Here is a 57,671-nt window from a genome sequence, read left to right as displayed (position 1 = left end):
TATGCATCGCCATTTGTAGCAGCGGTCTGCCAACAATAACGCTCATTAATAAAGCAAACGCAAAGATGCCATTAATCACTGTTGATTTCCATTTAAGATAAATATCGTCATGGAATAATAAGGTTAAACCACAGAAGATAACGGTCAACACTAGGGTAATAGTCTGCTGTTTAGTCAGTTTACCCTTTTGAGTAATTAGATGAATGACAGCAACGGCCACAGTAGCAATTAAGATTGCTCCAGCGCCGGCTAAAATACCTTGCGTTTTAGCCACATAAAAAAAGGCGAGTAACGGAATAAAATCGAGCAATGCTTTCATAGTGACCACAGTTGTAAAATTAAAGGAAATAAGCTGTCGATAGTTTACACGCCCTTGCTAGCAAAAAAAAGGACTGACTCTAAACGCTCTGATATCGCTGAGTTATTTACGCGTATTTATCAGTATGTGCAATGTAAATGGAATGTATCGTCTTATTGCCAATTATTTATTGACAACTCATTCACTTTATATAAAAACCAATTGATTACCAAAACAGAGCGATTAACCGTTACAATAACAGTCCTATTTCATTGTTATTAATAAAGACCGCAACTATGTCGCACAGCTCAACGTCACCAACTTCTATGCCACAAAATACTCACAAAACCCTTGCTTATAAACGCATCGATTTACACAGCCACAGCACCTGCTCGGATGGCAGTAATAGCCCCAGTCAGTTATTGCAAAAGGCGCATGATGCCAATATCGATATCTTTGCTTTAACCGACCACGATACATTAAAGGGTATTCCAGAGGCCAGGCAGGTCGCAGAAGAGCTGGGAATTACTTTAATTAATGGGGTGGAGATTAGCTGTCAGCATACCTTAACCGGTGGCTATGGCAAAAATAAAGCCAAAGATAAGGTGATTCATGTCTTGGCATTGGGCTTTGACAATTTCGATGAGATGAATGACACTTTGACCCATATTCAGGTCAGCCGTGGTAATCGTGGACGTATGATTGTAGAGAAAATGGCGGGATTAACAGGCCGTGATTTTGATGAGCTGTGGCAAGCGGTTTTAAATAAGGCTGATGGTAACGCCGATGCAGTAGGGCGCGCGCATATCGCTAAAGTTTTGTTAGAAAAAGAGATTGTACCGACTATGCAAAAGGCGTTTGATAAGTATCTTGCTGATAACAAAGCCGCTTATGTGCCGATTGAAACCTTGAGTATGGAGGACACGATTAAGCTGATTCATCGCTGCGGTGGCAAAGCAGTACTGGCGCATCCAACTCGTTATAACTTATCGGCGACCCGAGTGCGTAAATTAATCGCTGAATTTGCTGAATTTGGTGGTGACGGCTGTGAGCTTCCGAGCAATGATGAGCCAATTAGCAAACGCCGTATGGTTGATCGCAGCATCGCTGAGCATAATTTGATGGTATCAACCGGCAGTGATTTTCATGGCAGCAGCATGCCGTGGCGTAAACTTGGCGATGTGCCAAGTTTAGCCGAGGGTCAAACGTTGGTAATTGCCGATATGCTTGATGGCCTTAGTGCGTAGATTTAAGTCTTGATTTAAAAATCTAACTGTCTAATTGCTCAACTAAATTCGCCAATACACTGGTGGCAAAGCTGCCAGTCGATAAGGTGAAGTCTAATACAAGCGTCGTATTATCAGCCCACGACCAGTTTAATTCGCTAACTGGCAGGCGTAGGGCACGGCGCATGGCTTTAATCTGCTTTTGTTCTAAGCCGTGTGCCAATCTTTGTAGAGTCGAATCTTTACTGACAATTTGCTCCTCCAACGCTTTGGCATCTGCGGCCACTTTGTCATTTTTGATACCCCATAACGCGCCAGTCGGGTGAATATCGCCGCTGGCAAGTCTGTCTTGTATCTCTTGATCAATGTGCTCAACGGTGAATACCGAGCCTGAGCCATCTAAATTAAATACATCACCCTCAAGCGCTGTATTCCACGTGCCGTCAATAACTCGTTTGGCAACGATTTGATTAAAAATAGCGCTGCGTGCAGATGACAAAAGCAAAGATTGCAAATCACGGCTCTTTTTCGGATGCGGTTTACGACCGTTAATCGTACCTTCCTCGAACCACTCCAAAGCAGTGGCAATATTATTGCCGTTACGACCAAAGCGCTGTTCACCGAAATAATTAGGCACGCCGTGAGTCTTTATCGTATTTAACACGCTATCGACCGTTTCTTGGCCAACTGTCGAGTCAGTATTACTATTACCTTTATCCCTGTTATTAAACACAATATTCTGTACGCGAATCACAAAACGATTGGCCTTGTGTGCGCCTTTATGCAGTTTTTTGCTGTGCCAAATTTGCTCGAGCACCTCTAGCGATTCATCAGCAGTATGACGGCTTGGCACCGCATTTTGCTGAATATAGTCTGCAAAACCAAGCGTTGGTAATTCGCCTTTTGGAATACGTAAGCTAAACCACTGCGTGGTGACTGCCTGACGGTCTTTAAGTCCAGAATATCCAACATCACGGCTGGGTATCTTGGCCCATTTGGCTAATTGCTGTGCCACAAAAAGGGTATTCATACCGGTCTTTTTAATCAATAGCCATAAGTGCTCACCCTCACCGCTTAGCCCAATGTCTAACACTTCCTCAACCTGAAAATCACTGGGGCTGTGTTTAAACGAGGCGCTTAAAATAGGCACCGGATAGGGCTGAGGCAGGTCGCCCGTACAGGTAAGGGTGTTAACTTCATCTTGAGTGATTTCAGCGCAATTAGTTGGTTCGTTATTGGTATTCGTATTATTGGTATTGGTCATATAAAGCTCGAAATTAAGGAAGATGTGATTACGCTTAATAGTAGCATGTTTACTTTAATGCTCTTTTTATTTTATAGAAGACAATGATTTAATTAGTATAAATATATTGTCTAATATAAATATATCGTCATATTTCTAACTTCTAGTTGTTATTATTTTGGAGCAGCTATGTCTTATTCTGATTTATTTCTACGCCGAGCAACCCTTGATGATGCTGAAGCCATCGTTAGTTTATTGAACCTAACCTTTCGCAGTGATGTGGGTTGGACCAACGAAGCAAATCTGGTCGGTGGTATTCGTACCACAATTGAGGAGATTCAATCTATTCTTGAGAACCCTGATAATTACTTCTTTGTTTATCCTGAAATTAAACCTAATAGCACTCAAGAAACGGATAAAGAAGAATCCGGCAAAATCTTGGCCACTATCTTGGTGACCTTTAAGCAAGAATCGAATAGCGCTTACATTGGATTGTTCACAGTAGATCCAAGCCTGCAAGGTCAAGGTGTGGGCAGCCAAGTTTTGGAAGCGGCTGAAACCTTTGCTACCCGCCACCTTAGCGCTAATGATAATAAAGATGGGGTGCGTTTGACCATGAACATCTTGTCACAGCGCCCAGATTTACAAGCCTATTACGAGCGCCGTGGCTATCAGCTAAGTGGTAACAGTCAGCCCTTCCCAGTCGATAGCAATAATGGCGAGCCAAAAATTGAGGGTTTGCGCTTATTAGAATTGGTTAAGGTGGTTTAATGCTGATTAGTTAATTGTAGAGTTAAAGAGAAGCACAGGGCTTAGAACATATCAGGCTCATTAAAGCTGTTGGTTGAGACAAACATCAACATAAATAGCAATACCAAGGAAAATAGCGAGACCAACAGCGTTAATAGCAAATAGTTTGAGGTCAAAATATCAGAGCCAGAAACCAGAATCAGGAAAGCTAAGAGGGCAGAGCCTAAGCTAAAGCCGGTTAATATATGTTTACCAATGATAAGCAGGGGTCTTAGTGGATAAGCGTATGAGCCAAGCGTCACCAATAACACCGGCAGCATAGGCGCAAGCCAAACCAGCGGCGGTATAGAGCCTTTGGTAAGTACCATATAATCTAAGCCACCGCTTGCTTCAGCGGCCACTGGCAATACGACGATAAATAACAGCAAACACAGTGCGGCAACCCATATGATATGTTTTAAGTGGGCAGGCTGCATAAAGCTGGTGAGCACCAACAGTGTGCTACAGCCAGCAAGATGGGCAAAGTAGTAGCCGTCAAAACAGAGCGGGTATATGGGAATGTAATCGGCGAATAATATCCATAATAATAGGCTCATAACGCCCCAACAGGTACGTAGGCCTTTGCTTAGAATATGATACTCTGGGTCTGCCAGATAGCTGAGTTGAAGTTGCCAATATAAATAAGCAAGACTAATAAGCGTCACCACACCGATATAATCATATAAAGCCGAAGCATATGGAAATATCAGTTCTAAATTTAAAATTAAAGTGCCGACGATAAGCGCAATAAACAAAAAATCAGTCCATCTAATAAAACCAAATGGGCTAAGTCGTTTTTTAAGGATGACAAGCTGTGGGTAGTTTAATTCTTTGTTCGTTATGGCCGATGATGCACTGGCAGAGAGCAGTTCTGCTTGCAGTGCATTGACTTGCTGATTAAGCACTATGGCCGGTATGGGAAACCAAAGCTGACAAAAAAACTGCCAACGACTGGGCGCTTTAGAATAAGGCAATCCAAAGTCCCAGTGCTGATAAAGCAGAGGATACGTTTTAGCCATATACTGCCGAAAGCGCTGCTTATTGGCGAAGTGAATATTTGCCGTATAACCGTCCTTAATATCGCGCAGTAGACTCCACGGATAATCCGGATAGTGCCAGCCATCGATATATTGTTGCCAGTCGAAGTAATCGATAGCAAGTGAGTAGGCATTAGGATACACCTTTATATGATCATCAAAAAAGATAATTAGTGCTTTTTCATAATCCTCTAAAGCATCGAGCGGAAACTCTGTCAGTTGCTCAAATTGCTCAGTCAAACACTGGGTCAAACGTGTGTCTGCAGTTTTGTTAGAGAGATGATCGCTATCTAGTATAGGCTGTTGTTGGCTAGGGTCATCTAATTGTTCGCCAGTGTCGCTGTCATTGACAAGGCAGTCTTGCCAGTCTTTGTGCCACTCAATGAGCTGTTGCTGAGCTTGTCGTAACAAAAGGGTACCGGCTAAATCTGCTTGCTCAGTTGGGTTAAAATAATAAGCGCCATCTTCATCGCCTAAACTGTCATTAATTAGTAGCCCATCGCTAGGCACATCATGATTTAATGTATCGTCGATGGGTGAGTAGTGCGATAAAAAACGGTCTGATAGCTCAGTATCATCGGAGGTCTGTGCCAAGTCAGCTGAACCCTGATTTGCTGACGGTATGTCTTCATCTATTGCCTCTGAGTCATCGACGTTGTCCTCATCTGTATACCAAAAGTAGCGCTCATCTAACGCTTGCTCGTACGCTTCTCGAACGCGCCGAAAGCCAGCGGGATTTTTATCTGGCATATGTCTTTTAATTTTAGGGCATATGCTTTTTTGATGACGCTTTCATCTGCTGTGGGCATAATGCCCAAGACATCCCAGCACGTTTCATTCATTAGGGTATATCCCTTTTTGGAATCTCTTATAACTGTCAACTGTTTAAAGCTTTTGAGATATGTTGAACAGCTATTTTTCAATCATTAATATGAAAGACTTAGAGGTATGGTTTCAATCAAAACAGCTTAGCCCATTTAAATGTAATCGTACGAATTGAGGACACGCCCTAATCAAAATAGTCGGATTGATTGAAATAGTTTACAGATTTAAAGGTCATTATCACCATATAGGCGACACTGATAGAGAGTACGACGGCTGATACAAATAGATTTGCTGATAGAAGCTTTGATAGGCCACCAGAAAGAACGGCGAATATTAATATCATAGAGCCAAGGAAAACTAAGCCCGCAAGGTAATCACCAATATAGGCAAAAAAGGAGGACTTTTTACCAAGCTCAGTAAATATTAGCGGTGACATCACTAATATCCAAGCAAAAGGCGGAGTCAAAGTGGTTATTTCTATGTTTTGATTCGTATAAGCATCTGTAGCAATATCTATAAGCGGTAGGCCGATGGTAAGCGTCAATAATAAGGTAGCGACCATGTCTATAATACTTTTAAAGCCAATCGCCTGATTTCTGATATTTAAGGAGTGCAGAGCACTAAACCCTGCTAAATGCGCTGCCCAATAATAAGCCGATGGCGGAGCGTCCGTTATGGTGGTTGAGATGGCAAACAGACCGCCTAAAAATACGCTGCCAATCGTCCATCCCCACTGCAAATGATTGGGTAAACTAAACCGATCAGGTCGCGTAAAGAAGCTGAGCTGATACTGCCAATACAAATAGACAAGCACACAAGTCGCAATAGTAACAAGGCCATCTAAATGGGCAGTGGGGTAATTATATAGAGCGCCGAGAAGTCTAAAGAACATCCGACCTATTATGACAAGCAGCACCAAGTCCATCCATTTGACCACGCCCCAGCTACTAAGACGCTGCTTTAATGCCAAAAATTGAGGATGGTTAATCCAATCAGTTTCTTTAGTGGAGGCGGGCGGTGCTTGCAAAAGTTCAAACTCTAAATCATCAAGCTGTTGTTTTACGATATAAGCCTGATGTGGCCACTTAAGGGCGCGGATAAATGCCCAACGACTCATTGTGTCTTGATAAGCTAACGCAAAATCCCAGTGCTGATAAACAAGCGGATATTTAGAGGCAATATATTTAAGAAATTTTTCCTGCGTATCAAAGTAAGCTAGTTTGGTATAGCTGTCATCCAAATGACGCAGCAGATACCAAGGATAGTCATAATTATCCCAGCCATCGATATGCTGCTGCCAATAAAAGTGAGATTTGGCTAAAAAGTAGGACTCACTATAAGCCTTTGGGCAGTCATCAAAAAAGCCAATCAACGCCTGCTCGTACTCATCTAAGATATCAAGTGGATAGTCTTTGAGTTGCTCAAATTGCTGAGTTAAGTGCTTGGATAATACTTTATCCGCGGCTTCACGGTCTGCCTTTAAAGCATAGTCATTAAAGTAAAGGTAATCCTGCTCGCTGTCATCGCTATCGATGAATGGTTGAGCGGTGTCGACAATACTGTCCTGCCACTCCTTTTGCCACTGACTGAGCTGAGTCTCTGCTTGGGTTAACAAAGACACTTCATGGTTTGGTGGTTGCTCTACTGGATAGACACTGTCATCAACCGTTAAGTCTTTTTTTTCAAGTGTTTCGCTATCTAAAGCGTCATCGATAGGAGAGTCATCTAACGGTAAGTAATTAGATAAGGAGGTTGTGTCAGCGGTTTCATCAACGGTTTCAATGGTGTCTAAAGGCTCTTCGCCTTCGGCCTCTGCCTTAAACTCAAACTCTGAGTCATCCTCTTCAGATAGTTCTATCCAAAAACGTTCATTTAACGCTTGCTCATAGGCCTCTCGCAGCGCACGAAAGCCAGTAGGGTTTTTATCAGGTTTATTGTCTCTTAGTTTAAGGGCATAGGCCTTTTTAATGGCCTTCTCATCATGAGTTGGCTCAATACCCAATACATCCCAGCAGGTTTCGCTCATTTTAGATACTCAAGTAAACTTAGACAGTCATCAGGGCGCTTAAAACCATTCATCTTTTTCGAATTGATCTAAGCTTTTTTGCAAATCAATATTGGCTTGACGAATTTTAATTGGGTCTTGAGCATCAAGAATAGATTCATACCAACCAATTAATCGGGCTAATTGGTCACGCTCAAAGCCAAGTCGCTGCGTATATAAGCGCTCAGCACGGGCCAGTAGGTTACGATTTTCAGCTTGATCACGGGGATGGGTTTTTAGTGCACTCAGCTTCTCTCTTGAGCGCTGCATTTCAGCGGCATCAATATGTTTGGCCCCATTTTGAATGACCAGATTGTACTGCTCGTTACTGCCCTCAATATCAATATCTACTTCTAAAAGCCCATTCACATCGTAAGAGAAGCGGACGTTTAGAGGTAGCTCACGCGCTTTACCGCGGTATTTGGGTGGTAGGGCCACGCTCATTTCACCAATTTTTATATTGTCTCGGGTCAGGCGCGCCTCACCTTGATAGATATTAAATTGCACCTCGGTTTGATTGTCATCCATAGGATTGAAGGTATGTACTTTACTGGTTGGGATGACCGTATTGCGTTCGATAATAGGCGCGAAAACACCATGCTGATACTGATTGTTACCGATTTGAATAGAGGTATCGACACCTAATGAATAAGGGGAGACATCGGTTAAAATCACTTCATCCAAAGCGGCGTCTTCTGCTACTAATCCTGCCTGAATAGCGGCGCCAATGGCAATAGTTTCATCAGGATTTAGACCGACAGATGGGAAGCGGCCAAGTAGTCGGGTCATTAGCTGACGAAACAGGGGCATACGCGTGGCGCCGCCAACAAGCACAATATCGTCAAGCTCTTTAATACGCAGTTTGGCATCACGCACCGCACGCTCAATCGGTTGACGGAAACGCTGTAGTAATGGTTCGGCGAGCTTTTCATAGTCGGCTGCGCTAACCTGCCATTCATAGGTAGTACCGTCAATGGTTAACGAGAGTTGCGCGCTGTTACTACTGGTCAGCTCACGTTTGGCGTTTTCTGCAACGCCATATAGTAGGGCAAGATATGGCTGCCAGAAGTCACGGGTGATATCTGCATTTACCTGCTCTTGATGGGCAATAAAGCCATCGATTAAGACTTGAGTAAAATCCTCTCCGCCAAGGCTGTTATCACCAGCGCTGGCACGCACCTCCATAATACCGGCGAACAGCTCTAGCAAGGTCACATCAAAGGTACCACCACCCAAATCAAGTACCAAGAATTTACGGTCATCGCTGTTTTCGTGCAGGCCATACGCCATCGCTGCTGCTGTTGGCTCATTAAGTAGGCGGCGAACATTGAGTCCCGCTAACTGTGCTGCATTTTTGGTAGCTTGGCGCTGATGGTCGTTAAAATAAGCAGGCACGGTAATGACCGCTTCGGTGACAGTACAATTTAGATAGGCCTCGGCATCGGCTTTCAAGGCGCTTAATACTAGGGATGATAACTCTTCTGGGCTAAATTTATGTTGACCCAGATGATAGGTCTTTTGACTGCCCATAAAGCGTTTAAATACGCTAGCAGTCTGTTCGGGATGGCTAATCAGCCGCTCTTTGGCAGTTTGACCGACTAAAATCGAGCCGTCCTTATCAACACTGACCACAGAGGGTGTCAGCGGTCGACCTAGAGAGTTTGGAATTAATACAGCTTTGCCGTCCTGCCAAAGTGCCACAAGGCTGTTGGTTGTACCTAAATCAATACCAATAATAGGAGAGGTCATGAAATTCACTCTTATTTATAAAGTTATAGTCGGTGGACTGCTAAATGCTTATGGTGTTAATCTCGCTAAGCTTGCTCTAATAGTATTTGAACTCGATTGCTTTGTTATTATTTTAGCCTTGTCTGAGTGCATTATAAAAGCAGTCAAATAGAGTCATATTTGCTTAAAATAATAGCAAGTTATTATTAACGTTCACAACAGAGTGTATTACATTGATAGCAGGGTCGGCTAGCAATAATTTTCAAATTGAATAGGTAAATAATGAGGTCATCTATGACTCAAAAACGAGTGTTAAAAGCAAGAGTTAGACATGCTTTAGCTAGGGTCATAGAATCGTTAAAGCAGACAGCTAAAAACGATCATCAATCGACTCTAAATTATAGTTAATTGCCTCAAAGCAGATATGGGGCTTAAAGCCACGGTATTGCAAAAAGCGCAGTTGCCGCGCTTTGTCCTTTTGCTCTTGAGGAATTTCAGAACCGTACTTTTTGACCCGAGCTTCAACCGCCAAACGCAGCCAATCTACGCCATCGACCAAGTCATTATCAGATAGCACATCAACAAAGGCTTCATTATCCTCCATAGCCATATCGATGAGTTCATCAATATTGGCTGGCATATCCACTTTACGTTTATAGAAGTCATTTTTAATACGCATGCGGCCACGGCGTTTACGAATACCCTCACGAATAAGCATGATGGCAGTGCGATAATCACTCTGATAGCCTTTTTCTTGGAACTCTTCTAATAATTCGTCGATTTTTTCAGGGTCTTGTTCTTTATCCAGCAGCTTTTGACGCAGCTCTCCGGCAGAGTGTTCGCGCCGTGATAAATAATAAAACGCCAACCAGCGCAGACGACTATTGGCTTTGATAGCCTCGACTTCCGCTTGCCGTTGTTCCGGTGTTTTAAGATAAGCTTTGAGTGCTGCCGGCAGATTGTCTAACTCAGAACGTTCACTTGAGACCTGATTATACGGTTGCCCTGATTCAGTTTCCACGTTCTCCGCCAATACCTTGTCGGCTTGCTCACCTTCGGCTTTCACTTGCGCGAGTAAGCTTTTGATACTGTTGGGGTCGACCTCTTTAATCGGCTCGCTAACCTCTATTTTGGGTCGATAGGGAGAGGCGGGGTGAAAGGTTTTTTTCCGCCGCTTAGTCCGTGGCTTACGTTTATGGCCGTCGTTGTGCGGCTTAATGGAGCAAGAGGAATGAGAGGAATGAGTTACTGGGTCTAGATTTAAGTGGTCTGAGTGTGCATCTTCATTATTGTCAGACACAGCAAAGCCACGGGCAGAGGTTAACGCTGCACGTGGCTTTTTCTGGGCTGTTTTCGGTTGTTTTTTTAGCGCTTTATTCTCGTAGGACCCCTTTGACGTTTGTGGAGTTTCAGCTAGAATTTGCGCTAAAGTTTTTATTTCCATAATTCAATAAGGATTTAAGCCTCAGAGTTTTCTTTAGCCATAAGTTTAGGATCTGCAGGCTTATCAGTCTCTTTCTCAGTCCCTTTTTCAGGTGTGACGGCCAGTTTTTCCGCTCGAATCTTAGCTTCGATTTCTTCAGCAATGGCTGGATTGTCTTTTAGGAATAGCACTGAGTTGGCTTTACCTTGACCAATCTTTTCATCACCATAGCTATACCAAGCACCGGCTTTACCGACGACACCAATATCAACCCCTAAGTCAATGACTTCGGCTAAATGATTGGTACCTTCGCCATAAGTGATTTCAAACTCTGCTTGACGGAACGGTGGCGCCATTTTGTTTTTGATAACTTTCACACGGGTTTGGTTACCAATAATTTCATCGCCACTCTTAACAGCACCAATACGGCGGATGTCTAAACGAACGGAGGCATAGAACTTAAGGGCGTTACCACCGGTTGTGGTTTCAGGTGATCCAAACATCACGCCGATTTTCATACGAATCTGGTTAATAAAGATAACCATACAGTTTGATCGTTTGGCATTACCAGTGATTTTACGTAGCGCCTGACTCATAAGACGTGCTTGCAGACCCATATGGCTATCGCCCATCTCGCCTTCGATTTCGGCACGTGGCGTCAATGCGGCAACCGAGTCAATAACGATCATATCAAGAGCGCCAGAGCGTACCAACATGTCGGTAATCTCTAATGCTTGCTCGCCGTTATCAGGCTGTGATACAAGTAAGTCATCGGTATTCACGCCAAGCTTCCGCGCATAAATAGGGTCTAAAGCGTGTTCAGCATCGATAAAGGCACAGGTACCGCCTTGCTTTTGACATTCGGCAATGGCTTGTAGAGTTAGGGTTGTTTTACCCGAGCTTTCTGGACCATAAATCTCAACGATACGACCTTTTGGTAAGCCGCCAATACCTAGTGCGATGTCTAAACCGAGCGAACCGGTTGACACAACGTCAACATCTAATACCGCAGAGTTGTCGCCGAGATGCATGATGGTATTTTTACCAAATTGTTTTTCGATCTGACCTAAGGCAGCTTTGAGCGCTTTGGCTTTGTTGTCATCCATAATGATGTCCTAATTTTATTGATTATTTAATGTCAGTGTTGCGTTATTATAAAGCTTAAATGGGTTATTAGTAGTGCTACCAAAAATAAGTTTTTGAGCGCGACTCTTAATGAATTTGAATGAAGGTTTTGAGTTAATAATAGGAGGAGACAGGGTGTCTCTGATGAGATAAGTATAACAAATTGAGCGTAACTAGATAGGGGGTAGTGGTGACCATGCGACAGGTATTGTCGTGAATAAATAAAACGGTTAGGCCCCTTTATGATAGGGATGTTTGGATGAGATAAATAAGGTCATAACCCAAGGTAGGTAAAGGCGTAGATAAAGGCTTTAGTTCAACAGACCTAAGTAAACCACGGTTATCAAATGATAAAAAAGGGCCAGCTTAATAAAAAGCTGACCCTTTATCTATAGCGATGTATAAGTTAATCGAATATTAATTTAAAATTATCACATTCGATTTTTTCAATGATGCTTAGATTTTTTCAATAATACCACAGGCGATGCGGTCACCAGCATTACCTGATGGTTGGCTAACATAGTCATCAGCGCCGGCATGTACGATAAAGGCACGACGATAGACACTGTTAACGCCTGACATTGCAACAGAAATGTCCTTCTTAACGAAGTTCATAGTGGCAACACCATTTTCATCAGCAGTGACGTTAGGTAAGTCGCCTGCATGGCTCTCTGTAGAAGCGGGATTACCATGTGGCTTATCATAGGGATTGTAGTGGCCCCCTGCTGCTTTGCCCATATTTTTGCAGCTACCCGTTTCATGGATATGAACGGCCACTGTCGAACCAGGATTAAATCCCTCAAGCTTACCATATACTTGTACGCCACCAACCACAGGACGCAAATACATCTCGCCAAGTTGTGCATGGTTTTGATCAACGGTATAAATTTTTGACTTTAGAACAGGATCTGTATGATCAATGCCATTTATATTAGGATTGCTGCTTTGACAAGCACTAAGAGTAATGGCAGAAGCTATAATAGCTGAGGCGGTTAATAATTTTTTCATATTTGACTCCAATAAATTGACTGTATATTTAAATTAGCTATATATTAGACTAATACGTACAAATACGCACTAAATTAATGTTTGGGATTATTATTAGAATACTTACATGAATTAGTATAACGCTATGATTAAAGAAACAATTAGTGTAAGCGTTGCAATAAGTTATTAAATGTTAATAAAGCAAAAAAATAGTTATAAGCTACTCTTGCATCATATATTCCTGACAAACAAACCTAAGAGATAAAAAAAGCTGCTTATCTTATAGATAAGCAGCTTTTGACAATAACGGTCTATTAGAAATACATCGAAACTAAGTACTTAGTCGCTTTCTATTAGATTTAGATAAATTTATAGGTTAGCTACGTAACGTTTTTTGCGATTTGGTTGTATCAACCGCGACCTTGCTAGGCTTTATCGGTTTTGGCATGGTAACCAAGGCCGTTTTTAATACCTCATCAATGGTTGCTACCGGCTGAATGGTCAAGCCTTCTTTGACGTTGTCTGGGATTTCACCCAAATCACGTTCATTAGATTCAGGAATCAGTACATGCTTGATACCACCGCGATGCGCGGCAAGTAGCTTCTCTTTAAGACCGCCAATACGCAGTACTTTACCGCGCAAGGTGACCTCACCTGTCATTGCAATATCTGGACGAATGGCAATGCCAGTCATCGCAGAGACGAGCGCTGTAGTCAGTGCAATACCTGCTGATGGACCGTCTTTTGGCGTCGCACCTTCTGGCATATGCACGTGCACATCTTTCGACTTAAAGGTCTCATAATCAATACCCAAAGTCTCACCGCGAGCACGAACAACACTCATTGCTGCACGAATCGACTCTTTCATCACATCGCCTAGTGAGCCGGTGTAAACAAACTCACCTTTACCTGGCATGGTAATCGCTTCGATGGTTAATAACTCACCACCAACACTGGTCCAAGCAAGGCCAGTCACGCGGCCAATTTCAGGCTGCTCTTCAGCTAAGCCAAAGTCGTATTGATGTACGCCAAGATAATCGATGATGTTATTTTCATCGACTACAACGGTATCAATCTTGGTCTTTTTAGAGGGACGCACACCATATTTTTCAATCGATTCACGTACGACTTTACGACAAATCTTGTTGACTTCGCGCTCAAGATTACGCACACCAGCTTCACGCGTATAACGCTGAACGATACTGTGCAATGCTTCTGGCACAATATCGATTTCGTCATTTTTCAGACCATTTTGCTTAATCGCCTTAGGCACTAAGTACTTCTCAGCAATGTTGATTTTCTCATCTTCGGTGTAGCCTGGCAGACGAATTACTTCCATACGGTCAAGCAGTGCAGCCGGAATATCCATGCTATTGGCGGTACAAATAAACATCACTTGCGATAAGTCTAAGTCCAAATCAAGATAATGGTCATTAAACTTATGGTTCTGTGATGGGTCTAATACCTCAAGCAGGGCAGACGCAGGGTCACCTCTGAAGTCTTGCGCCATCTTATCAATCTCATCTAGCAAGAATAGCGGATTATTTACCTCTACCTTTGCTAGTGATTGAACGATTTTACCTGGCATCGCACCAATATAAGTACGGCGGTGACCACGGATTTCTGCTTCATCACGTACACCGCCAAGTGCCATACGCACAAACTCACGACCGGTCGCACGCGCAATCGATTCACCAAGTGAGGTTTTACCCACACCTGGAGGGCCGACTAAGCACAGAATCGGACCACGTAGCTTTTTAACACGTGATTGAACCGCTAAATACTCTAAGATGCGGTCTTTCACATCTTTTAGACCATAGTGATCTTCATCAAGTACTTTCTCGGCTTTATCGAGTTTAATAGACACTTTGCTTGATTTTCTCCAAGGCGTGTCCAAAATCCACTCGATGTAGTTACGTACTACCGAAGACTCACTTGATGCTGGTGGCATCATTTTAAGCTTCTTAAGCTCTTGCTCGGCTTTTTTGCGCACGTCGTCTGGCAAGTCCGCTTCTTTTAGACGATTCTCAAGCTCTTCGATATCGTCTTCGGCATCAAAACCCCCATCGCTAATATCAGACAGCTCATTTTTAATGGCTTTCATTTTTTCATTTAAGAAATATTCACGCTGGTTGTTTTCCATCTGGCGACGCACGGTATCTTGAATCTCTTGCTCAATCGACTGCTCGGCACTTTGTTTGGCCAGATATTCTGTTAGCGTATTGATGTGCTCCGAGAGATCGTCTTTTTCTAGCAACTGCTGCTTTTCGGCCAAGTCGATAGACACACGTGTGGCAATGAAATAAATCATTTCTAACACATCTTCAATACGGTCAATAACGCGGGTTAACTCGCGGCTGTTGCGTAGACGTGCTTCTGCATAAGTTGCAAATAAGCTACGTAATGCTTTAAGCGTATTTTCTTGCTGATTTTCACTCATCTCTAGCGTAATGTCGCTGCGAGTAAAATCTGCCATCAACAATTCGCCATGGTCTTGTAGACCATCTAGGCGGGCACGGTATTGACCTTCAATCAATACCTTAATGCAGTTCTCATCGCTGTCATGAGGCATGGTGCTGACAATGCGACAAACCGTACCATATTGATATAAATTATCTTGATCAATGTCTTCGGTCAGTGAGTCTTTTTGAGCCACGACCAATACGCGGTCGTCATATTCCGCTTGCGCCAATTCAATGGCTTTTACAGAGGGCGCACGGCCCACAAATAAGGCAATTTGCATGTGCGGATAAACCACCACATCACGTAATGCTAAAAGTGGTAGGTGGCTTAAGTCTTCATTATCTTGAGCATCATCCGCTGATTGAGATGCTGTTTGGGTATCAGAATCATCAGCAGAAAGCGCACTGGCTTTGATGGTGTCATGAGCGTCCTGCTCTAATTCACTATCTAGGTCGCGCCCAATGTCATCATTAAGCTGCTCAACACTGCTGTCATAATCTTTATCTGATTTACTCATATTTTTTCCTATTGTCGTTTGACATAAACCTTCTTAAACTGAAGTTATTTTATGCTATGACTAACTAAATGGTGGTGATAAGTGAGAATTGCAAGCTTTGTCGGCGAGCTTTTGCATCTAAGCGGCCGTTAAAAACAAAAATCGGTTAGAATGAGCGATTTGTAACGTCATTTTTACGCACTGTTAAGATTCCTAATAGATTTAATGTATCACGACTTGTGACAGGACAGTTATAGATAAGGTCGATATAAGCGCTTTACAAGTAAGACACTTTACAAGTAAGAAGCGCGATACGGTATGAATCATCCAATAGCGCTGGTTGGCAAGTGTCGATAGGGCTTAAGCCCGTTTTAAAGGTGCTAAAATAACGGTCAAACTAAGGGCGAGTAAGAGGATTGATTATGATAAATGCGGTATTGTTAGCAGTGGTGGTCATGCTAGGGTTGTCACTGGTTCGAGTGCATGTGGTGCTCAGCTTACTAATCGGCGCTATGGTCGGCGGCTTGGTCGGTGGGCTCGGTATTGATGCAACTCTTGCTGCCTTCCAAGAAGGGATTAAAAACGGGGCTCAGATTGCCTTATCTTATGCATTACTTGGTGCATTTGCGGTGGCCATTGCCCATTCAGGATTGCCGCAATCGTTATCCAATAGTGTAATTAATCGCATTAATAGTCAGCAAACTGGCGGCAGTACATTGTCTATTAAGTGGCTGTTGTTCTTTGGTCTGGTATTGATGAGTGTGTTTAGTCAAAACCTCATTCCGATTCATATCGCCTTTATTCCGCTAATTATTCCGCCATTACTGATGGTATTTAACCGCTTGCAGATAGACAGACGATTGCTGGCGTGTTTGATGACCTTTGGTTTGGTCACCACCTATATGTTTCTGCCCTACGGCTTTGGTGAAATCTATCTCGACCAAATTATGTTAAAAAACGTCGGTGAAGCAGGGCTTGATACCGCAAATATTTCAGTGATGCACGCCATGGCTATTCCGGCACTTGGCATGTTAAGCGGCTTATTAATCGCAGTATTTTTTAGTTATCGTAAGTCGCGTCAGTATCAGCTCAATGCCCAAAATGTCGAGTCTTATTCCGATACACAGAGCACCGTCCAAAAAGATGCTTTATCTAACGCGGCTGCTGGTGCAAAAGCGCCTAGTAAAAGTAAAACTATTATTGCACTGCTTGCGATTGTTATAGCCTTTGTGGTTCAGCTTTATACGGATTCGTTACTCTTAGGTTCACTGTTTGGTTTTGGCGTATTTATGGCAACTGGTGTGGTCAAATGGAACGAAGCGGACAGTGTCTTTAATGAAGGTATTAAGCTGATGGCAATGATTGGCTTTATTATGATTACCGCACAAGGCTTTGCAGAGGTGATGAAAGCCACGGATCAAATCGCACCGCTCATTGAAGGGGCAACCAATTTATTCGCAGGTAATAAAGGTGTCGCCGCTTTGGTCATGTTAGCGATTGGGCTGATTGTGACGATGGGTATTGGGTCGTCTTTCTCGACTATTCCGATTATTGCTGCCATTTATGTGCCACTGTGTATGGCGATGGGCTTTTCACCACTGGCAACGGTGGCTATTATCGGTACGGCAGGGGCGCTTGGGGATGCAGGCTCTCCTGCTTCTGACTCAACACTTGGCCCGACATCAGGATTGGATGTAGATGGTCAGCACGACCATATTAAAGACAGTGTGATTCCAACGTTCTTACACTTTAATATCCCGCTACTTATTTTTGGCTGGATTGCGGCGATGGTATTGTAACCTGCTGTTTTAGTGATAATTTTTACATTAAAAAAGCGAGTGTCGACTATTCGACGCTCGCTTTTTTTGTGGAATGAGATTAGATGTGCTAGTTATAAAAATAGCGACACACTTGCCAAATGCAGGTTAATAACAGATAAGCAGAAGAGATTAATAGCCAAAATACAAGGTTAGCCAGAGGTAGCGACGCAAACATAATAAATGATATAAAGAAGCTTAGGAGCAACAAAGTGATGGCTAACATTAGCAGGAACTTCCAGAGACTTTTCATATAAAAATCAATCACCCCCAATACAGTTATATGAAATAACATCACCGCATTCATATTAATAACCAAATTGATAGGATAATAGTCGTCAGGTTGATCAATGTACTCTATCGCATAATAATCAGGTATATAGCCTGCCATGATAATTTTATAGACAAATACAGCCCATAAGATAACAAAGACGACCTTAAACGGCTGGGCTTTAATATAACCGAGAATAGAAAGTAGATACTGCCTTGTATTTTTCATATGGTCCTTTTATAAGATTGCTCTTTATTTTACTATTTTAATGCGCTATTTAGTCCTCAAACTTATCAATTCCAGACGTCAAATAGCCCACCAGATCATCACCACTTTCCATCAAGACTTTCAACTTGTCGGGATTAATTAAACGGGCCAATTCCTTTTGCGTAAAAAGTTGCTCTTCAGGCGATAACGGACGCTGATTAAGAGTGCTATTTTTTTGTTCTAACTGCTGCAAATGTCGGTCTACGATATCAGCACTAGAGAGTTTGCAAGCGTTATCATCATTATGGTCTGTACTCTGGTTTGAGGAGTTTAAACTTGCTTTAGCAGGTAACTTATTATCAGCACTCATTTGAACCACCTTATTTTTTTAGGGGTAATTAACGCATGAAGCGGCACATCCCACGGCTGAGTATGTAGTTGTGGAACGACTTGGAACTCATAACACCAACCAACACGTAATGGTTTTTTACGATTGTATCTATAAGAGCAAGCTAAAGTAGTGTCATAAAAGCCACCTCCCATCCCCATACGATTGCCATGCTCATCAGCAGCGACTAACGGACATAGTATTAAATCTAAATCATGCACCCCAATGAGGTGACGTTGTTTGGATTCCTTCATGCCAAAGCGATGACGAACAGTCGGCAAAGCAGCTAGCCTATTTTGGTGAACCGGTACAAAACGCATGGTTTTATTGTCTTTGCCAAATGTATTGATCACGGGAATATAGGCGCTAAATCCCATGCGCTTGCACCAATCCAACAGGGGCTGCGTTGGCAGTTCACCAAAGCCGTCAATATATATTCCCACCTTCGCACCTTTGGATAGGCGAGGGGTAAGCTTTGGTAAATGACGACTGGCAAGCGTGGCCGCCGTACGACGTTGCTGCTCAGTTAGGGCGCGGCGCTGTTTATTAATATCACGTCGAGAAGGGTTATTGGTCATAGTTTGCTTTATAATAGTCGGGTCAAAATTTAGGGAGCTGAGTAGTAAGGGCTTGGTAAAATATAGACACAGCACTTAGCTTGAATTGTTTGACAAACTAGGCGTATTATTAACGGCATCTTATCGTAAGTGAGTGCTTATTTTCATCATGATTTTATGGCCGCTTAAATGCGTTTGGCAGTGAGTCATGCTATCATAATTGCGCTCGATTTAACTTATGCCACATTTGCTGGTGAGCTGAGCAATCAATGCCTGTTATTTTATAGCCAGTCATTATTTTATAATCAGTAATACCATAACAAATTCTTTTAGCTTTTATAACTAAAACAGGAGACATCATGTCAACTCGTACCGAAAAAGATACCATGGGCAATGTAGAAGTACCTCAGGATGCCTATTGGGGTGCTCAAACTCAGCGTAGCCGCGAGAACTTCAAAATTGGTGGCGAAACGCTTCCTCGTCCAATGATTGAAGCGATGGCATTGGTTAAAAAAGCAGCGGCTATCACTAATGCAAGCCTTGGCCGTATTGAAGAGAGCCAACGCGACCTCATTGTCCAAGCCGCTGACGAAGTGATTAATGGTGGTCTTACTGATCAGTTCCCATTAGTAGTATGGCAGACCGGTTCTGGTACTCAGTCAAACATGAACATGAACGAAGTGCTTGCTAACCGTGCGAACGAAATCGCCGGCTCTGAGCGTGGTACTTATAAGCCAATCCATCCAAATGACCATGTCAATCATGCACAGTCAACCAACGATAGCTTCCCAACGGCTATTCGTGTGGCAGCAGCGCGTCAAATCAATAGCCTGTTAATCCCAGCGGTTAAAGCGCTACGTGACACGCTAGACAAAAAAGCCAAAGAATTCGATAGCATCGTAAAAATTGGCCGTACGCATTTACAAGATGCAACGCCATTGACTTTAGGTCAAGAATTCAGCGGCTATGTGAGCCAGCTTGACCACGCGCTAACCCGTATCGACAACGCATTACAAGGCTTATATGAATTACCACTAGGCGGTACAGCGGTAGGTACCGGTCTTAACTCACACCCAGACTATGCGGTTAAAGCCGCTGAGCAATTATCAGAGCTAACCGGCCTGCCATTTGTAACGTCGCCAAACAAATTTGAAGCCCTAGCTGCCCGTGATGCTGAAGTATTTGCATCAGGTGCTCTAAAAACACTAGCGGCAAGCCTGAACAAAATCGCTAACGACGTTCGCTGGTTAGCCTCTGGCCCTCGCTGTGGTCTTGGCGAATTAACCATTCCTGAAAATGAGCCAGGCTCATCAATCATGCCTGGTAAAGTTAACCCAACTCAGTCAGAAGCAATGACCATGGTCGTGGCGCAAGTGATGGGTAATGATGTGACTATCAGCATGGCTGGCGCGTCTGGTAACTTTGAGCTGAACGTATTCAAGCCGGTTATAGCGTATAACTTATTACAATCGATCAGGTTATTGGGCGATGCGTGTAACAGCTTTAATGAGAACTGTGCCGTAGGTATTCAGCCGGTTAAAGACAAAATTGACCACTTCTTGCATAACTCATTGATGCTAGTCACCGCGCTAAACCGACATGTGGGCTACGAGAATGCGGCTAAGATTGCCAAAACCGCTTATAAAGAAAACAAAACCCTTAAGCAAGTTGCGGTTGAGCTTGATTTATTAACCGAAGCGCAGTTTGATGAGTGGGTTACGCCAGCCGATATGGTTCACCCTAAATAAGCGTGTGCTAAATTTGAGCCGCTACGGTGTTGACCGTCCTTGATGTACGACGTGTACAATCTTCGGTCGGTCGCCTTGTAGCAGACTCAAATTTAACCCACTTAAGTTTTAGTATTAATCAAGCTCAGCCTACGACTTGTCGTGCTTTCACTTGATTGCCTTGCTACTCAAATTTTTTGCAAAGGTATTCTAAGTTCTGATTAATATTTTGCTACGTTGTCAGACTCGCTTACTGTACGACTTGTACAGTGAGCGCTCGTCTTCCTAGTAGCCAAGTCATATCTGACAAACTATGTTATTTCTATAAAATGTTGACCGCCCTTGATGTCGCCTTTAAATAAACTAGCTACAATCTTCGGTCGGTCGCCTTGTAGCAGACTCAAATTTATCCCACTTAAGTTTAAGTATTAATCAAGCTCAGCCTACAACTTGTAGTGCTTTAACTTGATTGCCTTGCTACTCAAATTTTTTGCATAGGTATGCAGGATTAATAATATTGTTTATTGAATAATAAAGACCTTGTCATTTAATATGGCAAGGTCTTTTCGTTTGTGCCTCTATGAATGGTGACTTTGGAGCCAATCACGCTTTTTGCTACTATCTTGGTTAGATCGACGGCGGATGCTAAAGCCAGTCGCGTTCCTGCGTTGCGATAACACGACTGGCTAAGCGCCCGCAACGTCATTCTTCACCAAGTATATTCGCTCCAATCGTGGCTAAACCGCATCCCAAGGCCACATCACGAGTTAATTTGAAGAATGGGTGGAGCGGTTATTATTTTAGATTAATCCTCGCAGTCTTGTTCTCTCAACTGAAGTTCTACCAGTAACATACCATAAAGAATAAGCGGCTAATTACTCACAATTTATGTTATGTTATAACAAAACATATCATCAAAATTACGCATAAACAACAGCCTGAAATTCAGAATAATTTAATATATTCTCTCAAGTGGAACTAAAGTAAAACTCTATAAAAAGCTATACGCTATATATAATATAGACACTAATTAGAGGCTGTTGAAGTTTCTCTTTTGGTGGTAATGGCTCGGTTTTATTTAAAGTCATTTATCATGTTTTATTCATTCAAAAGAGGTGTATTTATGAAGAAGTTAACAACCCTATTATCATCTGCAACAATTTTAGCAGCAACCTTAGCTTCAGGTTCAGCGTTTGCTTATACAGACCAAGTTATGGATCCTGCAACAAGCCATGATACAGCGGTCAAAGTTAGACAAGTAAACTATACTTGCCAAAATAACAATAAGATCAGTGTTAAATATGGATTTAATAAACAAAACCTACCAACGTATGCGGAAGCTTATCTAAACGGGAAATCTAGATTCTTACCGATTAATCTTGGACGCTCAGATGATGTGGACACCGTATTTGGCGATGAAGAGAACTTTAGCATAATGAGTGACGCCCTACGACTTAATAACTATCATACATCAAACGTCAACATTCAAAATGCAAACAGTGAAATCCTTTATAAAGGCTGCGATGCCAAATCCGTTAAGAAAATTAAAGGTTAGCTGTAACATTTGATTTAAGCTTTTAAATTGAAAACTAAAAAGACCTTGTCATTTATTTGGCAAGGTCTTTTTTTTATCAGCGTGTTTCTATAATAATTATTCGCAATTGTTATTTCTAAAGACGAATCGTTATGTAATCTCACCTAAAGCCATATATTAGCAGAAAGCCCCTGATTTAAAATAAAGAGTTTTAGCTTTATCACTCTCATCTTTAACATCAGAGGTACGACTAATATACTCATTATCGTGCAATATATGGATTACTGACGCCAAGCTTCTCTAAAATAGTAATCTCAAAGCTTTCCATCTCATCTTGCTCCGCCTGCCCAAGCTCATGGTCGAAGCCGAGTAAGTGCAAAATACCATGTACTATCAAATGAGTAATATGCTCATCGGTACTTTTATTTTGCTCTTGTGCTTGAGTGGCGACTACCTCATGGCAGATGATTAATTCGCCAAGTGGAATGGTCGGCATTTGCTGTAAGATAAACGGCGGTAAGTCGCTAGGGTACGACAGTATATTAGTCGCGTAATCTTTATCACGTGCTTCAAGGTTTAGGTTTCGGCCTTCTTCAATATCGGTCAGATACACGCCAAGCTCTTTAGATTTTTCTTGCCAAAGCGAGGTATCAAGCTCAGAAAAGTAAGGCAGGCTAACACCAGACGCTTGCTGCTCATTCATCACATTTAATGTGGTCACTAAAATGGTTTGCAGCTTATCAACAGGATAATAATTAGAGACAAGCTCATCAGATAATGTTTCTGCAGCACTGATATTAATCATCAATTCAGTCATAACAAACTCATAAAATTAATTGAATATAGAAGTATGCGGATATTGTATAGGTTCAATACATAAAAAAGCCGGATAGCTATCCGACTTTATTACACTGTGCTGTTTTGGCTTAAAGCGTTTTAATAAAAGCTAAGCTAATTGTCTCATTTGATAAACAAAAGTTATCGACTACGACTTAGCGTCTGCTTTAGCTTCTTTTCGCTCTTGCTCAGCAATACGTGCACGTTTACGCGCCTCTTTTAAGGCTTCTTGCTCTTCGTCCCAGACACCATAGGCTTCAACAATCTTCTGTACCAATTGATGACGTACCACGTCTTTTGACTCAAACTTGGTTACATGAATCTCATCAATTTTACCTAAGATTTGAATCGCTTGCGCTAAGCCTGATTTATGACCACGTGGTAAATCCACCTGAGTCACATCACCGGTAATGACCGCACGTGAGCCAAAGCCTAAGCGAGTTAAGAACATCTTCATCTGCTCGGGTGTTGTGTTCTGCGCCTCATCCAAAATAACGAATGAGTTATTCAATGTACGACCGCGCATATAGGCCAGTGGTGCAATCTCAATAATTTGCTTCTCGATGAGTTTGCCTACTTTTTCAAAGCCAAGCATTTCATAAAGCGCATCATATAAAGGACGTAAATAAGGGTCAATCTTTTGGGTTAAATCACCCGGTAAGAAGCCCAGTTTTTCACCCGCTTCAACCGCTGGACGCACTAGCAAGATACGTTCAATCTCATTACGCTCTAGCATATCGACTGCACAGGCAACCGCCAAATAGGTTTTACCGGTACCGGCAGGACCCACACCGAAGGACACATCTGAGGTTAAGATGCGATTGACATAATGCTGCTGATTGCCGCCGCGAGGAATGATTTTACCTTTGCGAGTGCGTAGAGCGATGGTGTCGTAATTGGCTTCTGGGTCATGACGGTAGCTATTGCCCTGACTATAACCATCGTCATCTTTGATGTCTTTGTCATCGTCAGCAGACTCATCTTCGATGGCTGTTGCACCTTCAAAGTCACGCGATAGGCTGGCTTGAATAATCAGATGCAATTCTTCTGGGCTAATGTCATCAGCGGTTTGAGCTTCGTCAGCGAGTTTATTCAAAATATAATCAGCACGTTCCACAGCGGTTAAATCACCGGCTAAAGTGAATTTATACTGGCGCTGATTAATATGAATACCTAGACGATCTTGAATATATTTGAGGTGGTTATTGTATTCACCCACCAGTACTTTTAGCTGGGGTGAGGTTAAGAAATCGAGATTTACTTTTCGAGTGACAGTATCAGTCAAGTGATAATCCTTTTGTAATGAATGTGTTCAAAGATTTTTTGTCTTAAATTGAGTCTATTTTTAAAGGGCCAATAATAGATAATGAATGTGAGGCAATTAATTATTATTTATAGAGTCTGTGGTTTATAAGTTATGTCTCGCTTATTGTTATTTAAGCACTGTCTTTATTATGGCTGTTTAATATTGAAATTCAAGAGAATACGGATAGGCATTAAGACGGTTTTTGTAACCTTCATGTCATACGCACTATCATATGTTGTTATCTACAGGTAATCGTTCTATCTCATTGAGGTGGGTTAATAACATTATGATTTATGACAGATATTCGGCAAATATCGATTAGATACTCAAAGCGGGGTGATTTGACTCTTTTTTGAGACGCGTAATATTTGGCAGAATTGAGGTATATTAATCAAGTCAATGGCGTTAACATGGTAATATATTAAAAGATATTTCAATACTATATTTGGCTCAATCAGATAATAATTTTTGAATGAAAAGACTGTTTCTCTCTATTTATATAGATTTTTTAAATAAATAATAAAAATGAGTAGCGCTATGATAACTGATACAAGTAAGAATCATTTGAGTAAGCCAAGCGAGCCCATCACTGACCAAACCGTACTGATTGCTGGGGGCGGTCATGTGGGTCTGTCGTTTGCCTTATTATTAGCGGATAAAGGCATCGCCAGCACCTTAATTGAAAAAAACACCTATCCTGACGTTAGCCCCAAAGACGATGTGAAACGCTCGCATTATTTGGATAGCCGTAACACCGCATTATCACGCCGTACAGTGCAAATTTATCAAGAAATTGGACTGTGGGATGAGCTTCAGAGTCATGCTTGCCGTATTGACTCTGTGCAAGTCAGTGAGCAAAACAGCTTTGGTTATGCAGAGCTTAAAAAAGAAGAAGAGAAGGTCGAGTCTTTTGGTCAAGTGATGGAAAACGCTTGGCTAGGTCGTAAGCTGTTAATGGCGGTCAAAAATAATCCGCTGATTACAGTCATCGATGGAGCGACGGTTACTGAAGTGAATCAAGCCCATGATTCGGTGACGATTCACTATGATACACAGTCTGAAACTCAGCAAACGCTAACGGCAAGTATGCTGGTGGCGTGTGATGGCCGAGATTCAACGGTGCGTAATCTGCTTAATATTGGCATCAAAGATTACGATTATGGACAATCAGCTATTGTGGGCGTGGTGCAAACCGATAAGCCGCATGAGCATATTGCGATTGAGCGTTTTAGCCCAGCAGGGCCACTGGCAGTCTTGCCATTAACTGATGCCAATGGCGATGGTAACCATCCTATGCAGGCCGGCTATAGACGTTCTGTGGTATGGATTTGCAAGCGCGGTGAAGAACAGCAATATTTGGATGATGAATCGCTGTTTTTATCGACCTTACAAGAAGGGTTTGGTCAGCGTGCCGGCAAGTTCTTAAAGGCAGGCCGACGCGGTGCTTATCCACTAACTCGAGTGCTTGCTGACAAGCAGGTAGAGGGGCGCGTAGTAATTATGGGTAATGCCGCTCATACCTTGCACCCCGTGGCAGGTCAAGGCTTTAACCTATGTATGCGTGATGCGCATGTACTAGCAAAAATGCTTGAGAACCAGGTCATGCGTAGTGCAGATATTGGCGATAATCAGATGCTCAAAAACTATGAGCGTGCCCGACAAAAGGATCAGAAACGAGTGATTCGTTTTTGTGATGCTGTGGTGCATGGATTTACCCATCCCAATCCAGCAATGAAGCTTGCGCGCAATGTGGCGCTGGTTGCATTTAACAAATTGCCAAATATTAAGCCATTGGTTGCCACCTATGCGATGGGATTAAAATCCTAATCTTTGGCTATTTATACTGATGATTAATCACAATCACGTTATCACTGACTATTAACCACGCTTATCATATTTAACTATTGGACAGTCGTTATGGCAACCGCAAATCAATCTCAATCACATCATACCCTTATTATTGGTGGTGGTATCGTTGGCGCAACCTTGGCACTTAAATTAGCTCAGCAGCAGCGCCCAGTGACCCTTATTGATGCCCGTCCCGAATTTACAGAGGCTGCGTGGCAACAAAAATTGACTCACCGTGATGCACGCGTTTATGCCTTAAGTCTGGCCAGTATTGAGCTGTTGAAAGAGGTAGGCGCATGGCAATTGATTACCCAAAGTAGGCGAAAAGCGAATTACACCCAAATGCAGGTATGGCAACAAGACGGCAAGGGTGAGCTGAAGTTTGGTGATGAGGCAGTGCCGCAACTGCTTGGTAGTATGGTTGAGCCATTTGTCATTGAGCATGCGTTATATCAGCGTTTGGCAGCGGCCGATGTGGGCGAGCATCTAACGCTTGTTGCAGGTCACAAAGTGGTTGAGCTTGATTGGTTTGGTGAGCAAAAAGGGTATCAAGTTCGTTTGGATAATGGGGATACCTTACAAGGAAAATTACTCATTGGGGCTGATGGGCGTGGGTCACTGGTAAGACGTGAGGCCGGTATTGGTATCGATTCACTCGATTACAAACAAACGGCCATTTGCTGTGCAATCAAAACGCAAAAGCCGCATCAAGCTACAGCGCGTCAGCTTATGTTACCGACCGGCACACTGGCTCTATTGCCGCTTGCTGATGTCACTGATACTGACAAAGCCAATCCGCAGCATTGGCAATCGGTGGTGTGGACGCTGCCAACCAATCGAGCGTTAGAGTTATTACAACTCAATGCCGAGACAAGTGAGAATAATCAGGACAGTAATAATCAGCCGAATAATGAGGTATTACGTCAAGCGTTAGCAGCGGCAAGCCAGTACGCCTTAGGCGATATTGAACAGCTTGAATCCGTGGCTAGCTTCCCACTAAATGCACAGCAGGCCACTCATTATGTCAAAGAGAACTTAGCATTGGTGGGTGATGCGGCACACGGTGTGCATCCGCTGGCAGGTCAGGGCTTGAATCTAGGTATGCTCGATGTGACTGCTTTAGTAGATGCTTTGATGACTGATTATGAGCGTAGTGGTCACAAACTTTGGGGCGAGCTATCGACTTTGCGCCGTTATGAGCGTGAGTGTCGTCCTCATAATAGTGTGATGATGCATAGCTTCTCCTTGATGAATTGGTTGTTTGCCGGTGATTTTGCGGCACTGCGTCCGGTTCAGCAGATACGTAGTGAGGGCATGTATCAAGTAGGTAAGATTAAGCCGTTGATGAGATTCTTTACGAAGAGGGCAAGCGGGGTTTAGATGGAAGTTTCTAGGTTGGCTTCAGTGGCTATGCTAAGTATGAACACGTTAACCATATTAGGATGTCAAACTGCTTCGACCACCACTGTTCCTACGCCAAAATCTATCCCCGAGTCTACTCCTATACCAAAATTCAAAGCTATTGTTCCAGACAGCGATGGAGATGGGGTTATCGACAATCAGGATGTCTGTCCAAACACACCACAAAATATGGTTGTAGATGATAAAGGATGTACTACCATTTTAAATGACTTTACGAATGAACTTGAATTAGAGATGCAGATTTATTTCCCGTCGTTTACTCGTCAAGTACCTAATGTTTATCATCTTGAATTCCTTAAGATAAAAGAAAAGATTATTGAATATCCGACGACTCAAATTTTATTATTTGGTCATGCATCTTCTAATGAAATACGCAAAACAAATAGCAACAATACATTATCTCAAGACCGCGCTGTAATGGTAAAGTATAGACTGGTCATGGATTACAATATTCCAGTTGAGCGAATTACAACTTATGATTGTTTAAATAGGTTGCCGCTGAAAGAGACAAAAGGTGTAATAGCATATGATGAAATGCATGAGACTAAAGACGGTAGAGTGACCGTTAAAGTAAGTACTGAAGTTAAGGATTTAAATACTATTAAGTCTTCTCATTTAAGTAGTGAATATAAAACTTACTCGCAGAACTGCGAGTTAGTGAATGAGTTGGATAAATAGTCAGCCAGTATTACTCATCATATCTCACGCTCTCAACCTGTAAAATAACGTTCTTATCTTAATCAGTCATTTCTACCCAAACGATGAAAACGCCACCATCAATACCGGTGCCACAATATTAATGATAAAGCCGAAGCTAATGGCCGAAGGCACCACGCCCAGTCCGCCTGATTGCTGAATAACAGGCAGGGTAAAGTCCAAACTAGTCGCACCACCAAGCCCAACTGCCGCCGATGGTGTGTTACGCATAAATAGCGGAATAAACAACAGGGCAAAGAACTCACGCACCAAGTCATTAAACAGCGCTACACTGCCCCAAACTGCACCGTAAGCATCGGTCATGACAATGGCCGACAACGAATACCAACCAAATCCTGAAGCTAAGGCGAGACTTTTAGTTAACGATGCCTCAGGGAATATCAATGAGAATATCACGCCACCAAGCAGCACACAGACTGTAAAAATCACACTGGTTTGGATGCCGCGTTTACTCAGTAGAACTTCTTTGAGAGTAATCCCCGAACCCTTCAAGCCAATACCAACCAGTAGAATTAATATCATTAACAGACCAGTCATGGTGTTTGCTGGCGGCATAAAATGCTCGGGTAAAAATAGCCCAATAATAAAGCCAAACGCCACGCAGCATACTTGAATGAGACTACCACGGATACTGACCTTGGGAGCCGCATGACTATTCTTACCGGCCGCAGTCCAAGGTACCAGTCGATCAAACACCATTAGGCCTGCTAAGCCTGTACCAATCGTCAATATTGACAGCACACTGACATAAAGTACGATATCACCGATTTGGCTACCTAAGCCCTCGACCTGTGCCAGCTCAATACCGATCAAGGTCAGAATAATATATACCAAATAGCCCAATATCCGCTCTGAGTAGTGAATCAAGGTCTTATTTAAGGGAAACGCAAAACCGATAAAAAGAGGCGCTAAAACCAAAACAAGAGTGACAAAGCTTTGCATATTCTGAGATAAAGACATGATGACGGCACGCAGACTAAGAGAGGTTGGGGTTATGAGCTAAGTCGGTAGCAATAAGAAAAAATGTAACTGGCGATTCTATCACAGCTACTCACGAAGTCCTATAAGCAGACCGGTAACCAAAAAGAGGACGCTCGTATTGCGCTACGAACGTCCTCTTTTAAGATTAGGCTTTTGGCTGATTTATGTGCTTACCCGCCTGATTAAATTTACTACGCCAAGCTTACTAATCTAAGCAGTTTGTGCTAATTGAGCCTTGGTCTGCTTTACTGGTTGAATAACCGGTTGAACAGCCACAGTCTCATCCAAGATAGGATTGTCCACTGTTTGAGACTCAGAACTATTGTCAGTAGAGTCAATCGGGCGCACCACGCTAATGGCGGGTATGTTGCTTAGAGCAGGGAAGTCATTACGACTGTGCCCGCCGCGGCTTTCCTCACGAGTTAGCGCCGATTGCAATAATAACGAGGCCAAGGTTAATAAACGCTGCCAACGAAAGTTATCTAAATCAAAGTCTGTATCGGTCAAAGCTGTTATCGATCGCTGTTGATTTTTGCAGGCCAAAACCTGATTCAGTGCTTCTTTTAACTCATCCGCGCTGCGTCTAATGCCCATCTTATTAGTCATCAGGGTTTTTAATTGCTTAATCGTGCTGATATCGCTAATGACGTCTAAGTCTGAGTTAGCTAATAGAGGTGAGTTTTGATTCAATAAATCAGTTAATGGCACATCAAATTGAGCATGAGCGGCGACTGCGTCAGGCTCAGATATGTTCACATTTTTATTGGCATGAATAGCTGCTTGCTCAACAGTTTCTAGCTCACCAAAGCAGTTCCAGTCATTATTATCATTGAGATAACGCGGTAAATGCTGAGCAATCTCACGGCCTACAACCACGCACTCAAGCAGCGAGTTGCTAGCAAGACGATTGGCACCATGTAGCCCTGTATTAGCGACTTCGCCTGCAGCATATAGACCCTTGATATCCGTCTTACCTTCTGCTGTAGTAACAACACCGCCACACGTGTAATGCGCGGTAGGCGCCACTGGAATAGGGGCCTTGGTAATATCTATGCCAAGCTCTAGACAGTGAGCATAGATATCGGGGAAATGCTCTTGAACAAAAGCGGCAGGCTTGTGAGAGATGTCTAAATGCACGTAGCCAAGCTTATTCTTACTAATCTCGTTGGCAATAGCACGGGCCACGATATCACGCGGTGCTAACTCTTCACGAGGGTCATAATTTGGCATAAAGCGTTCATGGGTAAGGGGGCAACGTAGCAATCCGCCTTCACCGCGAACCGCTTCTGATATCAGAAAATTACTCTGATTGCCTTCGCTGTCGCTATGGACCAGTCCGGTGGGATGGAACTGGATGAACTCAAGATTCGCCAATCGACAACCGGCTTCCCACGCCATCATAATCCCATCACCGACACACACATCAGGGGCAGTGGCACGACTAAATAGTTTGCCCAATCCGCCACTGGCGATAACCACTGCTTGACTGTCAAACTTAATAAGCACGTTATTCTGGGTGTCAATCACTTGGGCACCCGTGCAGTGCTGATTATCTGTTAGTAAGCGCAGTGCTTCATGATAAGGACGAACATCAATATGGGTTGCAGCAAGTGCTTGTTGATGTAGCGCTTGCATAATGTGCTTGCCAGTCGCGTCATCGGCATGCGCCACACGGCGGCGACCATGTCCGCCTTCTTTTGTTAGATGCAGCTCTGCTAAGGTTGCGTTTTTGGATAAGTCAGACTCAATATTGTCACCGTCACCATTGGTGGTGAACGGCACATCGTGCTTAAGTAGCCAATCAATGGCATCGGCACCTTGCGCTAAAATTTGAGTGGTCGCACTCACATCACATAGGTCATCACCGGCAATTAAGGTATCGCTTACGTGCTCAGCCACACTGTCATTGCTATCAATCGCGGCTGCGATACCGCCTTGAGCATAATGGCTCGAGCACGCTTGCAAATCCTCTTTTGCCAATACCACTATGTTTAGGTGGCTTGGTAAAGATAACGCAGTACTCAGCCCTGCTAGGCCAGCACCAATAATCAACACATCGCACTGCTCATGCCTCATGCTATGTTTTACAGGCAATGCTTTAGTCTGATTAACAGAAGACGCAGCGCTATTAAAGTCTGCGCTAAGAGTATGAGCAGTTTGGCGTGTTGGCATTGTTTGGTCTCTTATGGTTATGCGAGCGTTTAATAAATGAGTGCTGGTAAACTTAAGCAGGACCCACGTTTTCAAATAAAGGACGGTCTTTAAGGAAGTCACCACTGGTCGCCACGCGGCGTTTTTGTGCAGCAGCAAAGTCGAGCATACGCTGTAGCGGCTTTAAGGCAGCAGCGGCTAACTCAGGCTCAAGCTTAATCTCGCCCGTGCCGTTTTCTAAGCATTGCTCAATACCTTTAAGACCATTCATCGCCATCCAAGGGCAGAACGCACAGCTCTTACAGGTGGCACTCTCGCCTGCGGTAGGGGCGGCTAAGAAGCGCTTATGCGGTGATTGTTTTTGCATTTCATGCAAGATGCCTAAATCCGTACCGACGATAAAGGTCTCAGCGTCCATCTCTTTGGTTGCGTTTAACAGCTTACTGGTTGAACCGACCACATCGGCCAGTTGCACCACGCTGTCAGGAGATTCTGGGTGAACCAAAACAACAGCATCTGGATTTTCTGCTTTTAATTGCTCAAGCTCACGGGCTTTAAATTCGTTATGCACAATGCATGAGCCTTGCCAAAGCAGCATGTCAGCGCCGGTTTCTTTTTGGATATATTTACCCAAATGACGATCAGGGCCCCAGATGATTTTCTGACCTTGTTCATGCAAATGCGTCACAATCTCTAGACCAACAGATGAAGTCACAACCCAGTCTGCACGCGCTTTTACTTCGGCGCTGGTATTGGCATAGACCACGACTGTGCGATCCGGATGTTGGTCACAAAACGCGCTGAATTCATCAATAGGACAGCCCAAATCCAGCGAACATTCTGCCTCTAAATCTGCCATTAATACGGTTTTTTCCATGCTTAAGATTTTGGCAGACTCACCCATAAAGCGCACACCAGCAACGACCAAGGTATGGGCTTCGTGCTCTTTACCAAAGCGTGCCATCTCTAACGAGTCGCCGACACAGCCGCCCGTTTCTAATGCCAAATCTTGAATATAAGGGTCTACATAGTAATGCGCTACCAGTACGGCATTGTGCTCTTTTAGCAGACGCTTGATATTAGCGACCACCTCTTGGCGCTCACTGCGCGATAACTCAGCAGGTATCTTAGCCTTAGCATAATCAATATCGATTTGGGTAACCGGCGATGAGCTCTGTTGATTGCTTTGCGCCAGTGTTGGCGCATCATATGCGAATAACTCTATTTTCTCAGCGGGCTGTGTTGATGTGGCTTGTGAGGTTGTCATAGAAAAATCCCTTGTTTCTTGAATGAAGTCTTGAATGAAGTAATGTATGTCATAAAATAGGCCAGTGTTGTAATTATGCTCATTTTGAGCATAATTACAAGGTCTTTTTTATATCTATCTAAGTACTTGTGTTGCACTTATCGTGTAATTGTGTGGATTTCTCGATATACTAGAGCTCTTTATTTTGACCCAATTAATTAATATGAGCTTGTCGTTTTCTCACGCCCATGTTCAAGGCAGCGGCACCACAGAGGTGGTGGCGGTGCTGATTGCCATCACTAATAACACTGCGCGAGTGTTAACGGTCGAAGATGGCAAGTTATTACCAAACGGTCCATTGATGCCGCTGCATCGTTCACTGCAAGCGGGCGTACGCCAGTGGGTAGAGGAGCAAACCCACCAACCGCTAGGCTACATTGAGCAGTTATATACCTTTGTAGATACTAATAGGCGTAATAAAGAGGGGCATGCGCTGGTCTATGTCAGTTACATGGGATTGGTGCAGGAAGGGGCGATACCGCTAGATAAACCGCAACCTCATAAAAATGTAGCCAATCAAACGCAGTTACCGAAAGACAACGCCGCCCTATGGAGAGATTGGTACGATTATTTCCCGTGGGAAAATCATATTAATAAGGAGCCTATTGAGGCAGTAAAAGCCATTACTGCTGAGTTAAAAAAATGGGCAGATGCAGCGCAGACAGCAAATCTAAAGAAAAAACGTCTACAGCGTATTTATCTGTGCTGGGGTGGTGATTGGGAAGAGAATGAATCTGAGTTTGATAAGGTGATTACCACTCAAAGCAGTAGCGCTAAAGAGATGTTTACCAAGTGGGTTGCCGAACATGCTCTGCTGCGTTACGAGATGCTATATGAGGCGGGCTTGTTACCAGAATCGCCGTATTATAATGCTGCCAAACTGCCCAAGGAATGGCAAAAAGTTACCGGTGAGCCGATGTATTATGATCACCGCCGTGTGATTGCTACTGCTATTTCGCGGCTGCGTGCCAAGATTGAATACCGTCCGCTTATTTTCGGCTTGTTACAACAGGAATTCACCTTACTACAGCTGCAACAAAGTGTGGAGGCCTTATCTGGAGTCACACTACATAAGCAAAACTTTAGACGATTGCTTGAGAGTCAAAACCTTCTTGAGCCCACTGGCAATAGTAGTCAGACAGGGCGAGGGCGTCCTGCCAAATTATATCGTTTCCGCTTTGATGTAGAGCTACAAAGCTTGCTGATGGACAGTAAGTTGCCTAAACGCAATCATCGTTAGTCGTCATATCCCTGTTGGTGATTGGTTAGTCACTAAGCATTATTCATTGCTAATGCGTTTATTCTCAGTTATATTTATGCTCATAATGAGCATTAGTCTCTTAGCCACTATTTCAAGCACTTTGTATTGAACCCATTTTAAGGACACGCCATGTCAACCGTTTCGGCTAACGATAATAATAACCAAAATAACCCCACTTCTCAGGCCATTATTGAGCCACCATTAAATGATGTGCTGCTATTGCCGCTGATAGAGGCTGCCTTGTTAGAAGACTTAGGTCGCCGCGGTGATGTTACCTCACAAGCGACCATTCCAGCCGATAAGCAAGCGACATTGACCTTAACCGTACGTGAAGAAGGTGTGGTGTGCGGACTTGATTTGGCACGATTAGCCTTTGATCAGGTTGATAGCCGCATTGAGTTTACGGCGCATACCCATGATGGTGCGCTGGTAACCAAAGGTCAGACGCTTGCGACTATTAGCGGCAACGCGCGCAACTTATTGACGGCTGAGCGTACAGCACTTAACTTTATGACTCATTTAAGTGGCATTGCCACAGCCACCAAACAGGTTGTTAATTTGGTAGCAGATTATCCGGCACAAATTACCTGTACCCGAAAAACCATTCCTGGGCTGCGCACTGTACAAAAATATGCGGTGCGCTGCGGCGGCGGTCGAAACCACCGTTTGGGCTTAGACGATGCGATTTTGATAAAAGACAATCATATTGCCATTGCCGGTAATATTCCCAATGCCTTGGCTCAAGCTAAGCAATTAGCAGGTCACTTGATTCCTATCGAGATTGAAGTCGATACGTTAGAGCAGTTACAGCAAGCGATTGATGCCGGTGCTGAGCTAGTATTACTCGATAATATGAGTCCAGACACACTGCGTAAAGCGGTTGCCATGTGCAAAAATCACCCAAGCGGACGCATAAAAACCGAAGCTTCAGGTGGTATTACCCCTGATAGCGTAGTTACGGTTGCCGAAACCGGCGTTGATTTCATTGCTATGGGTTATTTGACGCACAGTACCACTGCGTTAGACATTGGTATGGATTTTTCAGCCTAAGCGAAAGCTATAGATCTAAGCGTACAGCATTTAAGAGAGCAGATATTTGAAATTATTTAAAGTTAAATAAGGGGCATTTTGCCCCTTATTGCCCCTTATTAGGTATGTGGGTGGCGACCAATGTAAAATAATAGGTATAATACTTATCCTAAGAATTAACCGATGTCTATTAATTATGCCGCAATGAATGTTAGTTAAACTTGCCGCTGCTTTATTCACTGTGTTAGCTTTAAGAGTTGCATTTTATTTCCTTAGTATAGTAAACCAAAACTTAAGCCGCTAGAGGGTACATATTGTCACGGAACGGGGTTATCCCCGATGTACCGCTTATGTTAAAATCGCCATCCTTTGCAAACTGAGGCGCCCGCTATGGACACCGAAATTGTCAAAATTATTTTGGCATTTGTGGTACTAATTAATCCCTTTAGTGCCCTGACGCTATTTTTAGATTCGACACGTGGCTACAAAATGGTTGATAGGCGCCGATTTGCGCGTATCAGCAGCTTAACTGTGTTTATAGCGATTGCCTTTTTTACGGTTGCCGGCGAGCTATTACTGCGTATATTGGGTATTTCTATCGGCTCGTTCCAAGTAGCCGGTGGTATTTTGGTATTTTTGATTGCCATTAACATGATGAATGGTGATGGTAACCCCGTAAAACCTGATCAAGAAAACGTTGAGTTCGATGACAGTCTTGAGACCATGGGCAGTACAGCAGCGGCTGTCGTGCCATTGGCGATTCCGATGATGATTGGACCCGGTGGTATCTCAACCGTGATCATTTATTCGGCGCAAGTTCACAGCTGGCAGCAAAAACTAGCCATTATTATTGCCGGTCTATTAATTGCCATCTTCTGTTATTTAGCCTTAATGGCAGCGGGTCGATTAAGCCGTTTTTTAGGCGATACCGGTCTGAATATTATTAGCCGTATCATGGGTATGCTGTTGGCAGCGGTCTCAATTGAGATTCTAGTAAGTGGCCTGCGTACTATCTTTCCTAATCTCATCTAAAAGCGATAACTCTTCGCTCTTCTAATAATTTCAAAATCTTATATGCCCTTTCTCTATTACGCTTTTAGCAATTATTTAGAGAATGGGTGTTTTTTTTGGTTATTACTATTTCTATTGTCTTAATAGCGTATAGTCAAAAAACTCCAACATAGTGTCAAGGCAATCGAGTGCGGAGCGCTACTAAAGTAGGCTTAGCGAGGCGAAGACCGTAACTGTTTAGCAGCTTGCAGACGATGGTTGCTTATTTAACTAGCCAAACGCTAAATGCCACGCCAGATACATCATTAATATACCGATAAGAGCGTCCAAGATATTCCATGCCTTGGGCTTGGCAAAAAAAGGCGCCAGTAAACGAGCACCATAACCCAAGCTGAAGAAAAATATGAATGAGGCGCTAACTGCACCGACACCAAATAGCAGCTTACTTGCCGCACCTGTCGAGACCATGCCGACCAGTACCAAGGTGTCTAAATAGACGTGCGGATTTAGCCACGTAAACCCAAAGCATAGCAGCAGTGATTTTCGTAAACTGCTGACAGCGTCGGTGTTGTCTGTCATTGCATGGGTTTTGGTTAAACTGGCGTGAAAGCTTTGCAGACCATAGATAAGCAAGAACAGTGCGCCGGCTATTTTAGCGATAGTGACAATATTAGGATATTTGGCAGTCATTGCGCCAAAGCCTGCCACGCCTGCTGAAATCAAGATAGCATCAGACACCGCACAAAACAGACAGATGGCAAACACATGCTGTTTTTTCAGGCCTTGTTTGAGGACAAATGCGTTTTGTGAGCCAATCGCCAAAATAAGCGACAGTCCAAGACCAAAGCCTGATACATAATCCATCTAGTCATCCCAGTCAAATTTATTAAAATATAAGTATTAAAGCACTGTGCTGCTACTATAGAGTATAGAGTGCTTTGATCTTCATACGTTAATCATTAAAGGATGAATTTATGACCCAAGCGACTGCAATGCTATTGATGTTTATCATATATGGCGTATTGCCTGCTGCGGGTATATATCTGGGTTTCCGCGGTATCAAAAAAGTAACTCAGCCCAAAATGCTTGAGTACAAAGCGATGCCGCAATTGGGTTATATTCCTGAAAAGAGTTTGCCTGCAGATATCAGACAACAGCTAGATGCCATTAACAAAAAAGGCGAGAAGCTGCGTGTGCTATATGGCGATACCAATAACGACGGCGTTATTGATGATAAGGATACAGTAAGTGAAAGCTATATCATGATTAAAAACGTGATGGACAAACATATTCCTGAAGCGGTGGCGGATTATAGACGCTTACATGATTTAGACAGCGGTATTATCAGCAAAGAAGAAGCGGCAAGCCGAGCCGATACCACCAAAATTAAACACTCCGATGTGACTGGCAAGCAGGCATTACTTGAGGTGTTAAATACAGTAAATGAGCAATTTGATGACTTACTTGATGCAGCCTATCATCAAGACGGTCAAAAGCTATTGGCAACCAATCGCTATCTACAACAGCGTTTTGAGAAGTAGAACAATTCAGATTAAATAAGCTCTTGATTGTCAGTTAAAGTATAGCGCTTTAGGTAAAGGAGACAGTGTCGTTAGATGAGTATTATGGTGGGTGCAGGGGTCGTGGCCTTAGTGGCTACCGGCTATTTGGGACGTAAAGGTTGGCTTGCATTTCATCGTGCAGTCGGTATTACCCCTGGCACGCTACAATATGTTGAACCCTCAAAACGTCCGCCGCCACAGATGATGCAGCTAAGCGTTGAGCAGCAGCAATTGTCTTACCTGCCGGCTGCTATCCTAGAGCAAATACAGCGTATCGATAGTCAAGCGACCGTTTATCAGCAGTGGCGTGAAGAAGCAGAGCAAGCAGGGCAGAGTATTGCTGCCACAGAAGAAGAGTTTGTGGTTAGAAAACTGCTCGATGTGCGCCTGCCAGAAATGCTCAATAGCTATCAGCGTATCGTGCGCCATGATATAAGGGTGCAGCAGGCGATCCGTCCTAATTATCGATACATGCCTGATAATAATAATGCACTGAGTGAAAGCCATAGTGAAGCATTAAAGTTACTTGGTGAGCTTTTATCTAATATAGAGAACAGGCTAGCTGATTTATTAAAGCGTTGCCATGCAGACTCTTTGCAAGATATGCAGGTAATGCATCGTTATTTGAATGAGCGCCAGTAATGACCCTATTTAGCTAGATAGTCTAGCCACTAAAAAGCCCTCTAATAATTTAATTAGAGGGCTTTTAAGCAACAATCATTGTTCGACTAACGCTTAGAGCCTCTATTACCTGTATCACGGCCACGAGGCGTATTTGAATTTCTACCGCGAGTACTGCTTGCGTCACGACCACCACCGCCTGCTCTGGCATTGCGCTCTTTGCTGGTATTGCGAACAGTACGTGCTTTCATTGGCTTTTTCTGGAAGCGCTCTTTTTTCTCTTTGGCTTTACCATGTACACCCATGTCGTCACGTGGACGCAAGTCAACCAGTTCGATTAAGCGGTGAATGTCTTTTCTATCCAGTTCAATAAAGCGGCCGGTACGTAGCTCTTTTGGTAAATCAACAGAACCATAACGTGTACGTAATAAGCGGCTCACTTTTAGGCCTTGTGATTCAACTAGACGACGAACTTCACGGTTACGACCTTCTTTTAACTTGACGTGATACCACTTGTTCACACCTTCACCACCGCCTTGCTTGATGTCTTCAAACTTAGCAAGACCGTCTTCTAACATCACACCATCAGTTAGGTTACGCATCATCTCTGGAGTTAATTCACCCAAAATACGTACTGCATATTCACGCACAATCTCATTTGAGGGGTGCATTAAACGGTGCGCTAATTCGCCGTCATTGGTAAATAGCAACAGGCCAGTAGAGTTAATATCTAAGCGACCAACCATTACCCAGCGGTCATGGGTCAGCTTAGGTAAGCGCTCAAATACCGTGGTACGACCTTCAGGGTCATTGGCAGAACAAATCTCGCCTTCAGGCTTGTAGTATGCCAATACGCGGCGGCGTTTTTCACGCTCAGATTTGTATTTAATCAGACGGCCATCGACACGAATCTCGTCACCTTGGGTGACACGGTCGCCGATAGTGGCAGGCTTTTGGTTGATTGATACGCGGCCTGATTTAATCACTTCTTCCATTTGGCGACGTGAGCCAAGGCCCATACGTGCTAATGCTTTTTGAAGTTTTTCGGTGCCGGCAGTACTGGCTTTGGTGGTCGGTTCGGCGAATTGATAATCACCATTGTGATCAACGGTTAAAAATTCGCTGTCAGGTGCGGTGTCGTTTTGATTTGAATGAGGCATATTATGCATCCTTGAATCGGTGGGTGACTACATTTCACAATGTAGGTTATTCAGGTGGTGAAGTAACGGGAGCTATTGTACGCTATTTTTAAGGTTTAATCGCCAACTTTTGGTAACTCGGTATGATTTGACCGTAACACACCTTTAAACATCGGTACTCTCTTTTGAATTAGCGAGTCCCTTAACAGATGAAAGAGAAAGATTAAAGGATTAATTAATCCTTTTCTAAGTTTAATTCAGGTAGCGGTGGTAAATCCTCTAAGCTCTCAAGCCCAAAAGAGTCCAAAAACTTAGGTGTGGTATGTAGCAGGGCAGGGCGACCTAAGGTTTCGCGATAGCCTTTCTCAACAATCCAGCCCTTATCAAACAATTGTCTTAAAATATTACTCGACACAGTTACCCCGCGCACATGCTCAATATCGCTACGGGTGACCGGCTGTTTATAGGCAATGACGCTTAATGTTTCAAGCAGCGCTTGGCTTAGATGTTCTAGTCGCTGCGGGAATACTTGCTGAATCAGCGCACTGTATTCACTGCGAATTTGCAGACGATAACCACTAGCGGACTCACTCAAGCTCAATACACCCGTAGTCAAACGCTGCTGTAGCACAACTAGCGCGGTCTCAAGCTCTTGGGCTGATAATGACAGATGCTTTTTTAATTGATTGGCGGTCAGTGGTGATTCAGAAGCATGCAGCAATACTTCAATAAGGCGACTTAACTGATCGTAGCGATTAAAGCTTTGTAAATCACTGTTTGCAGCAGCGGAAAGTGTTTGCACATCAGACGACGATGCCACATTAAGTGGCTGACTGGGTTGTTTCGGCATAGGGCAATTAAACTTATTAGCAATTAGATTAATAGGAGTATTTTATTAAGGTGTCTGGTTGGCAGAACCTTTTTTAAATAGAATTTAGCCAACCCAACGCAGCTTTAATTTCGATAAGCTGTAGGTTCGCGAATCAGAGTCAGACGTTTGATTTAAATAGTCCGATAAATTAGCTTGCTGAGTGTCATGTTTATCTAAGTCTGTTAAATTTTCTGAGGGTTTGCTATTAGTTGATTCATCATTAATAGTGTCATCAGTGATAACGTCGATAATGTGCCGCTTCATCAGCTCAAGCACTGCCACAAAGCTCACCACCACACCAAGCCGACCCTGACGCTGATCGAGCAATTCAATAAAGGTGCCTTCACCACGCTCACTTAATTGGCGGCTGATACTGGCAATACGATCCGACAGAGGTATGGGGTCCACTTTGATATTGTGCATCTGATAATCCGGTTTTAGCTGCATTTTTAGTAGGCTTTCGACCAGCATCTCAGCCGGATAATTCGGCAACTGGGCAGCCATAACCTCTGGGTCAGGCAGGCTAGCCATCGCCAAGAACACATCACGCTCAAGACGGATTAAGGTATCCAAACGGCGTGCTGCCTCTTTAATCTGTGCATAATCCTCCAAGCGGGCAATCAGCTCTGCTTTTGGGTCACGCTCATCCTCTACTTTTTCTGGTGCCGGTAGCAACAATTCAGTTTTAATAGCAATTAAGGTGGATGCCATCAACAGATAGTCGCCTGCCAGTTCAAAGTGATCGGCATCAAGCTCATCAATATAGGCTAAATATTGTTCAGTTATCGGCAAAATAGCGGTATCAGTAATGTCAAAGTTGTTCTTTTTGACCAGATACAGCAAGAAATCAAGTGGACCTTCAAACTGATCAAGCCAAATGGCAAAGGCTTTCGGCGGTACATATAAGTCTTCGGGCAAAGACTGCACCGGCGTGGTATAAATTCGAACGCTTAAAGTTTGTTCAGTTAGATTCGTCATTATTGCCATCGAGTTTGTGGATAAAAGAGACGGGAATAGAGTCGGTGAGCCAAACGCCGTTATCCGCTTGATAAAAATGATGGCCATCATCAAACATGGCTTGGGTATCCACCGCAAAAATCACCAGTTTGCCATGACGCTGACCCACAGCACGTGCGGTCTCAATATCGCTACTTAAATGCACATGGTGACGCTGCATTTTTTGGATGGCACCGGTCTTAAATATACTATCGACGAACCGGCTAGCCGTACCATGATACAAGATTGCCGGAACTTGCTCTGCCGGTTTTGCCACATAACCTAAATTGATCTTAATCGAATGGCCTTGGTTGGCCCGTATCAAAGACTTATCAGGGCTGAAAATAAAACGCTGTTTACGGTTATTTTCGACCACTGCACTAAGTGTCTCAAAGTCAATCGGCTTGCCATGCTGATTCATCTTACGGATTAAATCATCGACGCTTGCCCAGCCATTGTCATCTAAGCTCAAATCAATGGCTTCTGGTTTATGGCGTAAAACCAAGCTAAGAAATTTACTTAGCTTGGTTTGTTGTTGTTCACTTATCATCAGAGACTCTTGGTGATGGGCGCGCTATTTTAGTTTAGCCAATGGCTTAATACCAATTGCGCGGCGGGTCTTGTCCAGTTGTTTACGGCTATAGCGGCGAGCCTTATCTGTTCCCATTTGCAGGATTTCTTCCAACTCTTTTGGATTGGCCATTAGCTCAAAATAGCGCTCACGGAAGGGCGCAATTTCACCATTAATTTTCTCAAATAAAATCTGTTTTGCATCACCCCAAGCGATACCGGCTTCAAATTGAGCGCGCAAATCAGCGATTTCATCTGGCGCTGCAAAGGCTTGGTAAATCTCAAAAATCACAGAGTCATCAGGATTTTTAGGCTCTTCTGGCGCTTGTGAGTTAGTAACAATTTGCATAATCGCTTTACGCAGCTGCTTTTCAGGATCAAGTTGGGGATTATATTCACCAAATAGGGGGATGGTGTTGCCGTAGCTTTTACTCATCTTACGGCCGTCAAGACCAGTTAATAAGGCGACATTATCATCAACTACCGCAGAGGGTAGAGTGAATAGAGGCTTGTACTTGTGGTTAAAGGTTCCGGCCATATCACGCGCCATTTCAATGTGCTGAATTTGGTCACGGCCAACAGGTACGTGGGTGGCGTTAAACATCAAGATATCAGCTGCCATAAGCACCGGATAACTAAATAGGCCCATAGTAATACCATGATCAGGGTCGACGTCTGATTTTTCAGCATTGGCATCGACTGCGGCTTTATAAGCATGCGCACGATTCATTAGACCCTTAGGGCAGGAGCAATTTAATACCCAAGCTAGCTCTTGAATTTCAGGGACATCAGATTGACGATAAAATACCACCTTTTCAGGATCTAGACCACAAGCGAGCCATGTTGCTGCAATGGCTTTGGTAGATTCATGAACTTGTTTTGGGTCTGAGCATTTAATAATGCTGTGATAATCGGCCAAAAAGAAAAACGAACGATCCTCTTCATTGGTGCTATTTTGCGCCGATTGAATGGCCGGACGAATAGCCCCTACATAGTTCCCCAAATGCGGAATACCTGTGGTGGTAACACCCGTTAAGGTTCGTTTTGGTTGATTGTCTGCTACTAGCTTTGAATTTTGATCTGGATTATTGGCGGTTGTTGTCATAAATAATTCAACTTTTAGGCTATTATATTTTTGGCTTTAATTGGCCAGAACTTTCGGCTTTAATTTGCCATAAATTGATAAAAAAGAGACGAATAAGTAATAGAATTGAATACGTTCTTTTGGGGTGTCAGTATAACAAATTATAAGGGTGTATCTGATACTTAGTAACAGATGTCATAGGTTATATTTATAAATGATTATGTTAACAAAATTTAAACACAACCTTATTGTTTAATTTAATTAATATATATAACATGATTTTGAAGCAAGGCGTAATCAAGGATGATACGCTTTTATATTTCATTGTGTTTTATTTGTCTATGTCATTCGTCTATTTCATCCTATGACAGGCTATCTATAGCCATTTTATTTCATTCTAGACGTTTTGGTTTTTTTAAGAAGATGTTAACCAGCTCGTCTTGTTACTATACAACTCTTAATGTAAGGATACATAGAGTATGGGTATGTTCGATTATAAGAATTATTCTGGCAATGCGGCTGCATCATTGGTAGAAGATATTAGTTTATTATCTGCCTACACAGGTACATTTACCAGAGCTAACACAATAGCTGGAGCAGAGGCTTTCAATAAATGGGGTGAAATCTCTGGAGATTTATTTGCCAATGACATCAATATTAGAATACCTGATGGCTGGACAGAACTAAAGCCTATTGATTTTGGGGTTAGTGACGATCTATTTAATGACGCTGGATATTTCACCATTCCAAGCTTCTATACGGGAACTTCTGAGCCAGGCCCTGAGGCTAAAATATTTGGTCAATATAATAATGATGGGGATTTAGTTCGTATTAACTTTAATTTGGCAGGCACCAACTCATCAAATGATATTGCCGATTACGGAAACATCAATAGCCGTGAAGGTTTTGAGCTGTATGACCCTATTTTAAAAATGGTAAAAGGTTATGCGCTAGACAATGGTCTTGAAGGCTCTGATGTTGTCATAAGCGGTTATAGCCTAGGCGCGGCAGTGACCAATGTAATAGCGGCAGAGCGTGAAAATTTAGCAGATGGCTTTTATAACGACGCTGATTTCTTAGGCTTTGCCGTACCAACAATCTATGACAATAGTGATGTTGTACTAAATGTAGGCTACGAGAATGATGTGGTTCACCGTTTTACTGGCAATGAACCAGATCTTTTATCTGCTTTAAAAGCCACAGACTTCCTCTTAGTCAATCCAGATAAAGAATTTAGTAGCTCAGTAGATAATCTAGTCATTTTTAATGATGTGTATGCCTCTCCAATTTGGGACATCACGCCATTCTCATTTTTAAGCTTTCCAATTTCATGGGCGGCTCACATTAACGGCGTTACCACAGATGCAGTCTCCCTTATTGTCGATTCCCCATTTTATGAAGATACTCAGCAAGACAGTACGGTTATTGTGTCTTGTTTGACCTCTCTAAAACGTAGTTGGGTATGGGTTGAGGATGACGCTTCTCATTCATCTAGCCATTTTGGAACTTCAGCATTTTTATTTGGGACCAAATATGGTGATAAAATTGCTGGCGGAACCAACTATGACTATATCGATGCTGGTCAAGGAAATGACACCATAAAGGCGGGTATTGGGGTTGATCATATTGATGGTGGTACAGGTATCGACGAAGTGCGTATTGAAGGGCGCGGAAAAGAGTGGGATGTCTATAAGATGGAAGATGATACCCTATTCTTTATCGATAAAGATGGTATCAACCTTGTTGAGGCAGACAATGTTGAATCGGTAAGCTTTGATGGCGAGTTTACCAGTCATTATAATAATTATGAGATTACAAACTCAGGTTTAACAGACAATCGTATAATCATGAAGCGACTAGACAATGGTGATAAAGAGTTTTTAGACCATAAAGAAGGTAGTGAAGGAGATGACGTAATCGTTGGTCAAACTGTTTTTGCTCGTGAAGGTGATGATACAATTACTGGTACTGATATAGCGGACACTCTACATGCTGGTCGGGGTGACGATGTGATTTTAGCCATGGGTGGTAATGATCGTGTCTATGGTGCTGAAGGCGATGACATTATAGACGGCGGTGCAGGTAATGACATCTTAATCGGTGGCGTAGGTAATGACACCTTCATTGTCAATAGTCTATCAGGTAATGATGTGATCAAAGATTTCAATAACGACAGTGGCTATCAAGATATCCTTCAGTTTTCATCTGACTTGTTTACTGATGTTGCTACATTGAGTAATAATATTAGCCAAGATGGAGACAATGTTTTAGTCGCCTATGGCACTCATAATACGATAACAGTTGAAAATTGTTCGGTTGATGACGTGGTAAGCTGTGCCGTTGTTATTTAAAAGAGTGTTGTAAATATAAAGCGCTCGTCATATCTACTAAATAATAACCTTAAGCACTTAAGTGTTTGAGGTTTTTTAATTTATTTGATGAAATTGTATTTACTCTAACTTATGAGCTATCACTATTATCGTAGCAAGTTAAAGAGTTACAACTTAATACTCACTAAACCTACTAGAGTAGTACTTTAGCTTATTTATATTGACCCTCATTTATAGCATCCAACTAGTTTAATCAAAATAGGTTTCTATCATACTCTAAACTCATTCCAAATAGTTTGATGTTATTTTTAATATAGTCTTAATTATATTTTTAAGTTGATTATTTAAAATTTTTGAATAATACTTTCATTCGATAGCGCATTTAGGGACAAAGCGCTATCTCATGCAAGCTATTTTTCCTTCCTAAAATATATCAAATTTTTCCACTCCCCACTCCCCACACTATGTAAGGATACACGTTTATGGGCATGTTCGATTACAAAAACTATTCAAGTGATGACGCTTCACAATTGGTAGAAGATACCAGTAAACTGGCTGCATATACCAATTCGCATAACTTTTTCAATTTTATACCAGGCGTAGATGCCCTTAATTTACTCGGTAGCATTACGGGTGATTTATTTGCCAATGATACCAATGTAGGCATACCCGATGGATGGATGGAGCTTACGTCAACTGATTTTGGCGTTAGTGGAGACCTAGTAGATCATGCTGGTTACTTTACTATTCCAAGTCTATATAGTGGTACTGCATTGCCAGGACCTCAAGCTAAAATTTTTGGGCAGTATGATGAGGCAGGCGACCTGGTTCGCATCAACTTTAATGTGGCTGGTACCAATGCCATCACTGATGTGCTTGATTATTTAAATTTAAATAGTCGCGAAGGGGTGGAGCTCTATGAGCCTATTCTTGAAATGGTACGTGATTTTGCCCTTGATAATGGGCTTGAAGCTACTGACGTGGTATTTAGTGGCTATAGTTTAGGAGCGTCCGTTACTAATGTGCTGGCGGCTGAAAGAGAAAATCTGGTAGATGGTTTTTTTACTGAATCAGACTTTATTTCTCATGCCGTACCCACAATTTATGACAATGGTGATGTGGTATTAAACGTCGGTTATGAAAATGATGTAACACATCGCATTACGGGTAATGAGCCAGACTTCTTAAGCGCCATTCAAGCGATGGACTTCGGTTTTGGTAATCCAGACAAAGAATTTAGCAGTACGACTGATAACTTTGTACTCTATAACGATGTCTATGCTTCTCCAATATGGGATATCAGTCCATTTACATTTTTAAATATCCCAACAGGATGGTATGCGCATATTAATGGTATTACAACAGATGCTATTTCTCGAGTAATTGATTCTTCATTTTACGAAGATACCAAACAAGACAGCACCGTGATCGTCTCCGATCTCAGTGCTATTAATCGCGGGATGGTATGGGTCGAAGATGACGCTGCCCCTACCAGTTCAAGCCACTTTGGCACCTCAGCCTTTTTAATAGGCACTCAGTATGGTGATAAAATAGCGGGCGGCACTAACTATGATTATATAGATGGTGGACGAGGTAATGACCTTATAAAAGCTGGTATTGGTGTTGATCATATTGATGGAGGCTCCGGTATCGATGAAGTACGTATCGAAGGACGTGGTAAAGAGTGGGATGTGTATCAGATGCAAGATGACACCTTGTTCTTTGTCGATAAAGATGGCATTAACTTAGTAGAAGCAGACAATGTTGAATCAGTTAGCTTCGATGGTGAAATAGCCAGCCATACCAATAATTACGAAATCACAGACACTGGTTTACAAGACAACCGTTTTCTAATGAAGTGGTTTGATAATGGGGATAAAGCATTTTTAGACCATAAAGAAGGCAGTGAAGGAGATGACGTGCTCATCGGTCAAACTGTTTTCGCTCGTGAAGGTAACGATAACGTAACCGGTACCTCATCAGATGATACCTTACACGCAGGCGGCGGTGACGACGTTATTATATCTCTTGGCGGTAACGACCGTTTGTTCGGTGCAGAGGGTAACGATGTCTTAAATGGCGGCGCAGGTAATGACAGCCTAAGTGGCGGCATTGGTAATGATGTGTTTGTTATAGATAAAACATCAGGATCGGATGTGATTTTAGACTTTAATAACGATGCTGGTTATAAAGATATCTTAGAGTTCTCATCAGAGCTGTTCAGTGATATGACATCATTAATCAGTAATGTCGTTCAATCGACTACGGACGTACTAATCACCTTAAATACGACTGATTATCTGACAATCTTAAACTCGACAGTTGATGATGTAGTCAATAATGCAGTAATTATTTAATTTTCTATAGGTCTAAGACAGTCTGTTTGGTATTAAACGTTTAAATACTTAATATCAGATTATTTACAGCCATAAAAAACGCCAGATAACTTAGTTGTCTGGCGTTTTTTATGGCTACTTTTGTGATTGCTTTTATTGTCAATCAGGCTCTATTTAAGACTCTTATGAGGAGTGTCATAAATATGACGGAACCACTGATATTGAGTTGGATCAATGCGAATACTACTCTCTAAGGTCTCATTAATACGGGTCGCATCGGCACGCACGTTAGCTGTAGGATAACTGTCTAAAGTTGGCGTGATGGTTAGATGATAGTGCGGACGTCTGCCTCGCGATAACTTGTCGGCAGTTTGACGATAAATATGAAACGTCATCACCGCTGGCGGGTTTAAAGGCTCTTTAAAGTAAGCTAATTGATGTGGTAGCGTCGTTGTCTTAGCAGGTACACCATAAAAGGGCGCCATAACATTATTATTCACTACCGTATCGCTTTGATCTGCCGAGTAATAAACAATATTACCCTGTTTAAGTCGTTGCTCGATAACAGAGGTATCCGCTGCTGCCAGATGATTGTCCACGATGTGACGACGGCCGTTATAGGTAAGCCAATCAAGCAGCTCGTTGCTCTGTGGCTGAGACACATAGTCTATCGGATAAAATTGAGTAAATAGGCGCATACCCAAATCAACCGTCGTATAGTGCGCACCCAACAGCAAAATCGGTTGGTCTGCTTTGTGAGCCGTCATCAAGTGTTGTAGCCCAGAGATGGACAGAGTACGGGTGAAGATATCGGGGCGAAACCAAGCGCACAGAGTTTCAAACAGACCGATTCCTTGATTGACAAAGACCTGCTTGGCCAGACGCTCACGCTCTTCTGCCATTTTTTCTGGATAGGCCAGTTCTAGGTTAGAAAGGGCAGTTTGTCTCCAGTCTTTGGCTAAATGATAGGTTAATATGCCAAGTTGACGACCAAACCAGAACTGATAACGTAGCGGCAGATAAATAAGTGGTAGCATCAACAATAACAACAGCCAGATACCCCAATATTTTGGTGCTATAAAGGATGCCTTAAAGGGACGCTTCTCAGGCTTCTGACGTTGTTTATGATTGTCGCTAATACTGGGCATACCTTTGGGGATAGGCACAGGTTTTGGATTTTGCTTTGAATAAGACTGTATGGCATCCAAATCAGTTATCGGCTCATTCTTAACCGTTGGTTTGGTGGCATCAGGCGTATAAAACTGCACCGTTGCTTCAGTAGATGGCTTGATTGAGGCGTTATTATCCAAAGAGCGACTGGGTGGGTTGTTTTTATTAGGCTTATTGGAATTATTAAAATTAGGGTCTGTCATCAGACATCCTCCCTTTATGATATGACGGTTATTTTTATTATGAATGTGATGGAGAATAAAAAAGCTGCCTGACTCCATTGGGTCAGGCAGCTTTTAGTCAGTCAAATAATAACGAATCGGTACACGCTATATATTAGCTGTCTAACTCATCCCAGCGTTCAAGTTTTTGCATCAATTGCTCGTCAATCTCTGCCAGTCTTTCACTTGCAGCAGTGGCAGCCTCTAGGTCAGTGGTAAACCATGAACCATCGGCCAGTTTCGCTTGTAGCTTTGCTTGCTCTGTTTCTAACGCGGCCATTTGTTCTGGCAAGGCGTCGAGTTCACGTTGCTCATTATAGCTAAGCTTACGTTTCGGAGCTGTTGGCTCTTTGTCATCTGTATTAGCCGCAGCTGCCTTTTTAGCATTTTCTTTTTTGGTCTTGGCAGCAGCTTTATCAGCCTTACTCATGTGACCGTCTTCACGCTGCTTTTGTACTAAGTAATCTTGGTAACCGCCCACATATTCTTTAACGATACCTTTACCTTCATCGTCTTGGTCAAATACCCAAGTTGAGGTAACCACGTTGTCCATAAAGGCACGGTCATGGCTAATCAGTAGGATGGTGCCGTTAAAGCTTGAGACCGATTCTTCTAATAGCTCAAGGGTTGCCATATCTAAATCGTTGGTTGGCTCATCAAGTACTAAAATGTTAGCAGGTTTTAACAGCTGCTTTGCTAATAATACGCGGTTACGCTCGCCGCCTGATAAAGCTTTAACCGGTGTACGTGCACGTTCTGGCGCAAATAAGAAGTCTTGTAAATAGCTCATGATATGCGTTTTACGGCCGCCAACTTCAACAAAGTCAGACCCTTCAGCTACGTTTTGAACCACACTGGCTTCTAAATCTAGCTGATCACGCAACTGGTCAAAGAAGGCAATCTGTAAGTTGGTGCCCAAAGTTACGGTGCCGCTCTGAATTACGTCATCATCAGATTGATCTAATATGGCTTTAATTAGTGTCGTCTTACCGGCACCGTTCGGACCCACAATACCGATTTTATCGCCGCGCACAATCGTGGTGCTAAAGTTATCAACCAGTACATTGCCGTCATATTCAAGATGCAGGTCTTTAACTTTACAAACTAACTTGCCGCTTTTATCGCCACTGGTCATGGTGATATTGACGTTGCCCACTTGCTCACGGCGCTTTTTACGCTCTTCACGTAATTGCTCTAATTCACGTACACGGCCCTCATTACGGGTACGACGTGCTTTAATACCTTGGCGAATCCACACTTCTTCTTGCGCTAATTTCTTATCGAAGTTGGCATTATTTTTCTCTTCGGCAAGCAATTGCTGCTCTTTAAGCTCTTGATAACGGGCGTAACCGCCAGCACCTTGAGTCACGTCGTAACTTGATAACTTACCACGATCAAGCTCGATGATACGCGTCGCAAGCTTATCCACAAAGGCTCTATCATGCGTTACGAACAACAAGGTCAGACCCTGCCAATCTTTTAAGAACTGCTCAAGCCACTCAATACTGGCCACATCCAAGTGGTTAGTGGGCTCATCGAGTAATAAGATATCTGGCTTAGTAACCAGTGAGCGCGCTAATAGTACGCGGCGCTTACGACCACCCGATAGGGCAGACAAGTCGTCTTCGGGGTCTAGACCCATGGTGGTTAATAGTTGGCGGGCTTCACGTTCTAAATCCCAACCATGCGCGGCATCAATGTCATGCTGCAAATCTGACATGGCTTCACAGGCATCCATATCACCTGTGGCGCAGGCATCTGCTTTTTGGTTATATGCGATTAAAAGATCAGCCGTTTTTTTATCGCCGCCCATCACGATATCTAAGATGCGGCCGCTGCTCTCTGGTACATCCTGCTCAAGCATCGCTACTTTCACGCTGCTATTAATCACCACTTCGCCGCTATCAGGCGTAATGCGGCCATCAATGAGCTTAAATAAAGTGGATTTACCCTCGCCATTACGGCCAATTAAACAAACGCGCTCGCCGGCTTCAATACTTAGGTCAACGCCATCAAGTACCGGCGCAACGCCAAATGCTAAGTGAATGTTTTTTAAATTAATAAGTGCCATAACTGTATTATCACCGTGTGCTACATGCTAAAATTAAACACAGTATATCACGCACATCATCATTCATGACGTGAGTTTATTTCACCACTGTGATGTTGATAAATACGTCCTATCTTTATGATTTAACAGAAAGTTGATTTTATGTCACAGCCTGCCACAAACCCTGACAATGACGTTCACACTGAGCTACAAAAGCAGATTGCTGATCTGCAGTCTACCGTTGCTTATCTAGAGTTGACCGTCGATAGCTTAAATGCTGTCATTACCAGACAAGACAAACAGCTACAAGATATGCAGCGTCAATTACAGCTGATGTATATGCAGTTAAATAGACAAAGTGACTCTGGGATTGCTCCCTTTGATGCCGCCGCAGAAATCCCGCCTCATTACTAATATTCAGTGTTTGTATGTTAATTTTAAACACATTAAAGATGATGGTCTTATTTACCTATTATATGTAAGACAAGCGAGAGAAGATAAGTAGGACAGATGGTTAAGACCTTTTATTTTAAATAAACTTTCTTAAGTATGTATTTAGTAATAAAAACATATTAAAGTAATGTTAATATTCAAGATTCTCATGAAAGCGTAGGTTGGGTCGGATAATTTGTATAAGTTAGCTACACCGCTTATAAAGTAACATTAAGAATTAATAGCCAACCATAACTTTACAAAATAATTATAATCATATCAAAGTGTTGCAATTAATTACAGAGTTGGCTAGTATTACCTTAAATTGAACAGTTAATTGCTAGTCAGTAATCAACTGTATTTTAGTTCATCCTATCTTTTGTGATGATTCAAATCGTCAACCCCTGTGTGAATCCTGTAAATGGACTTTTGGAGAAATTAATGCGCTCATCTTTTAATATCAAACCTCTTGTTACTGCTATCGCTGCTTTTTCAGTAGCAAGTATTGCCTCTGCTGCCGGTCTTGATCGCTCAGGCCAAGATACCACTGCATTCTTCCAAGACGGCACGTATGCAGAAGCGGTCTATACTTACATTGATGCTGATGTTACTGGTCATGACCTGAATGCTGACGGTAGCAAAGGCAATAAGATAAAAGATATTGCTGAAGATTATGACTTCTTTCGCTATGGTGTAAAAACAGATATTGGTGACAGATTTAGTATTGGTGTCTTATATGATGAGCCTTGGGGCGCAGCTGCTGATTACCATGGCAATAATGACTTTGTGGGTGCACCAGATAAAGTAGCAGATAAAATTATTGCCTCACAATTAGGTGATAAAGGTATTACTGACGTTCAAGGTTTTAAAGGCTTTGTCACAGACACTGAAGCACAGATTCAAGCAGGTCGTCAGCAGCTAGCTGGATTACAAGGTTTTGAGTCACAGTTAAGTCAAGCAATTAGTGCAGGGGCTCCACAGGCACAAATTGATCAAATGGTAGCCACACAGCTAGGTGACAAAGAAATCAATACCTATCAGGAGTTGCAAGGCACTATAGCGCAAACCGAGCAGCAATTAGCCGCAGGTGAAGCTCAGTATCAACGTCTGAAAGGTCTAGAAGGGGTGCTAGATCAATCACTTGCAAATACTGATCCAACAGAAGTAGAAGTACGCTCTGAAAGCTTGACAGGTTTATTAGGCATGAAGTTTGGCCAAAATAACAACTTCCAAGTATATGGTGGTCCAGTTGCTCAGCGTCTAAAAGCAAAAGTTAAGCTTCGTGGTAATGCGTATGATACAGCAACAGGCTATGATTTAAATGTTAACCCTGACACCGACTATGGTTGGATTGCTGGTTTGCAATACAGTAAGCCTGAGATTGCCTTAAAAGCTTCGTTAACGTACCGCTCAGAGATTGACCATGATTTGATCGCAGGTGAATATTTACCTTTAGCAGCACTGCGCGGCGTCTCACCAAGCCAATCAAATAAAATGGAAATCACCACACCAGAATCAGTTAACTTTGATTTCCAAACTGGTATTAACCCAACCACACTAGCTACTGCTAAAGTGCGCTGGGTACCTTGGGGTGATTTTGCAATTACACCTCCTTTGTATAATGCTGCCACAAAACTGGCATATCCAGAAAATCCAAACGGTCTAAACTTGGTTGATTATGATGATGATCAGTGGCAAGTTGAACTGGGCTTAGCTAAGCGCCTACAACCAAACCTAGCCGTTTCAGGAACGATTGGTTGGGATAGTGGTGCAGGCGATCCAACCACTTCTTTAGGTCCTATCGAAGGTTACTACAGTGTTGGCGCAGGTGCTAAATACAATCTTGACGAAAACTGGGCTATCTCAGCCGGTGGTAAGTATCTATGGTTTGGTGATGCCAAAGGCCGTATCCCTAACGGTACAATCGTTAGTGATTTTGATGACAACGACGGCTTTGTACTCGGCGTAAAACTTTCTTATCAAGACAAATAAGAGTTAAGCACGTTTAAGTCTCAATATATATCAAGAAGGGCAAATCACGAATCGTGGTTTGCCCTTTTCTGTTCTTATTCAAAAGGTAAGTTCTATAATTATTTGAGTAATATAATATCAGCAGATAAACCTATAGTCCATATAGCTCTCTGACCTCATTAATCAGGGAGAGTGTTAGATTATATAAATAATATGTATTGACAATGTATAAGGAATTTGTGAGTATCTATTCAACTACATTGATTAAATTTTCTATGTAGTAACGTTTATTAATGGATTAATTAAATATTTCATGGAGGAAATATAATGTCATTTAACGGCAACTTAGCACCTACCCCTTCTATTGTTACATCAAAGAAATTAAATACCTCTCTTAAAGCCAGCGTTGTTCTTCTAACGTCTGTTATTCTAGCTTCTTGTGCATTAGATGATAGCTCTACAGACTATTATAGCGCGCCTACGCCAATGGCTGATACAGATAATGATGCTGATAATGATGTAGATACAGATACAGATACAGATACTGATGTAGATTCAGATACTGATGTAGATTCAGATACTGATGGAGACACTGGAGGTGATACTGATGGAGACACTGGAGGTGATACTGGTGGAGACACTGGAGGTGATACTGGTGGAGACAATATTCCAGATGCAGATAGATCTGGCGTACAGACATTAAACATTATTGCAGGACCTCTTGGAGTCTTTAATACAACAACTCGCGACTTTGTAGCTGATGATACCAGTGTTCAAGCAAGATCTGACACTGCATCAAACGATCTATTACCGGCAGTAGATATTATTATCTCATCAGACAATGACGCTGAGGTGAGTAATGGCTTCAAGCAGTATGATGGTGAAGCTCTGATATCGATAACCAGTCCAATCAAAGCAGACCTACCACTAACTTATAGTTCAGTATACAAAGACTATGAAGATGACATGCGTATTGGTCACATTGATGGTTCAGCAGATCTAGGAGGGAACGCCCTACCCGTAAATGGAGCAGCCGTAATAGGTAATGCGACCGAAGCTGAGAATATACCGACAGATGGCACCGTACAATACAGCGGTGATGCCACACATCGTAAAATGGGACTTGGCAATGCCATTGAATTTGGTAGCTCAGTATTCACTGCAGACTTTGTCTCTAAGAATGTAAAAGGTGACCTAAACTTTGCCAATGCTGGTGATATTGCATTAACAGCCGATATCGATGGTAATAAATTCTCAGGCGCTGCAGATGCTAACGGCGGTTATGCAACCGAAGGTGGCTTCTATGGCAGTGATGCTGAATATCTGGGTGGTGTATACGAAGGTAATGGCGCACAGGGCACCTATGGAGGTGTGGTCGCTGCTGAACAAGATGCTGCTGACCAGGCTGAACAAGACGCTGCTGACCAGGCTGAACAAGATGCTGCTGACCAGGCTGAACAAGATGCTGCTGACCAGGCTGAACAAGACGCTGCCGATCAAGCTGAACAAGACGCTGCTGACCAGGCTGAACAAGACGCTGCTGACCAGGCTGAACAAGACGCTGCTGACCAGGCTGAACAAGACGCTGCTGACCAGGCTGAACAAGATGCTGCTGACCAGGCTGAACAAGATGCTGCTGACCAGGCTGCTGCTGACGAATTAACAGCATTAAAAGCTGCAGCAGATGATGCTGAGCCTGATACTGAAATGACTGGCTTCCAGTCGAGTGCATTTAGTAGTCTTGAAGCCAATTCATCTGGATTTAAGAAATTTGAAGATGCTATCGGCTATGTAGCTATCCGTGATGATGCTTCAGACTTTACTGAGACAACCACAAAAGATGGCGCAGAAGTACCAGTAGATAATGGTCAAGGTGATAATTTCACTGCGTTTGATAAAGGTGTTGTCCGTGGTGATATGGTTCAGCCAGCCAGTGTTAAAGACCCAATCGCAGTTAACTTAAAAGCTGGAGAAGGAACGGTTAAAGTTGATGCAGGTTTAGGTGGCTTTAACCCTGACCTTAATTACAAGGCTACGTATGCAAGCTTTGATACTCAAATGCAAACTGGCCATGTGTATGGTGTTATTAATTCAGGTATTGTTGGTGATGTTTCACGTGTTGCTAACGTGTATGTACAAGGTCATTTAACGGCTCAAGCAGACATCGAGTACTTAAAAGAAGTTAACGATGGTAAAGCGAGCTACACAGGTCAAGCCACTTACATCGAGAACATTCACTTAGGTGATACCGGAACGTTTGCACCAGTTAATGGTACTTCAAACTTCGATGTTGACTTCGTGAATAACTCAGTGAAAGGTGAACTTGCCTTTGACGGTGACTTCAAGTATATGCCTGAAGGTAATAAGATTGGCATTGAAGCGACCATTGATGGTAATACATTTGCTGGAAATGTGAATGGTATCGACACTGCCGGCGGCTTCTATGGTGAAGATGCTCAGTTCTTAGGTGGTATCTACCAAGATGCATCAGTTGAAGGCGGTAAAGGGACGACTCCAGGTACCGGTACCAAGTTCCAAGGTACGTTCGGTGCTGAAAAACAGTAATTCAAAAGCCTAACGATTATTTGAACTATAGTAGAAAAGCGTCCCAACTGGGACGCTTTTTTCTTGTGCGCTTTTATAGATAAGATATTAATAATAGTGTCAAACAAGCTAACTTATAAAAGTAAAGTAAATTTAGATTAATATTTTACTTGAAGTTATTGTGTTTTTGTAGCATATTTAAATATACGTACATATATCTATTTAGTTTTATTCCATAAGCTAATTAAGTATGTATCACACATAATGGATTATCTTAAAACTTTCATGGAGGAAGTAGAATGTCACCTATCAGTCATTCGATCTTAGCAGATGTTACAGCGAAAAAATTAAATACCCCCCTTAAAGCCAGTGTTGTTCTTTTAACTTCAGTAATTCTCGCATCTTGCGGATCTGACGGCAGCTCTACGTCTTATTATTCAGCCCCTACACCTATGGCCGATAGTGATACCGGAGATAATTCTAATGGTGATACGAATGATGAAAACGTTGGAGACAATAATGATGAATCAGACAACCCCACCCCACCTGATGATTCAACAAATGAAGATTTAGAAAAAGCCAAAGCAGAGGCTGAAGCTGAGAGAGAGGCCAAAGAACAAGCACAGGCTGAAGCTGAAGCGGCAAAACAAGAGGCGCAGAAACTTAAAACTGAATTAGAGGAAGCAAAAGCTCAAGCAGAACAGGCGAAGGCTGAAGCAGAAAAAGCTAAACAGGAATTAGAAGAGTCGCTTAACTCAGGTAGCGGCAACTCAGAAGCGCTTCAAGCAGCAGCTGAAGAAAAAGCTAAGCAAGCTGAAGAAGCTCTACAAGCTTTACAAACAGCTGAAGCAGCTGCTCAAGAGGCTATTGCAGCAGCAGATGCTAAAGCACAACAGGCTCAGGATATTATCAATGCAGCAACTGATGCAGCTGCAGCTGCTGAAATTAAGAATGCACCTGAAGCTGATAAATCTGGCGTACAGACCTTAAACGTTAACGCTGGGCCACTTGGGGCCTTCAACACGACAACACGTGACTTTGCAGCGGATGACACCAGTGTTCAAGCAAGATCAGATGTGGCATCAGACAACCTACTACCCGCAGTAGAGATTACCACCTCATCAGACAATGACGCTGAGATGAGTAATGGCTTTAAGCAGTATGATGGTGAAGCTCTGATATCGATAACCAGTCCAATCAAAGCAGACTTACCATTAACCTATAGTTCAATCTACAAAGACTATCAAGATGACATGCGTATTGGTCATATTGATGGTTCAGCAGCACTAGGAGACAGTGCACTACCCGTAAACGGAGCAGCCGTAATAGGTAACGCCACAGTCGCTGAGAACGTACCAACAGAAGGTACAGCTGGATATACAGGTGATGCGACGTATCGCAAGATGGGAATTGGTAATGACATTGAATTTGGATCATCAGTATTTACCGCAGACTTTGTGGCTAAGAAACTAGACGGCACCTTAAGCTTTAACCAAGCAGGTAACATTGGTTTAACCGCAGGTATTGATGGTAATCAATTTTCAGGCAGTGCCGATGATAACGCGGGCTATGCAACCGAAGGCGGATTCTACGGTGGTGACGCACAATATCTAGGTGGTGTCTACGAAGGTAACGGCGCCCAAGGTACTTATGGTGCTAAATCTGATGCACAAACAGCAGCAGAGCAAGCAGCAGTAGATGCACAAGCTGCAGCAGATGC

43 protein-coding genes (1 of these 43 running past the window's edge) are annotated in these 57,671 nt (G+C 42.8%); 19 read left to right on the top strand and 24 right to left on the bottom strand.

The annotated features are described in order from the left end of the window. Positions 1 to 319: the 5' portion of a septation protein IspZ gene (ispZ, locus tag AC2SLM_RS07930; protein WP_486553066.1), read on the bottom strand. Its footprint begins 236 nt before the window's first position; 319 of the gene's 555 nt are visible here — the first part of the coding sequence; the start codon lies at positions 317 to 319; its stop codon lies off the left edge, out of view. A 305-nt stretch (positions 320 to 624) separates the two neighbouring features. Between ispZ and AC2SLM_RS07925 the strand changes: the two genes are divergently transcribed. Beyond that, the gene (locus tag AC2SLM_RS07925; protein ID WP_486553078.1) at positions 625 to 1,545 is read left to right on the top strand and encodes a PHP domain-containing protein; all 921 of its coding nucleotides are present in this window, start codon (positions 625 to 627) and stop codon (positions 1,543 to 1,545) included. A gap of 22 nt (positions 1,546 to 1,567) precedes the next feature. Here AC2SLM_RS07925 and truD read toward each other — a convergent pair whose 3' ends face one another. Then, on the bottom strand, positions 1,568 to 2,788 hold the full coding sequence (gene truD, locus AC2SLM_RS07920; RefSeq protein WP_486553064.1) for a tRNA pseudouridine(13) synthase TruD: 1,221 nt from the start codon (positions 2,786 to 2,788) through the stop codon (positions 1,568 to 1,570). 168 nt (positions 2,789 to 2,956) lie between these two features. Between truD and AC2SLM_RS07915 the strand changes: the two genes are divergently transcribed. Beyond that, positions 2,957 to 3,538, top strand: a complete 582-nt coding sequence (locus AC2SLM_RS07915) for a GNAT family N-acetyltransferase (RefSeq protein ID WP_486553062.1) — start codon at positions 2,957 to 2,959, stop codon at positions 3,536 to 3,538. Positions 3,539 to 3,579: 41 nt separating this feature from the next. Here AC2SLM_RS07915 and AC2SLM_RS07910 read toward each other — a convergent pair whose 3' ends face one another. The 7 genes from AC2SLM_RS07910 to lon all read right to left on the bottom strand — a co-directional run bounded on the left by AC2SLM_RS07910 (position 3,580) and on the right by lon (position 15,705). Further along, positions 3,580 to 5,343: a hypothetical protein gene (locus tag AC2SLM_RS07910; protein WP_486553060.1), complete on the bottom strand. Its 1,764-nt coding sequence runs from the start codon at positions 5,341 to 5,343 to the stop codon at positions 3,580 to 3,582. Positions 5,344 to 5,602: 259 nt separating this feature from the next. Further along, a complete protein-coding gene (locus AC2SLM_RS07905) occupies positions 5,603 to 7,444 on the bottom strand; it encodes a hypothetical protein (RefSeq protein ID WP_486553058.1) in 1,842 nt (613 codons plus the stop codon). A 39-nt stretch (positions 7,445 to 7,483) separates the two neighbouring features. After that, positions 7,484 to 9,211 (bottom strand): Hsp70 family protein, encoded by a 1,728-nt coding sequence (locus tag AC2SLM_RS07900; RefSeq protein ID WP_486553056.1) that lies wholly within the window; start codon positions 9,209 to 9,211, stop codon positions 7,484 to 7,486. Positions 9,212 to 9,560: 349 nt separating this feature from the next. Then, positions 9,561 to 10,634 (bottom strand): regulatory protein RecX, encoded by a 1,074-nt coding sequence (locus AC2SLM_RS07895; protein WP_486553055.1) that lies wholly within the window; start codon positions 10,632 to 10,634, stop codon positions 9,561 to 9,563. A gap of 14 nt (positions 10,635 to 10,648) precedes the next feature. Then, complete coding sequence (gene recA / locus AC2SLM_RS07890) at positions 10,649 to 11,719, bottom strand: recombinase RecA (RefSeq protein ID WP_486553053.1); 1,071 nt, start codon at positions 11,717 to 11,719, stop codon at positions 10,649 to 10,651. Positions 11,720 to 12,194: 475 nt separating this feature from the next. Beyond that, positions 12,195 to 12,746 carry a superoxide dismutase family protein gene (locus AC2SLM_RS07885; protein ID WP_486553051.1) on the bottom strand — a complete coding sequence of 184 codons (552 nt, stop codon included), beginning with the start codon at positions 12,744 to 12,746 and terminating at the stop codon, positions 12,195 to 12,197. A 355-nt stretch (positions 12,747 to 13,101) separates the two neighbouring features. Beyond that, complete coding sequence (gene lon, locus AC2SLM_RS07880; RefSeq protein ID WP_486553050.1) at positions 13,102 to 15,705, bottom strand: endopeptidase La; 2,604 nt, start codon at positions 15,703 to 15,705, stop codon at positions 13,102 to 13,104. Between the two features lie 401 nt (positions 15,706 to 16,106). On the opposite strand from lon, the gene AC2SLM_RS07875 reads away from it, so the two are divergent. Continuing rightward, the gene (locus AC2SLM_RS07875) at positions 16,107 to 17,483 is read left to right on the top strand and encodes a Na+/H+ antiporter family protein (protein ID WP_486553048.1); all 1,377 of its coding nucleotides are present in this window, start codon (positions 16,107 to 16,109) and stop codon (positions 17,481 to 17,483) included. 566 nt (positions 17,484 to 18,049) lie between these two features. Here the strand turns inward: AC2SLM_RS07875 and AC2SLM_RS07870 are convergent. Together AC2SLM_RS07870 and AC2SLM_RS07865 are read right to left on the bottom strand one after the other, a co-directional pair. Further along, positions 18,050 to 18,349 (bottom strand): hypothetical protein, encoded by a 300-nt coding sequence (locus tag AC2SLM_RS07870; RefSeq protein ID WP_486553046.1) that lies wholly within the window; start codon positions 18,347 to 18,349, stop codon positions 18,050 to 18,052. Then, positions 18,346 to 18,945 (bottom strand): 5-formyltetrahydrofolate cyclo-ligase, encoded by a 600-nt coding sequence (locus AC2SLM_RS07865; RefSeq protein WP_486553045.1) that lies wholly within the window; start codon positions 18,943 to 18,945, stop codon positions 18,346 to 18,348. The genes AC2SLM_RS07870 and AC2SLM_RS07865 overlap by 4 nt, the downstream gene beginning before the upstream one ends. Before the next feature lie 338 nt (positions 18,946 to 19,283). Here AC2SLM_RS07865 and fumC point away from each other — a divergent pair, with 338 nt between their 5' ends. Then, positions 19,284 to 20,672: a class II fumarate hydratase gene (gene fumC, locus AC2SLM_RS07860; RefSeq protein WP_486553044.1), complete on the top strand. Its 1,389-nt coding sequence runs from the start codon at positions 19,284 to 19,286 to the stop codon at positions 20,670 to 20,672. 1,102 nt (positions 20,673 to 21,774) lie between these two features. Continuing rightward, positions 21,775 to 22,206 carry an ACP-like domain-containing protein gene (locus AC2SLM_RS07855; RefSeq protein WP_486553042.1) on the top strand — a complete coding sequence of 144 codons (432 nt, stop codon included), beginning with the start codon at positions 21,775 to 21,777 and terminating at the stop codon, positions 22,204 to 22,206. Between the two features lie 241 nt (positions 22,207 to 22,447). Here AC2SLM_RS07855 and ybeY read toward each other — a convergent pair whose 3' ends face one another. Both ybeY and AC2SLM_RS07845 read right to left on the bottom strand, forming a co-directional pair. Then, positions 22,448 to 23,002: an rRNA maturation RNase YbeY gene (gene ybeY, locus AC2SLM_RS07850; RefSeq protein WP_486553040.1), complete on the bottom strand. Its 555-nt coding sequence runs from the start codon at positions 23,000 to 23,002 to the stop codon at positions 22,448 to 22,450. A gap of 168 nt (positions 23,003 to 23,170) precedes the next feature. Continuing rightward, positions 23,171 to 24,307, bottom strand: coding sequence for a PhoH family protein (locus AC2SLM_RS07845; RefSeq protein ID WP_486543420.1), 1,137 nt, complete (start codon positions 24,305 to 24,307; stop codon positions 23,171 to 23,173). A gap of 558 nt (positions 24,308 to 24,865) precedes the next feature. On the opposite strand from AC2SLM_RS07845, the gene AC2SLM_RS07840 reads away from it, so the two are divergent. The 3 genes from AC2SLM_RS07840 to AC2SLM_RS07830 all read left to right on the top strand — a co-directional run bounded on the left by AC2SLM_RS07840 (position 24,866) and on the right by AC2SLM_RS07830 (position 28,276). Further along, positions 24,866 to 26,155, top strand: coding sequence for an FAD-dependent monooxygenase (locus AC2SLM_RS07840; protein ID WP_486553038.1), 1,290 nt, complete (start codon positions 24,866 to 24,868; stop codon positions 26,153 to 26,155). A 90-nt stretch (positions 26,156 to 26,245) separates the two neighbouring features. Further along, a complete protein-coding gene (locus AC2SLM_RS07835) occupies positions 26,246 to 27,556 on the top strand; it encodes an FAD-dependent oxidoreductase (RefSeq protein WP_486553036.1) in 1,311 nt (436 codons plus the stop codon). Between the two features lie 39 nt (positions 27,557 to 27,595). Beyond that, positions 27,596 to 28,276 carry an OmpA family protein gene (locus AC2SLM_RS07830; protein ID WP_486553035.1) on the top strand — a complete coding sequence of 227 codons (681 nt, stop codon included), beginning with the start codon at positions 27,596 to 27,598 and terminating at the stop codon, positions 28,274 to 28,276. Positions 28,277 to 28,348: 72 nt separating this feature from the next. On the opposite strand, the gene AC2SLM_RS07825 is transcribed toward AC2SLM_RS07830, so the two are convergent. From AC2SLM_RS07825 to nadA, 3 genes are all read right to left on the bottom strand, one after another. Next, positions 28,349 to 29,257 (bottom strand): LysO family transporter, encoded by a 909-nt coding sequence (locus AC2SLM_RS07825; RefSeq protein WP_486553076.1) that lies wholly within the window; start codon positions 29,255 to 29,257, stop codon positions 28,349 to 28,351. Between the two features lie 249 nt (positions 29,258 to 29,506). Continuing rightward, positions 29,507 to 31,468 (bottom strand): L-aspartate oxidase, encoded by a 1,962-nt coding sequence (gene nadB, locus AC2SLM_RS07820; protein WP_486553034.1) that lies wholly within the window; start codon positions 31,466 to 31,468, stop codon positions 29,507 to 29,509. Positions 31,469 to 31,520: 52 nt separating this feature from the next. Then, entirely contained in the window at positions 31,521 to 32,714 is a 1,194-nt protein-coding gene (gene nadA, locus AC2SLM_RS07815; protein ID WP_486553033.1) for a quinolinate synthase NadA, read from the bottom strand. Between the two features lie 202 nt (positions 32,715 to 32,916). Here nadA and AC2SLM_RS07810 point away from each other — a divergent pair, with 202 nt between their 5' ends. The 3 genes from AC2SLM_RS07810 to AC2SLM_RS07800 all read left to right on the top strand — a co-directional run bounded on the left by AC2SLM_RS07810 (position 32,917) and on the right by AC2SLM_RS07800 (position 36,075). Continuing rightward, positions 32,917 to 33,993: an NUDIX hydrolase gene (locus AC2SLM_RS07810; protein WP_486553075.1), complete on the top strand. Its 1,077-nt coding sequence runs from the start codon at positions 32,917 to 32,919 to the stop codon at positions 33,991 to 33,993. A gap of 150 nt (positions 33,994 to 34,143) precedes the next feature. After that, entirely contained in the window at positions 34,144 to 35,064 is a 921-nt protein-coding gene (nadC, locus tag AC2SLM_RS07805) for a carboxylating nicotinate-nucleotide diphosphorylase (protein WP_486553031.1), read from the top strand. A 369-nt stretch (positions 35,065 to 35,433) separates the two neighbouring features. Further along, entirely contained in the window at positions 35,434 to 36,075 is a 642-nt protein-coding gene (locus AC2SLM_RS07800; protein ID WP_486553030.1) for a MarC family protein, read from the top strand. 249 nt (positions 36,076 to 36,324) lie between these two features. Here the strand turns inward: AC2SLM_RS07800 and AC2SLM_RS07795 are convergent, their stop codons facing one another. Beyond that, complete coding sequence (locus tag AC2SLM_RS07795; protein ID WP_486553028.1) at positions 36,325 to 36,918, bottom strand: LysE/ArgO family amino acid transporter; 594 nt, start codon at positions 36,916 to 36,918, stop codon at positions 36,325 to 36,327. Positions 36,919 to 37,028: 110 nt separating this feature from the next. Between AC2SLM_RS07795 and AC2SLM_RS07790 the strand changes: the two genes are divergently transcribed. Together AC2SLM_RS07790 and AC2SLM_RS07785 are read left to right on the top strand one after the other, a co-directional pair. After that, on the top strand, positions 37,029 to 37,595 hold the full coding sequence (locus tag AC2SLM_RS07790; RefSeq protein WP_486553026.1) for a hypothetical protein: 567 nt from the start codon (positions 37,029 to 37,031) through the stop codon (positions 37,593 to 37,595). Positions 37,596 to 37,670: 75 nt separating this feature from the next. Beyond that, positions 37,671 to 38,258: a hypothetical protein gene (locus AC2SLM_RS07785; RefSeq protein WP_486543429.1), complete on the top strand. Its 588-nt coding sequence runs from the start codon at positions 37,671 to 37,673 to the stop codon at positions 38,256 to 38,258. Between the two features lie 86 nt (positions 38,259 to 38,344). On the opposite strand, the gene rluB is transcribed toward AC2SLM_RS07785, so the two are convergent. The 5 genes from rluB to trpS all read right to left on the bottom strand — a co-directional run bounded on the left by rluB (position 38,345) and on the right by trpS (position 42,918). Then, positions 38,345 to 39,256, bottom strand: coding sequence for a 23S rRNA pseudouridine(2605) synthase RluB (rluB, locus tag AC2SLM_RS07780; RefSeq protein WP_486553073.1), 912 nt, complete (start codon positions 39,254 to 39,256; stop codon positions 38,345 to 38,347). Positions 39,257 to 39,611: 355 nt separating this feature from the next. Further along, positions 39,612 to 40,226, bottom strand: a complete 615-nt coding sequence (scpB, locus tag AC2SLM_RS07775; RefSeq protein ID WP_486553024.1) for an SMC-Scp complex subunit ScpB — start codon at positions 40,224 to 40,226, stop codon at positions 39,612 to 39,614. A gap of 84 nt (positions 40,227 to 40,310) precedes the next feature. Continuing rightward, positions 40,311 to 41,225: a segregation and condensation protein A gene (locus AC2SLM_RS07770; protein ID WP_486553022.1), complete on the bottom strand. Its 915-nt coding sequence runs from the start codon at positions 41,223 to 41,225 to the stop codon at positions 40,311 to 40,313. Continuing rightward, entirely contained in the window at positions 41,209 to 41,793 is a 585-nt protein-coding gene (locus AC2SLM_RS07765) for an RNA 2'-phosphotransferase (protein ID WP_486553021.1), read from the bottom strand. Before AC2SLM_RS07765 ends, AC2SLM_RS07770 begins: the two co-directional genes overlap by 17 nt. A gap of 24 nt (positions 41,794 to 41,817) precedes the next feature. Continuing rightward, positions 41,818 to 42,918 carry a tryptophan--tRNA ligase gene (gene trpS / locus AC2SLM_RS07760; protein WP_486553019.1) on the bottom strand — a complete coding sequence of 367 codons (1,101 nt, stop codon included), beginning with the start codon at positions 42,916 to 42,918 and terminating at the stop codon, positions 41,818 to 41,820. A 458-nt stretch (positions 42,919 to 43,376) separates the two neighbouring features. Here trpS and AC2SLM_RS07755 point away from each other — a divergent pair, with 458 nt between their 5' ends. Beyond that, entirely contained in the window at positions 43,377 to 45,248 is a 1,872-nt protein-coding gene (locus AC2SLM_RS07755) for a calcium-binding protein (RefSeq protein WP_486553018.1), read from the top strand. A gap of 461 nt (positions 45,249 to 45,709) precedes the next feature. Further along, on the top strand, positions 45,710 to 47,584 hold the full coding sequence (locus AC2SLM_RS07750; protein ID WP_486553017.1) for a calcium-binding protein: 1,875 nt from the start codon (positions 45,710 to 45,712) through the stop codon (positions 47,582 to 47,584). Between the two features lie 149 nt (positions 47,585 to 47,733). On the opposite strand, the gene AC2SLM_RS07745 is transcribed toward AC2SLM_RS07750, so the two are convergent. Together AC2SLM_RS07745 and AC2SLM_RS07740 are read right to left on the bottom strand one after the other, a co-directional pair. Next, a complete protein-coding gene (locus AC2SLM_RS07745; RefSeq protein WP_486553016.1) occupies positions 47,734 to 48,936 on the bottom strand; it encodes a lysophospholipid acyltransferase family protein in 1,203 nt (400 codons plus the stop codon). Positions 48,937 to 49,069: 133 nt separating this feature from the next. Next, positions 49,070 to 51,025, bottom strand: a complete 1,956-nt coding sequence (locus AC2SLM_RS07740) for an ATP-binding cassette domain-containing protein (protein ID WP_486543436.1) — start codon at positions 51,023 to 51,025, stop codon at positions 49,070 to 49,072. A 141-nt stretch (positions 51,026 to 51,166) separates the two neighbouring features. Between AC2SLM_RS07740 and AC2SLM_RS07735 the strand changes: the two genes are divergently transcribed. The 4 genes from AC2SLM_RS07735 to AC2SLM_RS07720 all read left to right on the top strand — a co-directional run. Next, a complete protein-coding gene (locus AC2SLM_RS07735; protein WP_486553014.1) occupies positions 51,167 to 51,418 on the top strand; it encodes a SlyX family protein in 252 nt (83 codons plus the stop codon). Positions 51,419 to 51,877: 459 nt separating this feature from the next. Next, positions 51,878 to 53,428: an OmpP1/FadL family transporter gene (locus AC2SLM_RS07730; protein ID WP_486543438.1), complete on the top strand. Its 1,551-nt coding sequence runs from the start codon at positions 51,878 to 51,880 to the stop codon at positions 53,426 to 53,428. A gap of 306 nt (positions 53,429 to 53,734) precedes the next feature. Then, complete coding sequence (locus AC2SLM_RS07725; protein ID WP_486553013.1) at positions 53,735 to 55,972, top strand: transferrin-binding protein-like solute binding protein; 2,238 nt, start codon at positions 53,735 to 53,737, stop codon at positions 55,970 to 55,972. Positions 55,973 to 56,250: 278 nt separating this feature from the next. Beyond that, positions 56,251 to 57,671: transferrin-binding protein-like solute binding protein (locus AC2SLM_RS07720; RefSeq protein WP_486553011.1), on the top strand; the 1,421-nt coding region annotated here is incomplete at its 3' end.

Source organism: Psychrobacter sp. CX16 (assembly GCF_057396245.1).
Note: the sequence above shows the minus strand (reverse complement) of the source record. Positions and strands in the feature narration are given on the sequence as shown.

What these genes read in the sequence shown, in the direction of transcription:
- AC2SLM_RS07750 (WP_486553017.1), top strand. Translation starts at nt 45,710, where the DNA reads ATGGGCATGTTCGATTACAAAAACTATTCAAGTGATGACGCTTCACAA.
- AC2SLM_RS07735 (WP_486553014.1), top strand. Translation starts at nt 51,167, where the DNA reads ATGTCACAGCCTGCCACAAACCCTGACAATGACGTTCACACTGAGCTA.
- AC2SLM_RS07730 (WP_486543438.1), top strand. Translation starts at nt 51,878, where the DNA reads ATGCGCTCATCTTTTAATATCAAACCTCTTGTTACTGCTATCGCTGCT.
- AC2SLM_RS07895 (WP_486553055.1), bottom strand. Translation starts at nt 10,634, where the DNA reads ATGGAAATAAAAACTTTAGCGCAAATTCTAGCTGAAACTCCACAAACG.
- AC2SLM_RS07825 (WP_486553076.1), bottom strand. Translation starts at nt 29,257, where the DNA reads ATGCAAAGCTTTGTCACTCTTGTTTTGGTTTTAGCGCCTCTTTTTATC.
- AC2SLM_RS07755 (WP_486553018.1), top strand. Translation starts at nt 43,377, where the DNA reads ATGGGTATGTTCGATTATAAGAATTATTCTGGCAATGCGGCTGCATCA.
- truD (WP_486553064.1), bottom strand. Translation starts at nt 2,788, where the DNA reads ATGACCAATACCAATAATACGAATACCAATAACGAACCAACTAATTGC.
- AC2SLM_RS07810 (WP_486553075.1), top strand. Translation starts at nt 32,917, where the DNA reads ATGAGCTTGTCGTTTTCTCACGCCCATGTTCAAGGCAGCGGCACCACA.
- AC2SLM_RS07745 (WP_486553016.1), bottom strand. Translation starts at nt 48,936, where the DNA reads ATGACAGACCCTAATTTTAATAATTCCAATAAGCCTAATAAAAACAAC.
- nadB (WP_486553034.1), bottom strand. Translation starts at nt 31,468, where the DNA reads ATGCCAACACGCCAAACTGCTCATACTCTTAGCGCAGACTTTAATAGC.
- AC2SLM_RS07740 (WP_486543436.1), bottom strand. Translation starts at nt 51,025, where the DNA reads ATGGCACTTATTAATTTAAAAAACATTCACTTAGCATTTGGCGTTGCG.
- nadA (WP_486553033.1), bottom strand. Translation starts at nt 32,714, where the DNA reads ATGACAACCTCACAAGCCACATCAACACAGCCCGCTGAGAAAATAGAG.
- AC2SLM_RS07865 (WP_486553045.1), bottom strand. Translation starts at nt 18,945, where the DNA reads ATGACCAATAACCCTTCTCGACGTGATATTAATAAACAGCGCCGCGCC.
- AC2SLM_RS07900 (WP_486553056.1), bottom strand. Translation starts at nt 9,211, where the DNA reads ATGACCTCTCCTATTATTGGTATTGATTTAGGTACAACCAACAGCCTT.
- AC2SLM_RS07790 (WP_486553026.1), top strand. Translation starts at nt 37,029, where the DNA reads ATGACCCAAGCGACTGCAATGCTATTGATGTTTATCATATATGGCGTA.
- AC2SLM_RS07835 (WP_486553036.1), top strand. Translation starts at nt 26,246, where the DNA reads ATGGCAACCGCAAATCAATCTCAATCACATCATACCCTTATTATTGGT.
- trpS (WP_486553019.1), bottom strand. Translation starts at nt 42,918, where the DNA reads ATGACAACAACCGCCAATAATCCAGATCAAAATTCAAAGCTAGTAGCA.
- AC2SLM_RS07795 (WP_486553028.1), bottom strand. Translation starts at nt 36,918, where the DNA reads ATGGATTATGTATCAGGCTTTGGTCTTGGACTGTCGCTTATTTTGGCG.
- AC2SLM_RS07785 (WP_486543429.1), top strand. Translation starts at nt 37,671, where the DNA reads ATGAGTATTATGGTGGGTGCAGGGGTCGTGGCCTTAGTGGCTACCGGC.
- nadC (WP_486553031.1), top strand. Translation starts at nt 34,144, where the DNA reads ATGTCAACCGTTTCGGCTAACGATAATAATAACCAAAATAACCCCACT.
- rluB (WP_486553073.1), bottom strand. Translation starts at nt 39,256, where the DNA reads ATGGGCCTTGGCTCACGTCGCCAAATGGAAGAAGTGATTAAATCAGGC.
- AC2SLM_RS07915 (WP_486553062.1), top strand. Translation starts at nt 2,957, where the DNA reads ATGTCTTATTCTGATTTATTTCTACGCCGAGCAACCCTTGATGATGCT.
- AC2SLM_RS07855 (WP_486553042.1), top strand. Translation starts at nt 21,775, where the DNA reads ATGAAGAAGTTAACAACCCTATTATCATCTGCAACAATTTTAGCAGCA.
- AC2SLM_RS07885 (WP_486553051.1), bottom strand. Translation starts at nt 12,746, where the DNA reads ATGAAAAAATTATTAACCGCCTCAGCTATTATAGCTTCTGCCATTACT.
- AC2SLM_RS07870 (WP_486553046.1), bottom strand. Translation starts at nt 18,349, where the DNA reads ATGAGTGCTGATAATAAGTTACCTGCTAAAGCAAGTTTAAACTCCTCA.
- ybeY (WP_486553040.1), bottom strand. Translation starts at nt 23,002, where the DNA reads ATGACTGAATTGATGATTAATATCAGTGCTGCAGAAACATTATCTGAT.
- AC2SLM_RS07840 (WP_486553038.1), top strand. Translation starts at nt 24,866, where the DNA reads ATGATAACTGATACAAGTAAGAATCATTTGAGTAAGCCAAGCGAGCCC.
- fumC (WP_486553044.1), top strand. Translation starts at nt 19,284, where the DNA reads ATGTCAACTCGTACCGAAAAAGATACCATGGGCAATGTAGAAGTACCT.
- lon (WP_486553050.1), bottom strand. Translation starts at nt 15,705, where the DNA reads ATGAGTAAATCAGATAAAGATTATGACAGCAGTGTTGAGCAGCTTAAT.
- recA (WP_486553053.1), bottom strand. Translation starts at nt 11,719, where the DNA reads ATGGATGACAACAAAGCCAAAGCGCTCAAAGCTGCCTTAGGTCAGATC.
- scpB (WP_486553024.1), bottom strand. Translation starts at nt 40,226, where the DNA reads ATGCCGAAACAACCCAGTCAGCCACTTAATGTGGCATCGTCGTCTGAT.
- AC2SLM_RS07725 (WP_486553013.1), top strand. Translation starts at nt 53,735, where the DNA reads ATGTCATTTAACGGCAACTTAGCACCTACCCCTTCTATTGTTACATCA.
- AC2SLM_RS07765 (WP_486553021.1), bottom strand. Translation starts at nt 41,793, where the DNA reads ATGATAAGTGAACAACAACAAACCAAGCTAAGTAAATTTCTTAGCTTG.
- AC2SLM_RS07925 (WP_486553078.1), top strand. Translation starts at nt 625, where the DNA reads ATGCCACAAAATACTCACAAAACCCTTGCTTATAAACGCATCGATTTA.
- AC2SLM_RS07905 (WP_486553058.1), bottom strand. Translation starts at nt 7,444, where the DNA reads ATGAGCGAAACCTGCTGGGATGTATTGGGTATTGAGCCAACTCATGAT.
- AC2SLM_RS07875 (WP_486553048.1), top strand. Translation starts at nt 16,107, where the DNA reads ATGATAAATGCGGTATTGTTAGCAGTGGTGGTCATGCTAGGGTTGTCA.
- AC2SLM_RS07910 (WP_486553060.1), bottom strand. Translation starts at nt 5,343, where the DNA reads ATGCCAGATAAAAATCCCGCTGGCTTTCGGCGCGTTCGAGAAGCGTAC.
- AC2SLM_RS07770 (WP_486553022.1), bottom strand. Translation starts at nt 41,225, where the DNA reads ATGACGAATCTAACTGAACAAACTTTAAGCGTTCGAATTTATACCACG.
- AC2SLM_RS07830 (WP_486553035.1), top strand. Translation starts at nt 27,596, where the DNA reads ATGAACACGTTAACCATATTAGGATGTCAAACTGCTTCGACCACCACT.
- AC2SLM_RS07800 (WP_486553030.1), top strand. Translation starts at nt 35,434, where the DNA reads ATGGACACCGAAATTGTCAAAATTATTTTGGCATTTGTGGTACTAATT.